Consider the following 57671-nt stretch of genomic DNA (forward strand, 5'->3'; position numbering starts at 1 on the left):
TCCTTTCAGATTTTCAGAAAAACGAACTGGTTTACCTTCTGGATCATTTGCTGTAAAATCAGGGGCTTTTTTTCCAACCGACAATCCGTTTAAAACAGTAACCAGTTCTTTTAATTCTTTCACGTAAGTGTTATTTTGCTGACTTTTATCAAGCAGGGCAATATTTTGAGTAATTTGCTCTGGAGTTAATCGATAAGACCAATTTCTGTATAATACGTAAGCAGAAACAATGGATTTTGGATGCTCTGTAATGAATTTACTAATTTCTAGATCTTTCGTTTTTCTGTACGTATCAAACAAAGTTTGAGAAGCTGAACCTTCAACTACAGATGTACTGTAATATTTCAGCGGACTAAGTTTAACGGTAATTGGTTCTTTTTCAAGGAAAATATAGAACGGACTATTTTCTGTGTTTACGCTTAATCCGTATAATTCTGGAGTTTTAACTTTGGTTTTAAAGCTAAAATTTCCATCTTTCACTTTTGCCGAATCAATCGTAGTAAACATTTTATTATGAAACTTTTGCAAGTAAACATATGGAACCACGGTGTCTAAAACCGTTCCTTTTAATTGTAAATTATTTTCTTGTGCCTGAGTTTGGATAACTCCAAAAAATAGGGCAAAACCTAATAGTATTTTTTTCATTTTATTTTGATTTTTAGTTTAAGGTTGAGACAAAAGAATTCCCAGGCCAAAGTCAAAAGGCTTCTAGAAAATATAGTTAATAAAAAAATTAAGGGAGAATTTTAGGTCTTCACATTCGAAAAAAAGCAAGACTATTTTCTTCGAAAATTAAATTCAAAAGTTCATAACTCGTATATAAGATTGATTCGTTTTTCATTTTAAAATAAATCATTTTAGTACTAATGAACTTATTCAGATTTGAGGAAATCTTCTTATCTATCCACCTTAGTGGAAGGATTTAGCACCTTATTTGGCAACAGGTTGCTAAGACATCAATGGGCCTATTCCCTCAGTCTTTCTGGATAAGTATCATACAGAAATTTTCTGTGGTACAAATATATATATTAATTCTATCAAATTAGTAGTATTAAAGAATATTTTTTTGATAATTATTTAAACAGATTAACTTCAAGCACTTTAAAACACTGAATTACATCAACTTAAAAGCTAAAAATGTTTATTTAGATTTTAGATTTTATAACAGAAATTCATACTCTTTATAGAATAAATGAACTCTACAAATATTTTAACCGCATAAAAAAACTCACTTCGCTTTTGAAATGAGTTTTGTAACTATCTCTTAAACCAGACTTGCTTATTTATTCTTTCTCTTTTTAGCACTTTCTGTCTGTAGTTTAACACTGTCTTTCTGTACTCCTTTTGCAGGCGTATAAGTAGAACCGTCTTGTACACTTTCTCCTGGTCCGCTTCCTGTACCTTCAGTACTTTTAGATTCGTCGCGGGCAGTTGTTCCAGCCTCTGCACTTTGAGTTGTTTCAATATTAGTTTGATCGCTCGGCGCATTTGCTGTAGTATCTTTTGGTGTTTCTGTACTATCAACAGGAACTATATTCGTTTCTATTTTATCGCTGTACCCATCATTCTTTTTACAAGAAGATAACAATCCGACCAAAACAACAAGAAACAGGATATTCAATTTCAATAAAGCTTTCATAATAAATGTTTTAAATATTTATAAAAGCTAAGTAACTATTAATAAAACGGTTAATCTTACAGTATTTCTATAATTTTTTATATTAACATTCATAATTGAAATTGATTGGGATATTATCCTAAAAAAACAAAAAGCCTGTAAACGTTACATTTACAAGCTTTTTATCTAACTAAAGTAAAATATTTATTCTTAGAAAGTCACCACTTTCACTCCAAGAGTAAACCATCTTGAAGGTAACGGCACTGCTCCTACTTCATAATAAGCTGCATTAAAAATATTCTGAGCATCCAAAAAGATCGTAAATTTCTTTATAGACTGACTTACTCTAAAATCATTTACCCAATAAGAAGGTCCTGTAATTCTTTCGTTAAAACGAGTTGCAAATAATACAGAGAAATCTCTGTACTGATAATCTACTGTATTGGTAATTTGATGTTTTAAAGAAGAAATAAGATACTTAGAATATATTTCGGTACGTGAACTTTCAAATTGAGAGTCTAAGTACGTATAAGCCAAAAGAATATTCAATCTAGAATCTTTAGAAAAATCAAATCTATAATTACCGCGTAAGTTGATTCCGTTTGTTTTCAAATCGCCTGTGTTTTGACTCTGCCAAGGCACCGTTGTCGCATTACGCATCCAGTCGATATAATTGTCTATTTTTCTGTAGAAATAATTTGCATTAAAACTTAAAGCTTTCTTGATGTATTTAAAACCAATTTCACTTTGAAAAGCATTTTCAGAATCTAAATCGGCGTTCCCAATATTTCCTGTTTGCTGCAAATACAAATCTGTAAATGATGGAATTCTTTGGCTCGTTCCCACGTTTCCTATAATTTTAAACGCATCTGTAATGGCATAACTTGCATCGATACCTGGATAAATCTGCCATTTATAATCGGAATTGTAATTTAGATAAGTACCAACATTTACGTCTAATTTTTCTGTAAAACTTGTTCTGTATTCCGCATAAAGTCCAACATTTTCACGATCGTGATCGCCAATATTAGACGAATGAATATTTTCATTTCTAAATTCTGCTCCAAAACCAATTTCACCTTTAGATAATTTAACGGTAGAGTTCAACTCTCCCGCAATAGAATTGGTATAATGCTGACTTCTTCCAACATTTAAATTAGCATTTCCTAAATAACGATAATCATCATAATTGTATCTATAGGTTATTCTCGGCATAATTTTCCAGTTTTCAGTAATAGCATGCTTCGACTGAATGTTGGCAAATGTAGTTTGTACAATTTCGGTAGAATTAATATCGCCCGGCGCTGCATAAAATCCGTTGGCTCCAAATCCGTTGTTGATGTACCCCGCCGAACCTAAAATTTCATTAGAATCATTAATCTGTACATTTCCCTGATAGAAAATTTTATTATTTTCGAATGCAGTATTATAGCGATACCCATTGCTTTTGTCATGAGAAGCAAAAATTAAATGCTGTTGTTTTTCTTTTCCTAAAACAGCTCCCGCCTGAACTCCGGCGCCATAAAAAGTATCTCCTGTATCTCTAGTATCTTTTTCAAAATTAGATCCGGCGTATGTACTTACTAAAAATCCAGAATCTGTTGGTTTTTTGGTCACAATATTAATAGCTCCCGTCAAACTGTTGATTCCAAAAGTTCTTGCAGCCGGTCCGCGAACTACCTCAATTCTTTCAATTGCTTCAACCGGAAGAGGCAAATTAAGCATATTATGAGCCGTTTGCGAATCGATTACTTTAGCACCGTTCAACAAAACAACTGTCTGCTCAAAACTACCGCCGTCCACACTAATATCGGCCTGCGTTCCAAACGGTCCTCTTTGTCTGATATCTACTCCATTTGCATATTGCAATACTTCCTGAAGCGTTCTTCCTGGAAGCTTTTTAATGGTTTCACTCGAAATGATGTACACATTTCTATTTTGCTTCGAAATTGGCGTACTAAAACGGTTTTCATTAATTATTACTTCCTCCATATTAGTAATGGAATCCCTTGTCTGCGCGTAAAAACTGGTACAAATTACTGAAAAGACAGCAATATAGATTTTTTTCATTTGGTTATTATTTTTTTGGCAAAAGTAGTACCTTGCCGTACCAATAAAGTATACCAGTTTTATAATTATGGATAGTCCGGTTGAAATTCCTTTTAGAAGCTTTATTCAGCTTAAGCCAGAAGAAAGCACAGCAATTTATCTGCAGCTTGTTTTTGAATTTATCAAAGCCATACAAACGGGTTTCCTTCCGGAGGGAACAAAACTTCCGGGCACGCGAATTCTCTGCAAAGTATTGGCGGTAAACCGAAACACTTTGATTAAAGCTTTTCAGGATCTCGAATCGCAGGGCTGGATTGAAACGCTTCCTAATAAAGGAACTTTTATTTTATCGCAGCAAAAAAAAAACAAGGCCGAATTTCCAGTTTTAAAAGAACAGAATCAATCTGAAATACCTGCTGGTTTTACTTTTCAACGTTCAACTATTCTCGAAAATCCAACAGAAATCAGCAATTTGCCTTTTCAGTTTAATGACGGAATGCCCGATTTGCGTTTGGTGCAGACAGATGTTTTGGCGAGACTTTATGTTTCTAAATTAAAAAGGAGAAAAACCTCCAAAACCTACGAAGAGATTCAGCTGCGTTCGCACTCTAATTTTAAAACTCATTTCTCTAATTACTTAAATCTTACGAGAGGAATTCGAATTTCGACTTCTAATCTTCTTACTACAAGCAGTCACGAAATTGGTTTGTACCTCGTAACAAAAGTCCTTATTGGTTCTGGCGATAAAGTTGTGGTGGCTTCTCCCGGATATTATATGTCCAATATGACATTGACAAACACAGGAGCGCAGATTATTTCGATTCCTGTGAATGAAGATGGAATTGATACCAAACGCTTGAAAGAAATCTGCGAAACTTCTACCATCAGAGTTTTGTATCTTACTTCCAATTATCATTATCCAACTACGATTCTGCTTAGTGCAAAAAAAAGAATTGAAGTTTTGGAATTAGCCAATCAATACGGTTTTGTTATTTTGGAAGATGATTATGACTTTGATTTTCATTATGATAATAATCCAGTGCTTCCTTTAGCCGCATTCGATTCGAACCAGCGCGTAGTTTATATAGGATCCTTTGGAAAATCACTTCCTTCGGGATTTAGTTACGGATTTGTTGCTGGGCCATCTGAATTTATTAAAGAATTAGAAAAACATCAAAACATACTCGAGCCTGGAATTGATGTGATTAAAGAACAAGTTTTAACCGAATGGATTACGGAAGGTGAAGTGCATCGTCTTTCGAAAAAAAATAAAAAAATCTACAGAGAACGTCGCGATTATTTTGTTTCGCTGCTCAACGAAAAACTAAAAGACCAAATTCAATTTAAAATCCCGCCACGAGGTTTAGCTGTCTGGGTAGAATGGCAGGATCATTTTAACCTTATAAAATTGCAGAAAGAATGTCATAATAACGGATTATTCCTGCCGAAAACTATTTTATACCAAACCAAAAACCTTACCGCAACACGTTTAGGATTTGGTCATTTGGAAAAAGAAGAAATGGAAAAAGCCATAACTATTTTAAGCGAAAGTCTCGAAACTGTTATTTCTTTAAACGAATAAAATTTACAATTCAAGAATCCTGACTTAGACAAAGTATCTCATATACTGTCAATTATGTAATTTGTAAATTTAATACTATAATCTGAATAGGCATTTGGAAAGTAACTTTGATGCACGTTATTTTCCAAAAGACACCTAATTATGATTTACACAACTCTTCAATTAGTCTTAGTTTCTATTGCGGCAACATCAGCCATGACGTGGTTTAGTTATGCAATGTCTAAAAGTTTTAGAGAATTATATAAAGAGCCGGTGCTTTTAGGTTACGCCATTGACAAAATGAAAATTGATCTTTCGACCCAATCAAAAATAACTTGGGGATGGTTATTACATTATGTAATTGGTTTTTTGTTTGTCGTCGGATATCATATTGTTTGGGTAAAGAATATTGCTCCAATTTCACCACTCAGCGCTCTGCTACTAGGGGCTATCAGCGGTGTAATTGGCATAATCAGCTGGATAATTATTTTCAGTATGACCCATCATCAACCCCCAATTGATTTTAAGGGTTATTATATTCAGCTGTTCTTTGCCCATGTAATATTTGCAATTGTTGCAGCTGCACTGTACTCTATTTCATTAACACTGCAAAATTATTAACTCAAGCTTATGTCACTTTCTAAATACAACCAAAAAAGAGATTTTAAACAAACGCGTGAGCCGAAAGGAAAAATTGAAAAATCGGCAGATGAGTTGATTTTTGTGGTTCAAAAACATGCTGCCTCTCATTTGCATTATGATTTTAGATTAGAAATGAATGGCGTTCTGAAAAGCTGGGCGGTACCAAAAGGTCCTTCAATGGATCCTGAAGTAAAACGTCTTGCCATGATGGTTGAAGATCATCCGTACAGCTACAAAGATTTTGAAGGCACAATTCCAGAAGGAAATTATGGCGCTGGAAATGTTATAGTTTGGGATAATGGAACGTATACTTCTGACGAAAAAACTACCTCTGACGAAAAACAATTATTAGCCGATCTTAAAAAAGGACGTTTGAGTTTTATCTTAAAAGGAAAAAAACTTAAAGGTGAATTTTCGCTGGTCAAACTTCATGGGAAACAAGAAAATGCTTGGCTTTTAATTAAAAAACAAGATAAATACGCGACAGATACTGATATTTTAGAAAATAATAAATCAATTATTTCTAAAAGAACTTTGGAAGAATTGGAAAAGAAAGCTGCAAAATTGACTCCAAAAACCGAAGCAAAAAAGACAGCTGTAAAAGCGGCCAAAAAAAAGCCTGAAGTAAAAGTTTCAGAAGTATTAGAAGCCTCCTTTGTTAAACCAATGCTTGCCAATACTACCGAAAAACCTTTTGATGATGAAGAATGGATTTTTGAAAACAAATACGACGGTTACAGAACTATTGCTGTAATTAATCCGCCGAAAGTTGATTTATTCAGCCGCAATAAAATTTCGTTTGATGCTAATTTTAAACCTATTGCAGATGAATTGGCACTAATAGATCATACTGTAATTCTGGATGGCGAAGTTGTGGTTGAAAATGAAGCCGGGCGTGCCGATTTCCAGATGCTGCAAAATTATCTTAAAACGGGAATTGGAAACTTAAAATATTATGTTTTTGATTTGTTGAATCTCGACGGAAATCCAATAACAGAATTATCGCTTCTGGACCGAAAAGAACTGCTTAGAATTTTATTTAATAAATATTCTTTTTCCAATATTTTCTATTCTGAACATACCGTTGGCGATGGAATCAAGCAATTTGAAAAAGCCAAAAAAAGTAACAGCGAAGGAATTATAGCCAAAAAAGCAGATAGTTCGTATACTATAGCTGCCAGAAGTAATAGTTGGCTGAAAATTAAAATTTCTAACGAAGAAGAAGCGATTATTATTGGAATTACAGAACCTAAAAATTCGAGAAAGTATTTCGGCGCAATTCTGCTTGGACAATATAATGGTAAAGAATTGCAATACATTGGCAAATGCGGTACTGGTTTTACAGAATCGGTTTTAAAAGAACTTTATACCAAATTGAAGTCTTTGTTTAGTGACAAATCACCGCTTAAAGAAAAAGTTCCTTTGCGGGATAAAATTCAATGGGTGAAACCCAAAATAGTTTGTCAGGTGAAATATTCGGAATGGACGCAGGATAACAATTTAAGACATCCCGTTTATTTGGGATTAAGAGTAGACAAAAAAGCCAGCGAAGTTACTTTCAATGGCAATACTAAAAAAAGCAGTACTAGAGAAAATAAAGAAACCAATGATACCATACCAGCGATGGAAAACTTAAAAGAACAGAAAACCGAAAATGATTACGATTTGAAAATTGGAAAAACGACTTTGCATTTAACCAATCAAAATAAAATCTATTTTCCAAAAGACGGCATTACAAAAGGCGACATTATCCAATATTATAATGAAGTGGCGCCGCTTATGCTGCCGTATCTAAAAGATCGTCCAGAATCTATGAACCGTTTTCCGAATGGCATTGATTCGCCTAGTTTTTACCAAAAAGATGTTGATGTGGACAAAACACCGAAATGGCTTAAAACCAAAAAAATATTCTCTGAATCCAATGATGATGATGTTAATTATTTGATTTGTAATGATAAGGAAACACTGCTTTATATGGCAAATTTAGGGTGTATTGAAATGAACCCGTGGAATTCGACTATCAAGCACATTCAAAATCCAGACTGGCTTGTTATCGATTTGGACCCTGCGACAGAAAATGATTTTCCAATTGTTGTACAAACCGCTTTAGTAGTCAAAGAAGTCATGGATGAATTGGATACAGAATGTCTGTGCAAAACTTCTGGCGCCACTGGACTGCACATATACATTCCGCTTGGAGCGCAGTACGATTATGATTCAATTAAGATTTTAGCCGAATTAATTGCCAAAGAAGTGCACGCCAGACTTCCCAAAATTACTTCGATTGAACGCAGCATCAAGAAAAGAAAAAACAAATTGTATATCGATTTTCTGCAAAACAGAAGAGGGCAAACTTTGGCTGCGCCTTATTCCGTTCGACCAAAACCTGGCGCTACGGTTTCAACGCCTTTGGAATGGAGTGAAGTGACAGATAAATTACATCCATCTCAATTTACCATTAAAAATGTGCTGTCTCGTTTTGAGAAAAAAGGCGATTTGTGGAAACCTGTTTTATCAAAAGGCGCCAACATTAAAAAGATTATTCACAAACTGGAAGAAAACAAAACCGACTAAGAAGATTTTTTCTTTTTCGTTTCCAAACTTGCTTTCAGCATTGACATTAAATCGTCGCTTTGTTTGTGTACTACTTTTAGTTTTGGAGATGCTTTTTGTGGTTTTCCTTTGGCTTTCTTTTTAATAATATCCAAAAGTTTGGCGGTATATTCATCTTTAAATCCGGCAATATCAAATTTCTCCGTAAGCTGATCGATTAGTTTTTCGGCCATGTCCATTTCTTTTGTCGATTTTTTGGACATTGGAGGCAGTTTTAATTCGCTCGTGCTTCTTATTTCCTGTTCAAAGCGAATTCTGTTTAAAACAATTACATCCTTATATGGTTTTAAAATCGCAAGACTTTCTTTATTTCTTAAAACAAAGCGCGTTACGCCCACTTTTCCAGATGCCTGCAGCGCATCACGAAGTAAACCGTAGGCATTCATCGCACCTTTATCTGGCTCGAGATAATAAGGTTGTTCGTAGTAAATACTCTGAATTTCTTTTTCTAAAACAAAACTTTCAATATCAATAGTTTTGGTTTTGATGGCATCTGCAGCCTCAAAATCAGAATCGTCTAGAATGACATATTTATCATCCAATTTATAGCCCTTTACAATATTGGCAAAATCAACTTCTTTACCCGTATCTTCATTAACACGTTTAAACTTGATATGAGCATGATCTTTTTTATCGAGCATATCCATATCAAGACTGCTTTCCTCTACTGCAGAAAAGATTTTTATCGGAATATTAATTAATCCAAAACTTACTGAACCTGTCCAAATTGATCTCATGATTTTTGTTTTAGAAATATCTCCTAAATTAAAGTAGAAACCAGCTTTAAATGTTACAAAATCAAGTTGTTATTTTTATAAAGTTATGGGGTTCAATCTAGGCATTATAGTATAAAAAATTAGGAGTTATAAGTCAGACACTCTAACTCATAACTCCTAATTTATTAAGGCTAAAAACTAAGAACAAAGGACTAAGACTAATCACTTGAACTAAGAACTAAGACTAAAGACTAATTACTAAAGACTAATTACTAAAGACTAATTACTAAAGACTAATTACTAAAGACTAATTACTAAGAACTAACAACTAATCACTAAGGACTAAGAACTAACAACTAATCACTAAGGACTAATCACTAAGAACTAAATTACCATCCTCTAACCGCTCCGCCTTTAAATTCCTGCTCAGCTGCTTTTTCAACTTCAGCAGATTGAAAAGCTTGCAAAAACTGTTTTACTTTTTCTTCGTTTTTATTGTCTTCACGGCTTACCACCAAGTTCACATAAGGCGAATCCTTATCTTCAACAAATAAAGCATCACGCGAAGGAACCAATCCTGCAGCAGAAGCAAATGTATTATTGATAATTGCAATTGAAACATTTTCGTCGTCTAGAGCACGAGGCAGTTGAGGAGCTTCTAGTTCTAAAATTTTCAAGTTTTTAGGATTACTTACAATGTCTGTAACTTTAGGAAGCAGGCCCACATTGTCTTTCAATTTTAATAAACCATTTTTTTGCAAAAGCAATAAAGAGCGTCCTCCGTTTGTTGGATCATTTGGAATAATAATCGTGCTTTCGTTTTTCAATTCAGCAAGGCTTTTTATTTTTTTAGAATAACCTGCGATCGGGTAAACAAATGTTTTTCCGATGATAGCCAATTTATAACCGCGTTGTTTAGACTGCTCATCTAAATAGGGTTTATGTTGAAAAGCATTTGCATCAATATCTCCCTGACTTAAAGCTTCATTTGGAATAACATAATCGTTGAAAGAAACCAATTCAACTTCTAATCCGTATTTTTCCTTTGCTACTTTTTTAGCTGCTTCAGCCACTTTTAATTCTGGTCCAGAAGCCACTCCCACTTTTATAAAATGCGGATCATTATTTTTACTTTTTCCGCAATTAGATAAAACAAGTGCCAAAGCCAAAACTCCAGCTGTTTTAAAAATATTTAGTTTATTTTTCATTTCTATTTTATTATTTTTTTTCACTTTTCACTTTCCACTTTCACTTTAGACTTTAGACTTTAGACTTTAAACTTTAGACTTTAAACTTTAGACTAAAAACTATCTATGATCAAATCGTTTTGATAATCTGTCTCCCACGAACTGAATCACGAATACCAGAATAACCAATAATGCTAATACCGAGTTCATCGTTACGGCATCATAACCAATGTAGCCATATTGATACCCAACCTGCCCTAGTCCGCCGGCACCAACAGCGCCGCCCATTGCAGAATAACCTACAAGTGTAATTAAGGTAATCGATGCTGCGTTGATTAAAGAAGGCAGTGCTTCTGGCAATAATACTTTGTATACAATTTGAAGCGGCGTTGCACCTAACGCTCTTGCGGCTTCAATTAATCCTGAAGGAAGACTTAGTAAACTATTTTCGACCAATCGGGCAATAAATGGCGCTGCACCAATGCTTAACGGAACTAAAGCCGCACTCACACCAATCGACGTACCTACAATGGCGCGTGTAAACGGAATCATCCAAACAATTAAAATAATGAATGGAATGGAACGAAAAACATTTACCAAAACCGATAAAGTTCTATTTAAAACCGGTTGTTCTAAAATTTGGTTTTTACGTGTAAGGAACAGTAAAATTCCTGTTGGAAGTCCCAATAAAAATCCAAAAAATCCCGATACAAAAGTCATAACAATGGTTTCCCATGTTCCTTTTAACAATAATTCTATAATGGAATCAGACATAACCTATAATTTCTGTTTTAATATGTTTCGAATTAAAATATTGAATTGCAGCATTGTAATTTTCACGTTTTCCTGATAACTCAATCAGCATTACACCAAAATTAACTTCACCAGCCTGATCCATTTGAGCGCTTACAATTTTAAAATCAGTATCAAAAAGTCTGGAAACTTCTGAGATCACAGGTTCGTTTACCGACTTTCCTGTCATTTCCAATTTCAATAACGGATTCAAAGTTCCGTCGTCTTCTTGTTTTAATTTTTCCTGATAAACCGCTGGGATATCAATATGCAAGGAAGAAGAAATAAATTCTCTGGTTAATTCATGTTTCGGATCTGCAAAAATCTCGCCCACACTTCCCTGCTCTATTAGTTTTCCGTGGCTAATTACAGCCACTTCATCACAAATAGATTTTACAACTTCCATTTGGTGCGTAATCAGTAAAACTGTAATATTTAAACGTTTATTAATATCTTTCAGCAAATTCAAAATAGATCTTGTAGTTGCAGGATCTAAAGCGCTTGTTGCTTCATCACATAATAGTACTTTCGGATTATTCGCCAAAGTTCTTGCAATTGCAACACGCTGTTTCTGACCTCCAGAAAGACTTGCAGGATAATCGTTTGCTTTTTCGGCTAAACCAACTAATTGCAGTAATTCTAAAACTCTGTTTTTAATTTCTGCTTTTGAAGTTCCTGCAAGTTCCAATGGAAAAGCAACATTTTCGAAAACAGTTCGTGAAGAAAGCAGATTAAAATGCTGAAAAATCATTCCGATTTGTCTTCTTTCGATCGCCAATTCTGAATTTGATAATTGCATTAAAGCTTTACCGTCTACAATAATTTCTCCCGAAGTTGGTCTTTCCAATAAATTCACACAGCGAATCAAAGTACTTTTTCCAGCTCCCGAAGTTCCAATTACACCAAAAATTTTCCCCGGCGGAACTGTAAGCGAGACATCAGACAAAGCAGCAACAATCCTGTCTTTCTGATGAAACGTTTTGGTAACATTTTTTAATTCAATCATTATTTAACTAAGTTTTAAAATCAAAAAAGCCTTTCAAAGTTATGAAAGGCTTTTTTCGAAATAAATATCATTTATATATAAGCCAGATCAATAAGTTTCATAACAGCGTCACAGCACATCATACTGCAGCTATAATAATTCTTCATATTCTGGTTACTATTTTTCATTGTCGCTGCAAATTTAAGTAGTTATTTTTAATTTTTCTGTAAAAACTGTCAAAACTTTTATTAGCCTATCAATGTAGTAGGTTTTTTAGGTGTTTCAAATTCCAAATTCCAAATTCCAAATTCCAAATTCCAAACTCCAAATTCCAAATTCCAAATTCCAAATTCCAAATTCTAAATTCCAAACTCCAAATTCTAAACTCCAAAATCCAAAATCCAAATTCTAAATAAAAAATTCCAAATTCCAATTGATTTTGGAATTTGGAATTTGAAATTTGTTTTTTTTTGGGGTTTTAACCCCTAATTATTCTGCTCTGCAATTGATGCTTTATTCAGTTTTATAATTCTGATTTTTTTATTGGTATTTTCCGATAGAAAAATGAGATCATTCAGCTGCGCCGTTCCAACAATAGTTCCGAAGGCATTTTGACCTAAAATATCTGATGCGTTAACCACGGCTTTAGCATTCTTTTTCATGAAATCTTCTTTTGGATATAATCTTAAATAAGAAACGTTTCCAACATTTTCTGATGTCACTGCCCAGTCAGAACTAAAACTAACCGAAATTGGTTTTACATCTAAAAACTGCATTTTTTCTGGCTCTATTGGTGTGGTAAGCGACTTTGCTGCATTTGCTTTAATATTGGCAATATTATAATACAAATAACTTTTTGCATCTCTTCCGGCTACTACGAGATTGCCGTCATAAACATCCATTGAATATACTTCTGTATAGCCATTTAATGTATTTAATTTGGCAATTGGTTCTAAATTCCAGTTGCTTGTCTCGGTAATCTGCGCCGTTTCGAAAACTTTTATGGACTTTTCTTTTTCTTTTACAAATACCAATCCGTCTTTAACCACTACGCCAAAAACGTGTACAAAAGTCTGCCACCATTGGCCGTTTCCAACAGTGCTTATTCCTGCATTGGTCACTTCATCAAATACAAACAACCTTGATTCGGTGCTTCCCAAATAAATACGTCCTTTGTCAACCGCAACCGAAGTCAGACTCGTTAACGGAATTGTTGTTGTTCCTTTTGTGTATTCTTTAATGGTTTTGATATGCGCGAATGTAACCGCATTAAAAATTTCTAAAACATTGCCGTTAACAACATATAATTTTTCGTTAGAAACGGCTATTCCTTTAGGATCAAATGCTTCAGTGCTTCCAGGTATATTTTGTGCAGTTAATGTTGCTTCATCGGTTGGATAATAGTACTCATAATTTTTAGATTCGAGCTCGTCTTTACTGCAATTGCTAAAAAAGCAAAGTAGAAGAATTAGGGGCAAAATATGTTTCATGTCTCTTTTATATTTTAATTCCATTTTCCTTCGCCTTTATATTTCAGCAAAAATGGATTTTTTGGATTAACGGTAAATACTGGTTTTTTATACGTTCCTTTTACGTAAGTTGTTTTACTGTAGGTTTTTAAAACTTCCGGATCTGTAAAAGGAAGATCATTGATATGAATCAAATACTTATAAAAATGAGTCAGCATTTCCTGCTGGCCTCCGCCTTCACCGCTGTTTGCTAAATTACTGCTGTGGTTAAAACCAATATGATGCGAATACTCGTGTGACCAAACTGACATCTCTCCTACCCAATGTCCAGTTACATATCCAGACTCCCATTGCGAAGCCAAAGCGCCTCCACCCCAAGCAGAATCGCCACCAACCATCGCCATATAAACGGTTCTTTTGTCAAGGTAATTCCAGTATATTTTTTCAATTTCTTCTTTTGGAAGATAATCGTAAACGCCGTCAACGTCATCGGCATTTCCGTGCCAGTTCAAAGCGCCGTTTATTGCCGTTCCTGCCAGCGCAGCCTGCTCTTCTTTGTATTTGTCAAAATTGATAAAAGTGCTGTAATACAAAGGATGACTTAAGGCATAAGAATAATTAATAATCATGGTAATCGCTTCTTTGGCCAAAACTGGATTCATGGGAAGAAATTTTCCTAATTCATTAATATGATACCCATCGTGAAACTGAACTAAATGATTGGATTTTATTTTTTTGATTTTTTGAAATAATGGATCTTCTGATTCTACCGAAAATTCAATTGCTCCAGAAGAAAATCCTTCAATTTTATCAATGGTTACTGTATTTCCTGTTTCTAACAAATAGTCGTTTTTCTGATCTGTCAAAGGAATTTTATGAAAGGAACGATGAAAAGCTGGTATTTTTGAAAAACTGTAAATCAAGAAACGTTTATCGTAATTAGGCAGTTTCGCATAAATCTTGACATCTGAAAGTCCGACTGGCGAATACAGCGAAACTTGTACAGAATCTTTTCCTTTTTGAATAACCTGAAGCGGTTCGTTTACTCTAAACCAACGATCTGTTTTGTCGTACATTCTGGCAGGATCTTCATCATCTGCAAACATTGTCAATGGGTGGTTTTCTGCGGGCAAAGCTGTGGCATCAATGCTCGGCAGGTAGTTTGGCTGGTACGAATCTGCGTCGTCACTGCAGCCAAAAAGTATACTTGCAAAAATTACAAGTAAATAGTAGTGGGGTTTTCTCATTTAAGTAAGTAGGTTTGGGGTTAAATAATTTATACAAAACTATCAATATGCTTTTTAAAAACAAGTATATTGAAAGAAAAGTATGTATTTAAAATATACTAAAAGTAAGTTTTACCAAACACAACAATACTTATAAGTCAGATTTAAAAGCTTATATCTAATTTATTTTGGGTTAAATCTAAAGTTTCGATTTTGGATAAATCAGCATTAAATTTTACAAATGCTGCAGGAAAACCCACTTTTATTTTTCCGAATTTATCTTGCATTCCAATTGCAGCAGCAACTCTTGTTGTAGCCATTTTTACAGCTTCATCTGCAGCAACATGGAGATGGTTATAAGCATTTTGCACTGCTTCTGCCATTGATATTGCAGCGCCAGCCAAATTGCCGTCTTCATTTCTATAAAAACCATTTTCTAAATGAGCATCAAAATTATCCCATTTAAAATTGGAAACTTTTCGCCCTAAAAATGTAGCATCGCTGATAAGAAAGAATTTATCTTTTTTTAACTGATACGCCACTTTTGCAGCTGCATAATCGCAATGTACGCCGTCTAGAATTACTGGACCATAGACTTCGTCATTTTCAAAAACAGCGCCAACCAAACCTGGTTCACGATGTCCAAACTGCGTCATGGCATTAAACAAATGGGTTACGAGTTTTATGCCTTTGGCAAAATACTGCTGTGCTTCTTTGTGGGTAATTGTAGAATGTCCTATTGAAATGGTAATACCACTTTCGATCAGCATATTGTGCTGTTCATCGGTAAAACATTCTGGGGCAATTGTAATTAGTTTTATTACGTCTTTTCCATGCTTGATAATTTCTTCGAGTTCTGCATTGGTTGGTTTTCGAACTTGATCAATACTGTGCGCGCCGCGTCTTAACGGATTTAAAAATGGTCCTTCTAAATGCATTCCAATAACACCGTTATTATGCTTTTGTCTATACTGACGAACCGCTTCAATTCCTTTTAATATGGTTTCGTTTGAAGAAGAAATTAAACAAGGTAAAACATGTGTTGTTCCATATTTTAAACTGGAGTCGTAAATATCCTGAATCGTTTCTTCGTTTGGAGTCTGACTGAAATAATACTTTTCGCCTCCATTAATCTGAATATCTATAAATCCTGCCGCAATATGACTTCCTCCAAGATCAATTTGCTCCATACCAGTTGGAATCTGTTTTTGTACCGAAATAATTTTTCCGTTTTCTACAACGACAACTCCATTTTCGATTATTTCGTCACCAGTATGCACGACAGCATTTACGATTGCTTGTTTCATGTTTATTTATTTCTTTTATTTTCTTCTTTCAAATTTAATGAGTAAGATTGAATTAATCTTTTGAAAGGCAAATAAAAATAAAGAATAGAAATAAAAAAGCACTTTAATCTGCCCCTCCGTCGACGCTGTCAAATGTTTCGCGTTCTTTAGGTTTAACGCTGTATTTTAACGAAAACATTGGTCCGTAATAAACATCAAATTGAGTTCCGTTGGTACGCAGCTGCATTTGTCCTATCACACCTGCTAAAAAATGAAGGTTTGGCGTAATTCCGGCGCTATAATAAACGGAAAGCCTAAAAATATCAAAATGTTCGTCTGCGTAATCTTTGGAAGCAAATTTGAGCATAAGTTCTGTGTAGTAGCCTATATTTGGCGCTAAAAAAATAGGTTTTGTACTGCTTTGACTTAAAAAATGATTAACACCAAACCGCGCTCTTAATCTAGGAATAGTTTGATGATTTCCATTTCTGTCATCGAAAAATTTAGTTTCAAAACGCACTTGTTCAAATATTGATCCTCTGGGCATATTCTGCGTAAATGTCCCCATAACTATAAGTCTGTTTTCGAGAGTTTTATAGTTACCTGCTTCATCAACTGCATATTTTTGGTTGTGCGCATAGCCCAGCCACAATTTAAGATTTTTAAACCCTGAATAAATAAGCCACGGTCTTATTACTTTTCGCTGTGTGTATTCAAAAGGATTATCATTAGTGTAAGTTCCTTGCGTAACCAGCTGTACATCTGCCTGACCGCTGAGATGCCATTTTTCAATTAACGGAAAAGCAACATCAACCTCTTCTATAGAGGCAGGAATAAAACCAATTGAATAAGGCGCATCTTGTGCTTTTAAAATCTGTGCAAAGATTGTACAGCATAACAAAACCAAACTTCTCTTTAATAAATCCATAGCACGTAAAGTTTTAATTTTCAATTAAAAACAGAAATAAAAAGCCCGGATCAAATTTAAAGAAACAACCTAAACACAATTTAAAAAAGCTGTTGCATATTATAATATGGAACAATTTTTACAGCTAAAAAAAAAGCTTCAGAAAAATATCTGAAGCTTTTTTGAAATTAAATTCTGAAAATTAATATAGTACAGTCATCGCCAACTGTATATTTTATGTGTTAATCTGGATTGGCCAGTATTTTGTACAATTCGGCATTCGAAATATAAAACTGGTTCTCTAAAGTAATCTGCGAAAGCTTCGCACTTACCAGATTATTTTCTCTTGAATTGATTAAGAAAATCGAACTTTCTCCAAAAGAAAACAGTTTTTCTTCTGAGCTTAACATGGTCATATAATCGTTAACCAGATTATCGATTACGTTTTTCTGTTTTCTCAAAGAGGCAATTTCGGTTTGCTGCGCCTTTATTTTATTTTTAAGTTCTAGTCGCTGCTGTCCAATATCAAATTGCAGATCTTGAATTTTAATTTTAGCCATTTTTAAATTTCCACGCTCTTTTCTCAAGAAAATAGGGAAACTAAAATCGACATTAAACTTATAATCATCTGCATTAAAAGTGTTCCAATATTGAGGTTCTGATATGTAGTTGTACCCAACATTTACCTTTGGCAGTAATGAATTGGCTTTCAACTGTCGGTTTACTTCCAGAATCGACATTTTAGTTTCTAAAGATTGAATTTTCGGATGTGAGTCCAGCGATTCAACATCAACCATCATGGCATCTGTTCGTAAAGTTTCTTCAATGGTCTGACCTAAATTCTGCTCTGGTTTTACCATTTCGCCCAATTCAACAGGAACATTTTCAATCCATAAATAATTAGCCAAATTTAGTTTTGCCTTTGCTAGTTTTAATTTTCCATTTTCAAAATTTAGTTCTCTGTTTCTTACGGTAATTCTGGCTTCTACGCTGTCAATTGCAGGAGAATCTCCAGACTCAATTAATTTCTTAACTCCAGAAAAACGAGTACTTGCAAAGCCTAAATAATTCTTATACAGTTCAGCTTCGTTGTAGCTTTTTCTCCATTCGAAATAAGCTTCACTTGCTTTGTACAAAACGGCAATTGCTTTTAATTTTCGTTCGGCATCGCTTAATTTTACTTGAAGTTTTCCTTCTCGAACATCGGCCATTCTCTGATTAATAAACATTCCCTGACCTAAAGCCACACTGATTCCAAGCGAAGTTAATCCCGCTTCGGGCGTACGATTCTGCGGATTGTAATATTCTCCGTCCGTATCATCAAAACCAGCTTTGATCTCAATTCCATACCAAGTTGGAATTTTAAAACTGCTGTTTAATAATGAATAATATTCTGTTCCTTTAAATTCTTTCTTACTGTAATCTACTTCAATTTTCGGATCAAATCCACCGCGCGCTGCCATTAATTGGGCCTGTGCACTTGTCACTTCCAGATTAGCTTGTTTTACGAGCGGATGGTATTTTTTTACATATCCCAAAAACTCGCTGAAACTCAATTCTTCTTCATTAAAGTTTTGACTTTGAAGCGAAGAAAAACTCAGCAGAAATAAGAAAGAAAGCAATTTTACAAGATTTCTCATTTTATTTTTTCTCCTTTCCTTTTGCTTCTTTTTCACCTGAATTATAATAATTTGGAGGAAAACCATTTAGGTTTCGCCAAACTTCATACCATACAGAAACGGTTTCCAGCAATGCAATACTTTGCGCACCAGCACCAATACTTAATTCTTTCGGCCAATGACGGTCTTTTCCGTCTGGCGAAATCAAGACTCTGTATTTTCCGTTTGCACTAATAAAGTTTTCGATCGCTACTACTTTTCCGCCATACGTTCCGTAGGATAATCCCGGCCATCCAGAAAATACAATTCGAGGCCATCCGTCAAACCATACACGAACTTTTGCACCACGGTGCACCAACGGTAAATCGATAGGATCTACATAAGTTTCTACTGCAATATCATAACTCGATGGCATAATGCTTACTACTGGAGTTCCTTCTTTAATAGTTTCTCCAAGACCTGCCAATAAAGCACGGTTGACATAACCGCTCTGAGGCGCTGTAATATAATATAAACCGTTTCTTAATCTATAATTCGTATATTGATTTTCCAGTTTATTTACCTGCGCTTCTGTATCATATTGTGTACTTAATGCTGTAAATTTATCACTTCTTGATTTTGATATTTTTTCAGCGTATTCGGCAGTAATTCTATTAATTTCAACTCTAGCGTTTATTAATTCGTTTCGGCTGCTCAACAGTTTATTTTCCTGCGTAATAATATAAGCTTCAGATTCCTGCAGTTTCAATCTTTTCTGCTCGACATCTGTCATTGGCTTTAAACCTTCTTTGTTTAATGCCGTAGAACGATCAAATTGCGTATTAGCAATTCGCAATTGTGTTCGAACAGCAACAAGATCCATACTATCACTTTTTATTTTCAGCTGCGCTTGCTTTATTTTATTTCGAGCCTGCTCTAACTTCAATTGTCTTTCTGTTGTAAGCGACTGCGCCTGAACATCAAGAGAACCCACTTTATCACCGTACGATTCTGCTGCCATTCTTTTGGCATCAACTTGTTCTTTGGTATTTCCAACCAAATTTGGATCGAGGTAATCTTCTTTGATCTCAGAAATAAAAAGAATTGTATCTCCTTTTTTTACATAATCACCCTCTTTTACAAACCATTTTTCAATTCGACCCGCGATAGCATTATGCACCGTTTGCGGTCTTTGGTCTGGTTTTAAAGTCGTAACAGAACCGCTTCCTGAAATATTCTGCGTCCAAGGCAGAAAAAGACAGCCAACAAGAAAAATCAAAAATCCGATTATAACTTTGTTTAAAATTCTGTAATGTGGTCTTCGGGCAACACTTGTAATAGACTTGTAGGTGCCCGGAGTTATAAGTACGTTATTATCTTTAGATATATTGAGCATGATTAAAGATTTATGTCGTTAATAATTTTTCCATCGTCAATCGTGATCATACGACTGCATTTGTTCTTCCAAATATCATTTTTAGAAGTTACAATTACAGTCCAGTCGTTTTCTTCAGAAAGTAAAAAATCAACAATTTTGTTCGAAGTTATATCGTCCATTTTATCAACCGGATCTTCTAAGAATAAGATATTCGGTTTCCCTACAATACTTCTAGCCAAAAGAATCTTCTGCACATCAGAAGCAGAAAGTTCGCGTCCGCCCGGATGAATCTGATTATCCAGTCCGTTTTCAAAAGTTTTAATATACGGTGTAAGGCCCACATTGTCCAAAGCCCATTTTAAATCCTCGCTGTTTAATGTCTCGTTTCCAAACACGATATTTTCGCGAATGGTTCCTGCAAAAAGAGTATCGCCTTGTAAATACGTTCCTGCCTGCGCTCTATACGTATCTTCGCTAAGACGGTTCATATAATTATCCGTAACATACATGGCGCCGGTTTCTGGCTCGATAAGTCCAGAAAGAAGTCGCAGTAAAGTACTTTTTCCAGCTCCGTTTGTTCCTGTAAGAATGATTTTTTCTCCTTGAGAAATTTTCAAATTCACATTCTTAAGCGATTTTTTGTTGTGATCTGGATAATTGTAACTGATACTTTCCGTCTCAATATTGATTCCTTTTTCTGTTTTATCAGAAGTCTGCGGAATACATGCAATTTCCATGTCCGTAACCTGTCCAATTTTTTCAACAGAAGTCAATACGTCGTAGAAAGATTCCAAACCGAAAATGATTTTCTCCACAGAGTTAATCAATAATACAATTACAATCTCAGCTGCTACGAACTGCCCTATGTTCATTTGGTGGTGAATTACCAGAAAACCACCGATCGACAATAAGGCAGCGGTAACAATTACTTTAAAAATAGTCAGCTGTATATATTGTTTTTTCATTACCTGAAAGTGCTTTTCGCGGTAATTTACATATTGGCTTACATAACCGTCATTTCTGTCCAAAGCATATTCAAAAGCGCCTTTTCTGCGGAAACTTTCTCTGTTGCGGGCAATTTCCTGAAGCCATGCCGCCACTTTATATTTAAACTTCGATTCGTTCAAACTGGTTTCTAAACCATCTCTGTACGAAAATTTAAAAATAATGTATAGAATAACAATGAAAAGTAGTCCGATAACCATAAAGAAAGAATGGTACAATACTAATAAGATAATACCCAGACCAACTTGTAGAAATGCTGTACAGAAATCAAGCAGTAATTTTGCTGTTCCTTTCTGCACCATTAAAGTATCGAAAAAACGATTGGCTTTTTCGGGTGCATATTCAGAGTACATTTCTTTAAATTTAATGAGAGGCATTCTGTATGCAAATTCAAAAGAAGAACGTACAAAAATACGCTGTTGCAGATTTTCGACTATACGCAATTGCAGAATGGTTAAAACGCCGCCAAAACCAACTCCAATTGTAACTAAAACCACGAGAACAATCCAAGAAACACTGAGTTGTCCGCTTTGAATAAAATTAATAATAGCCTGAATTCCTAAAGGCAGTGAAAGGTTTACTAACCCTCCAAAAGCAGCATAGAAGATAATTTGATATACATCGCGCTTATCGAGCTGCAATAAGTTATAAAAACGTTTTAATGGTGTCATGAATGTAAGTATAAATACTGGAATATTACATAGAATAAATATACGGCAAAAACCGCATTCGAGATTAAGATTTTTATCTTAATCCCTAAAAAAAAACAAGTATTTACGAATTTATTCGAGGAGGCGGTAAATGTATTTTACCATGAAAACCAAGCGAAAAGATTGGATTATTAATGTAGCTTTTTCCTTTGGTTTCGCTTTGAAAATAAAAGTAAGGCATCATTGATTCTATCGAAATCAAATATTCCATTGCAGGAATGCCTTTTGCTAATTTAGCAGTTTTAGTATCTTTTGCTTCGTAATCATCCAGTTCTTCCGGAATTCCGTCACACTTAAAGACTTTCTTTAAAAAATTACACGCTATACCTTTTACAGTATACGTTTCAGCATTATCATTTATAATTCGGCCGAAGCTGTTTGAGATGTTTAGGCTGCTGATTAAAAAATAGCCCACTAGTAACACCTGAAGGCATTTCGAAAAAAAGCTATTTTTAATTTTTTTCAACATTTTCTAAAAAACAAAAGTTACACCACCTATAAATCATAATTAAAAGACGTCGACAAATCATTTTTTAATTTCCTGCCTTCTATTTTACCGCTAAATTTATTTTTTAGTCTAAAAATCACATTCAATTTTATTAAAAATCTCAATGATTTAAAGCTATTCGTCTAATTTTTATGAGCGCGCAATTTAGAGCCAATTTTTTTTCAGAACATTAAAATAACATTAGAATTTGGGTCTTTTTAAAACTTTAAAAAGAAATTAACAGGACATTCTTACACTTTGCCTATTATCGAAATTATATAACGGTGGGCTGTAATTCTATAACTCACAAATACATAGGAAATCTACTTTTGATAATCGAAAAATTTGATAAAATATAATAAAGAATATACAAGTGTTACCCATTAAAGAAACCCGATTTATAAACCATTTAATTCATAATGAAGAGATGATCTACGCGAAAAATGATTTGACCCGATTTTTAGATGCACAAAATAAACTTTATCTGACTGCTCTTTCTGAGATTAAAAAAGGTAAAAAAGAAACACACTGGATGTGGTTTATTTTTCCGCAGATAAAAGGATTAGGAAAAAGCACGCTCTCTGATTATTATGCTGTTGCAGATCTTAGAGAAGCGACTGAGTTTTTAAATCATCCGATTTTAGCCAAACATTTAATTGAAATTTCAAAATTGCTTCTGACTTTAAAGAAAAAGTCTGCCGAAGGTATTTTGGGAGAACTTGGCGCCAAAAAACTACAATCGTCAATGAGTTTATTTGTTCAGGTAGAAAATGCTGATCCTGTTTTTCAAGAAGTTTTGGATACTTTTTTCTACGGACATTTGGATCAAATGACTTTAAACTTTACTAAAAAAGCTGTTAAACAGCCAGAACCTGTACTTTCTTAATCTGTTTAAAACCGAAATTTTAATCTTCTTTGCCAATTAAATTAAAATTCGAAAATACAATTTCAGAAATAAAAAAATCTGCTGTAGATTATTCTGCAGCAGATTTTTTATTTTATAATTTGTTAAACTTTTAAAACGTAATACGAAGTCCTAATTGATTATTAGAGGCAACTATTGTCGTTTTAATATCACTATCTGCTAATTCGTTAGCGGGCAGTTTACTATTATACTTTCCAATCGCTTCTCTAATTCTTCTTGGATATCCAATTTTTATCGGAATCGAAGCAACAAGCAAAATACCACCAATAACAGCAAAAGTCATATTAGAACGATCTGAAGAAACCTGCGGATATTGCGAAGATCCAGTCGAGGTAATATTATCGGTGTTCATTGCTGTAATCACATTTGCACCTATCATTGCCAATCCTCCATAAAAGAAAACATTTCCGAAGGTTTTCTTGCTTCGGCCCGCGTTGTACAATTTCAGAGCTTCTGGATTGTCGCGCATAAATGTTCGAACATCTGTTGGAATTACTTTTTTGCCTTCAGAATTATAAACAGCTCCTCCTGTTCCGTACGTAAAGTGCTGGGCAAATCCTGCCGTGGAAATAATAAAAAGCAAAATGGTTAATTTTTGTTTCATTATGTTAGTTTGTTTTTGGTTAAAATATTCAGGTATAAATATATAAAATAGAAAATACCTACAAAATATTGACACAAAAAAGTTAAGGCAGTAACTATTTTAAAAATCGTTTCCATTTATAAATATTGTAAATTTGGACTACTGCAAAATACTATTAACTAAATAACAAACAGTCCAGATGCTTCGTCCGTGGCCATTAGAAATTCAGCTTGACAAAAAATCAGATAAAGCGATTTATCTTCAAATCGCCGATGCTGTTATTGATGCTGTAAAAAAAGGAAAGTTAGTTGGCGGCAATGCGCTTCCGGGAAGCAGACAACTCGCTGCACTTTTAAAAGTCAACCGAAATACTGTTGTAGAAGCTTTGGATGTTTTGACTGCGGAAGGCTGGCTTGTAACAATTGACAGAAAAGGAACTTTTGTAACGCATTCTCTTCCAAAATTAATGCATCCCACAGAAAATAAAAAAGATTCAAAAATCACGATTGAAGAACCCAAAAGTTATTTAGTTTTTGATGACGGACTTCCAGACAGTCGACTTGCGCCAATGAATGATCTGGCAAGGGCATATCGAGAATTGTTCAGCCGAAAATCACGCTGGCAGATTATGGGTTACAGCAGTGAATTGGGAAATTTGGAGTTTAGAAAATCGATTGCTCAAATGCTGAATTTTAAACGCGGCATGAGTATTTCGCAAGATCAAATCTGCATTACGCGGGGAAGTCAGATGGCGATGTATTTGGCTTCGCACTGCATTCTGAAATCGGGAGATTATATCTTAATTGAAAATCCTGGATACAAACCCGCTTGGGATGCGTTTGAAAATGCAGGCGCAAAATTACTTCCTGTTGCTGTTGATACTGACGGATTAGATATCGATCAAGTCGAAAAATATCTTCAGAAATATCAAAATATAAAAGCGATTTATGTTACGCCGCATCACCAATTTCCAACGACTGTAACTTTATCTTTAAAAAAGAGATTAAAATTGATTGAATTATCGAATCAGTATAATTTTACTATTATAGAAGATGATTACGATAATGAGTTTCATTTTGGACAGCGTCCAATACTTCCTGTTTCGAGTTATGCGGGATTACAAAACTATATTTATATCGGCACTTTCAGTAAAATTGTAGCGCCTGCATTGCGTATTGGTTATTTGGTGAGTTCTCTGGAAAATATTCAAAAAATTGCAGGTCATAGAAAAATCATTGATGTTCAAGGCGACAATATTATGGAAGAAGCAATCCTGAACCTCATCAACGAAGGTAAAATAAAACGTCATCTTAAAAAAGCTAATCTTATTTATAAAAATAAAAGAGATTATTTTGAAAGCACTTTAAATCAATATCTTCAGAATAAAGTAACTTTTATAAAACCAGAAGGCGGTTTGGCATTTTGGATTGTTCCCAAAGCAGGTATAAATGTTTTGGAAATTTTTGAAAAACTAAAAGCACAAGGAATTCAAATTATGAATCCAGAAAGATTTAGCTTCAGCGAAACCATAAAAGGATTTCGTTTGGGTTATGCCTCTCTTTCAGAAAAACAAATTGAGGAAGGTATAAAAGCGCTAACTAAGCTTTTGTAAAATATCTATTTACGCACAACTTATATTTAAACACGGATTTCACAGATTTACTATCGCAAAGACGCGGAAAATTACGGATTTTAAAATCTGTTTAAATCTGCGTCTTCGCGATAGCGAATCCGTTTTATCTGTGTTCAATTAATTTAATTACAGTTTTCCATTTCAATAATAGAAAAACCATTTTCCCGAATTTGATTTTCAACTTCAATTGGAGCTTTATCAATGTGGCAGAAACGGCATTCTTTAGAAGATAAAGCTTGCCCTTCTTGATCTACGCTTTTCAAGTAATTTTTTCCGTATTGATAAACTTGTTCTGCATCATTACTATTTTCATCAACCAAAATATCAAAATGCATAATTTTTCCGTCTTTGCGGGTTACATAAGTATCCCAAACTGCTATTTTCATTTTCTATAGTTTCTAAGTTACTAAGTCCCCAAGGACTAAGTTTTATTGTTTATGGTACAAATTTACATTGGATTATAAAGTACTAAATCATCCAGTTTTTTCATTTTTATGAATATACTGGTCCAGTAAAAAAGTGTACAAATACTATATTTAAGATAACATCTGGACTAGTTTGAATAATATAAACTGGATTAAAAACACATTCCAGATTTGATTTAATTTTGTAATATGAAAAACGATATTATTTTTAATTTACTAGATGTGCATCAGCGTATTGAAAATGCGTGCAGAATTTCGGGAAGAAATCCGGAAGAGGTACAGCTTTTACTGGCAACAAAAACAGTTCCTGCAGAAAAAATTAAAATTGCGATAGAAGCTGGTGAAACTTTAATGGGCGAAAATAAAATGCAAGAATTGCGGGACAAAGATTTTGAATTGAAAAACCTTCCTGTTGAACGCCATTTTATTGGACATCTTCAAACAAATAAAGTAAAAGATGTTTTGAAATATGTAAGCTGTATTCAATCTCTTGACCATTTAAATCTGGCTGATGAATTACACAAACAACTCCAAAATCAGAATAGAAAACTAGACGTTTTTGTACAGTTAAATACTTCATATGAAGAAAGTAAATTTGGCTTACCGCCGGAAGATGTTTTGTCTTTCATCAAAAAAATAAAAACCTACGAAACCTTAAATATCAAAGGTTTAATGACAATTGGATTACTCGATGTTGAAAAAGAAAAAATGATTCCGTCTTTAAGACTTTTAAAAACAATTCGAGACGAAATTTATACTGAAGGAATTGATGGCTTATCGAATTTAAAACTTTCAATGGGAATGTCTCAGGATTTAGAACTTGCCATTGCAGAAGGCTCAAACATGGTTAGAGTTGGAACTTCTATATTCGGAAACCGCTTTTTAGGAAAAGAAATCTGGAATGAAAACATTTCAGAATAAAACTTAATTTTGCAGCAAATTTAAAGAAAGTGCGTTTGTGGCTTTGACAAAAAGATTTTTTTTCAGCAACAAGAGATTTACACGCAAAGGCGCAGAGACGCTAAAATTTTGCACTTAAATTTAAAGATTAAAAAAGAAACTAAAAAGAGTTAGATAGAATGAACCTGAATGATCTTACGGTAATTGATACCGAAAAAATTGCTTTAGATGATTTATTTTTTAGCACTGAAAATAAATCGGCGCTTCTTCAGATTATAAAAGAGCATCAATATATTGAGGAATTAAACAAATACAATCTTAAAGTTGATAATAAAATTTTACTGCACGGAAGTTCAGGCTGTGGTAAAACTACTACTGCAAAAGCGATTGCCAATACTTTAAATAAAAAGATTATAATTGTAAACCTCAGCACGGTAATCGATGCGAGAATTGGGGAAACTTCTAAAAATTTAAAAGCAATTTTTGACAAAGCAATTCGCGAAAGAGCGGTTTTGTTTCTGGATGAGTTTGACCAGATTGGTAAAAGCCGTGACAGCGACGATAAAGATGTTGGCGAAATGAGACGTTTGGTCAATACGATCATTCAGCTTTTTGATTATTTCCCTTCTGATAGTTTAGTAATTTGTGCTACCAATCATTACGAAATTATTGACAGCGCTTTACTAAGAAGATTTCAGCTTCGTTTAAAATATGAAATGCCGGCAGAAAACCAGCTGGATATTTATTACGATAAAATTGTAAGTCAGTTTCCTGTTCAGTATAAAAATATCGAGCGACGTTACTCTATTTCCTATGCCGAGGCTTTAGACTATATTCATACGACAATGAAAAAGCAGATTATTGCCACTTTAGAATCAAAATAAAAAACCCGTTGTAAAAATTACAACGGGTTTGTTCACTTGGGTGGAGTTTTTATAGTGAAATAAAATAGTGTACGAAATTTATAAACCTCTTGTCAGCCATCCTCTTTTGCTCGCTGTTGCTATCGCATAAGGTGCAATCCAGAATAAACTGAAAGTGTAGAAAAGACTGTATGAATATGCCCAGAAAGATTCTGCCAAAGTATATCTTTTAGCATAAAACAGCATTGAGAAACTTGAGAAAAGCAAGATTGCCAATAATGTTGAACTTAAAAATAATACTGGGTGAACTGCAATAAAGAACAACATAAATAATAAGAACGGATATGTCATTAAAATTTTAAAAGACTGATTTAAAAAGAAAAGTCTTGCTCCAAATTTTGATTCTTTTCTAAAATCTTTAAATGCATATTTAGCCATCATCAGATTTTCACGAACATTACTTCTGCTCCATCTGATAAACATTTTGTATAAACCTTTGTAATCTTCTGGAACGTTTGTCAATACAACTGCATTTCTTTGAAACAATACATGGAAACCTTGTTTCAAGATCATATTAGTCATTGCTCTATCTTCTCCAATATCTGAAGGCTGTCCCATAAAAGTTTGATTGATCCATTCTGGAAGACAATTAAATACTGCATCTCTTCTGTAAGCTGCTAAAGCTCCTGGAGTACACAATACAGAGCCTGCCTGACTTTCTGCAGAACGTTGGAACTCAAAGCTCATTACAAAACTTACATTCAGCATTTTTGGTAAAATCGCTTTTTTGTTGTTTAAAACCTGAACGTTTCCTGCAACGGCACCACATTTTTTGTTTACAACAAATGGGCTCACTAAGTTTCTAAGAGTATCTTTTTTAACAATAGAATCACTATCTACAGTTACAAAAATTTCACCTGTACCTAATTTAAATCCTCTGTATAGTGCGTGACGTTTTCCTTGGTTTTTAGGCTGTTGAAAGATAGTTACACGATCTCCCAATTTTGCTTTAGCTTCTTGCATCCAATACCAAGTATCATCTTTACTTCCATCATCAATAGCCAAAAGCTGTAATTTTTCTGCTGGATAATCACTGTCTGCAAGACTTAATAAAGTATCCCAAACTAATTTTCCTTCATTATAAGCCGGAACGATGATTGTACAAGTTGGCAGTAAATCGTCTGAAACAGATGGAATTGGCTTGTATTTTAAATACATGAAAGAACTATACAAGAACACTCCAGATTGATACAGAAATAAAATTGTAGTTACAATTAAAAATGGGAATCCCCATGTTGAAGCAATTCTTTCAAAATGAAATTGCTCAAAATCTTCTTGTAATAGATATACTAAATATCCTCCTGCAATCATTAATAAAAATGTTCCAATAAGAACTGCCAGTCCAAATGGACTTGTTGGTCTTTCTACATGTACTTTTTGTGATTTTTCTTTAGTTCCAAAAAAAGAACTGTTTAATGCTTTTTCGCTGATAGCCGAACTTCTGTTCGAGTAAAATTGTTCTGAGATAATTGTTTCGCTTTCCATGCTTATACCTGTTTGATTTCTTTAATATGGCTTTTAGCAAAATCTTTTCTTCTTAATTTATTTGAAACTCGTATGGGTGAGAAACAATTAAAACAAACGCATCAAAGATTTTGACATAAACACAATTTGCAAGCGCCGTGCCAATACAGTTTAAAACTGGTGTAGAGGCATTTAGCAAAAACAGGCCAAAAAATAGTGTGTAATTATTTTACACTTTGTGCATATAGTATACAGTAAAAATGTAAAAATCGTGTTTACAATGCTTGATTTTAAAAGGGGTCGAAGAGTATATTGTTCCCTTATCTTTAAAATTTCTTTTTTTTTAGAATAGAAAAAGAAATTGATTTAAAAAATTGTTTTGAGTCAAACAATTTCACAATAATAATAACGCAGAATTTTGAAAAAAATTGCAACTATTTATTTTTTTACTTCTTAAAAAAAACATTCTTGCTAAAAAAACAGGAATTCTTACTTAAAAATGTTAAATTTATCCAATATAATAACCTAAATTTTAGGAGAGTAAAACAATGAATACAAAGCATTACAATCTTTTGTTAGCTGATGATGATGAAGATGACTGCGATTTTTTTAAAGAAGCCCTCGATGAAATTCCCATTGAGACCGACCTTGCAATGGTACACGACGGAGTTCAGTTAATGGATTATTTAAAAAAGATTAAATTTAAACTTCCTGATGTTCTTTTCCTTGATTTAAATATGCCTAGAAAAAATGGTCTAGAATGTCTGGCAGAAATCAAAAATGATGAAAAACTAAAAGAACTTCCTATTATAATTTTCTCCACTTCTCTAGACAGTGAAATTGTAAATAATTTATATAAAAAAGGCGCTTCATTTTATATTCGAAAACCTGGTGATTTTTCTAAACTAAAAAGAGTTATTGAAAACGCACTAAGAAGCGCATCTGAAAATAATTTCAAACAGCCCGAAAGAGCTCATTTTATACTGCAACCCTAAAATCTTCTTTGGAATGAACCGCAAAAAAAAGGAACATTATTTTCTGTCCCAAGGAGGAGAAATGGGCGATTTAATTCGCGATGCAGCTTGGAGTAAAACGTCTTTGGGAGATCCAGAAAAATGGCCTCAGAGTTTAAAAACGATGACCGCCATGATGCTCAGCAATCCGTTTGGAATGTATATTGCGTGGGGGAAAGATCATATACAATTGTATAATGATGCATTTCGTCCAATTCTTGGTGCTTCCAAACATCCTAATGCATTAGGAAGAAGTTCGCAGGAGACATTTGCAGAGATTTGGGACACCATTGGTCCTATGTTCGCAGATGTAATGAAAGGAAAAGCGGTTAGTTTTCCTGACTTCAAAGTGCCTCTTTATCGAAATGGATATGAAGAAGATTGTTTTTTTGATTTTTCGTACAGTCCAATAAGAATAGAGGATGGATCAATTGGCGGCATTCTCGTTACCGTTATCGAAACTACAGAAAAAAAGATTGTTGCCGATGCTTTGCAGGAAAGTAATGCGCGGTTTATCAAAAATATTATGCAGGCTCCTGTTGCGATGTGTATTTTTAGAGGAGAAAATTATATCGTTGAAATTGCGAACCAGCAAATGCTAGAACTTTGGAGCACTAAAGCAGAAAAAATAATCAACAAACCTATTTTTGAAGAACTGCCTGAGTTAAAAAAGCAAGGTCTTGACGAAATTCTCCGCAGTGTTTTCAGCAATGGAAAAAAAATTACAACCGACGAGCTCTTTGTTCAACTAAATCGAAATGGACAAACAGAAAACACCTATATCAATTTTGTTTACGAACCTTTAAGAGAAACAGACGGAACCATTTCTGGTGTTGCTGCGATTGCAACTGAAGTAACCGCACAGGTCTTAGCCCGCTCGAAAGTAGAAGAAAGCGAACAAAAAATTCGTCAATTGGTCGAAAATGCGCCTTTTCCAATTGCTGTTTATGCAGGAAAAGAAATGCGTATTGAACTTGCCAACGAATCGATTATAAAAATCTGGGGAAAAGGTCCAGATGTAATCGGAAAAACATATAAAGAAATTCTTCCCGAATTACACAATCAGTCTATTTTTGAACAAGTTGCTACCGTTTTTGAAACTGGAGAATCTTTTCATTCCAGAAACAGCCGAGTTGATATTGTAGTCGACAATTTATTACAGCCTTTCTATTTCAATTACAGTTTTACGCCTTTGTATGATGTAAATGGAAAAATCTACGGCGTAATGAATACCGCTGCAGATTTAACAGATTTATATTCGGCCACACAAAAAATAGAAGAAAATGAACAAAATCTAAGCAGTATGGTGCTGCAGGCGCCAATTGGAATTTGTTTAATTGATGCCGATACTTTGATATGTGAAATCGTAAACGATAGTTTTGTCGAAGTTGCAGGAAAACCTTATGGCGACATTGCAGGAAAGCACTATTGGGAAAGTTTTGCCGAGGTAAAATCTTTTTATGAAAAAGAACTGAAAAGAGTAATTGATGAAGGTGTTCCGTTTTATGCCAATGAAGTAGAAATGGAACTTATCAGGCATGGAAAAAAAGAAAAAATATACGTCACTTTTGTCTATTCACCATTAAAGAATATAGATGGTAAAGTCACCAAAATAGCCATTTGGGTTGTAGATAATACGCCACAAGTCATTATCAGACAAGAAATCGAAGAAGCGGATAAACGTTTTAGAAATACCGTTAAACAAGCTCCTGTTGGAATTACAATTTTACGCGGCCGCAACCATGTGGTAGAAATGGCCAACGAAGCTTACTTAAAACTAGTCGCCCGCGAAGAAAATACTTTTGTGGGCAGACCGCTGTTTGACTCGCTCCCAGAAGTAAAAGATACAGTCAGTGATCTTTTAGATAATGTTCTCAATACAGGTATTCCCTATCACGGAAACGAAATGCCTATTCCTTTAAACAGGTATGGAGAACAAGGAATTTTCTATTTTGATTTCCTTTATCATCCGCTAAAAGAAGAAAATGGCGAGATTACGGGTATTATTGTAACTGTAACAGAAGTCACCGAACAGGTTGAAAGCCGTAAGCAGATAGAACTAAGCGAAGACCGTCTTAAAATTGTAGTTGAAGCTAGTGAATTGGGTACTTGGGAATTGAATGTTAAAACCAGATTCCCCATCTATTCTAAAAGATATCTCGAAGTTATTGGTGGTTACACAGAAGATGTTACGCTTACACATGAGGAATTACTGGCTCATCTTCATCCCGATGATATGCATATTCGAAATAAAGCATTTAAGGATGCCTTAACTTCTGGTCTGCTCCATTATGAAGCGAGAGTAATTTGGAAAGACCAATCAATACACTGGGTTGAAGGAAAAGGCAAGGTTTTTTATGATGAAAATCATGAAGCCGAAAAACTCATTGGAACCGTAAGAGATATTACAGAAGAAAAAAATTACAAGCAGCAAATTGAAGAAAGCGAAAAAAAATTACGCAATCTGATCATGCAGTCGCCTGTTCCGAAAGCCATTTTGCGAGGAGACGATTTTGTAATAGAAATGGCCAATCTGGCTCTTCTTAATAATATTTGGAAGAAGAACGAAAAGGCTGTTCACGGAGAGAATATTTTAGAATTATTTCCAGAACTTAAACAACAGAAATATGCAGCATTATTAAAAGAAGTGTATGAGTCTGGAACAACATATTCTGAATCTGAATCGCTTTTATTTATCAGCGACAGAGATTCTGTCAATGAATTTTATGTTGATTTTGAATTTGCACCGCTCCGCGAAAGCAATAATGCCATTTCTGGAATTAGATTGACCCTTATCGACGTTACAGAAAAAGTAGAAGCCAGAAAAAAAATCGAAGAAAGCGAGAAAAGATTCCGCTCATTAACAGAAAGTATTCCGCAGTTAATCTGGGAAACAGATGCAGAAGGAAATCCGCTTTTTACATCTGCAAAATGGCTGGAATACACTGGATTTGAACCGCAGCATGAGAAATCCTGGCAAGAGATGATTCATCCAGATGATTTTGATGAAAACATGAAAATATGGAAACATGCCCTTTCAACTGGAGAACTCTACCGCTCTGATGTGCGAATGCGAAGAAAAGACGGATCCTACAGATGGCATACTGCTATTGGCGAACCGATATATAATTTGGATAATGAAATTATAAAATGGGTGGGCGCTTTTACTGATATTCATACCGAGAAAGCATTTACGCACGAGCTCGAACAACAGGTTACAGCCCGAACAAAAGAATTAATCCAGATGAATGAATCACTCCAAAAAAGTGAAGAACGTTATCATTTAATGGTAGAAGAAGTTCAAGAATATTCCATTTTATATTTAAATCCAGAAGGAATTGTTGAAAACTGGAACGTTGGAGCCGAAAAGATAAAAGGTTATAAAGCAGATGAAATTGTTGGAAAATATTTTGCTGTTTTTTATACTCAGGAGGATCAGAAAAATGATCTGCCGCAAAAGCTATTGGAAATTGCCCGAGAAAAAGGAAAGGCGATTCATGAAGGATGGCGTGCCAGAAAAAACGGAAATTTATTTTGGGCCAGTGTCGTTATTACAGCTGTTCATAATAAACAAGGTGATATTATTGGTTTTTCTAAGGTAACGCACGATCTAACAGAGAAAAAAAGAGCCGATGATACTTTAAAAATGAATGCCTTAGAATTGGAGCAAAAGAATAATGAACTGGAAGAAATGAATAAAGAACTTCAGTCCTTTGCTTATATTTCCAGTCATGATTTACAGGAACCGCTTCGTAAAATTCAGACTTTTGCTTCTCAGATTATGGAGAAAGAATCGGAGAATTTATCGGAAGGCGGTAAAGATAAATTTAAAAGAATGCAAAACGCAGCACAGCGTATGCAGACTTTGATAAATGATCTACTTGCTTATTCGCGAACGAATGTGCAGGAACGTGTATTCGAGAAAACAGATTTTTCTAAAATAATTGAAGAATTAAAAGAAGATCTCAAGGAAGAATTGGAACAAAAAAGTGCTGTTATTGAAATGCAGCAGACATCGGAAGTTGATATTATTCCGTTTCAATTCAAACAATTATTATACAATTTGATCAGTAATTCATTGAAGTTTTCAAATCCCGAAACTCCAACCGTTATTACAATAAAAAGCGAAATTTCAACAGGTGAAAATTTAGATAATGAGAAACTAATTCCAGCTAAAAAATACTGTCATATCAAAGTTTCGGACAATGGAATTGGTTTTGATCCTCAATACAACAAGAAAATATTTGAAGTTTTCCAGCGCTTACATGGCCGCGATCGTTACAATGGAACCGGAATAGGACTTGCAATTGTGAAAAAAATTGTAGAAAATCACAACGGAATCATCACTGCTTCAGGCATCCTAAATGGAGGTGCTTCTTTTGATATTTATATTCCAGTCAGTTAAAATTTCAAATATAATTCATAAAAAAAACGGAAATAACTTTAAAGCTATTTCCGTTTTTCAGTTTAAAAGTAAACCAATTATCTAGTATAAACAGTAATTAAACCAGTTGTTTTATCTTTTAATTTAAGTTCTTTATTCGTAAGGTTCATAATATCACTAGTTGTAGTAACACCTCCAATAGTAACAGTTAAATCATTATGAGATCTTACATAAGTTCCAGTAGTTTCTACCAATGCACAATTACTTCCATCATAATCACCGTACACTGCCGAATTACTTAATCTTAGATCTAAATAATCTCTAGTACATCCTGGTGCGTTTTCTATAGCGTCAATTAATACTTCTTCAGTACCAACCATTGTACCTGTTTTACTTAAATTGTATTTCCCTTGAATTGGAACAATTGTTTCTCCTTCGTTATCATCACTGCTGCAAGACGTTGCAAACATACCTAAGCCTAAAGCTAATGCGAATAATATTTTTCTACTTTTCATGTCGATTTGTTTTTTTATTGAATTAATTTAATAATGCTAAATTAGATCGATATACTTACAAAAAGTTCCATGATTTTGAGATTATTTTACATAAATCGCATTTTAACTGAAATTTATTTTTTTAGGTATTTTTCCAAAATGTATTTCGTGACAGGTTTCAAAGATCGATTGTTTTCTGGATGCCTGCCATGACCATTAAAAAAGTCAACTCCATTTGCTGTTTTTGCATACCATATAATAGCATCTCCATTTTTATCAAAACATGGTGTAGTATCACAAACCTCAACCTTTTTTAAGTTTATCAAACTTTCGTCCAATAATTCTACGGGCACAGTTAATCCTAAACTATTTACTTTCAAATCACAATCTACAAGCTCATAATGATCTTTGGACCATTGCATGCATTGTTTATTGGGCAAGGCTAAATAAATAATTAGTGCTAAACCAATAATAACCGATGCAATTGCTATATATCTTAATTTATAGGGTTTTGGTTTATCAGCTATAGGATCATTATTTGATTTTGATCCAGATTCTTGTTCTAATTCGGGTTCTGTTTTAACATCTTCATCAGCAATTTCTGATTCTGGAAGGCTTTCACTTACAGCCTCTTCCATTACATTTGAAAAATTATTTATTGGATATTCAGCAACAACTTCTTTTTTCATTTCTTTCAATCTGTAATTAGCAAAAGGTCTTGGTTGAAAATCTACTAAAATTGCCGCTAATTCGACAGTAGTAATATTTGCAGGCTTTTTCTCCCCTTTATAAAACCAGCCCACTTTTCGAAACTTATCCGTGTACTTAGTTGAAGTATCTTCCTCTGAAGTAAATTCAGTTCTAAAGAAATTACGATATATTGTTAAATCATCAGTTTTAGGATTTGAACTAAAAATTTCCCAACACAAATCCCTTAGAAGTGCTTGCGAAGGATTATTTAGATAATGTGAGTACTTGCCTTCTACTTTTTCAATTCTAAATTTATTTCTAATAGCTTCTTTATAATCATTTTCGATTTTTTCTAGAGTATTTTTTTCCATAAGCCTTTACTTTTTTACTCGGATTTTTCAGGTTTTTTTCAGGTTTTTTCGGATCAGACAGGAAACTTAGTACATCCCGGAATTCCGTATCAATACAGGCTCAAAACCGCCGTTACTTTGCCTCAACAAAATTAGTTAACGTTTTGATCTGCAGGTCAAAAACAAATGTACAAAACTAGTTTAATGACTAAGTGCGGAAAACCGTAAAACGGAGTTTATCCGGGAAGTATAAATAAAGTTTTATAGTTCTACGCACTTCACTTCCCAAGCAAAATGGCATCGCGCTTCAAAGATTCAGAATAGTTCTGAACGGCCGCGCCAATGTTAATCCTTTAAATTTTAAAAAAATGAAAACATTATATCTTTTGGGAACGTGTGTCCTATTGTCAACTACATTATTTTCTTGCACTGCGGACGAATTCGAAACTGAGGCAAAAAAAACGGAGCTAAAATTAAATAATGCTATGGCAAGTCCTGGTCCAGACGATGATCCTGTACCCGTTACACCTCCACCGCCAAAAAAATAAAAATTAAAATCTGTAATAATCATTTTATTACTAATTTCGGGGAAAGTACTATTCATGTTACGATCCCCGTTTTTTTGTGCATTTGTTTTTCTCCTTTTTTTCTCTTGTCAAGAGAAAAAACCTTTATTGCCTAAGAATGACTCCGTGTATAAAAAAGCAAGACTTTTACAGCAAAATGCTGTAGATCACTTTCAAAAAAACAATTATAACACGGCTTTTTATCAATTTAACAAATCCAAAATACTTTTTGAAACAATTAAAGACAGTATTAATATTGTTTTCAATTGCATTCAAATGGCTAACATTCAGCAAATAAATGGCGATTATTACGGAAGTAAAGAAACCTTAACTGAAGCACTGCCTTATAGCAGGAATGACAAAAATTATGCTGTAGCAATAAATAATTTCTTCGGAATTGCCTATAAAGAACTTTCACTTTATAATGATGCCGTTTATTATTACAATCAAGCAATTAAAGCATCAAAGGATTCTATTTCAATGCAGTCTCCTTTAAATAATATTGCGGTAGTTTATATTAAACAAAAAAAATATGATAACGCCATTACTATTTTAGAAGCTATCTTAAATAAAAAAAATCTAAATGAGAATTTTTCTTTAAAAAGCAAATCGCGCGTAATTGACAATCTGGGTTTTGCTTATTTTAAAAAAGGATCGAAAGAAAAAGGCCTGCAGTTTTTAAATGAAGGTTTACAATTGAGAATCCAAATTGATGACGATTACGGTTCTATTGGCAGTTATCTTCATTTAGCAGCATTTTACGCTCCAACTGCTATTTCGAAATCAAATGAATATGCAAAAAAAGCTTATGAAACCGCAACTCAATTTAATAGTGTTGATGAACGTTTGAAAGCCTTATCTTTTTTAATTGCTAACGGATCGGGAACAAAATATGGAACAAAATATATTTCTATTAATGATAGTATAACCAGTGTTCGAAACAACTTTAAAAATAAATTTGCCAAAATTAAATACGATTCTAAAAAAGAAAAAGACGAAAACCAGAAACTTCGATTAGAGAAAGCCGAAAATTTAGTAGCGCTTAAAGAAGCCGAAAAGGACAAAGTAATTTTATTTTCTACCATAATTGCCTCCATAATTGTTCTTGTACTTTTAGGTCTTTATTTAAGAAAACGATACAAACATAAAACACGTCTATTAGAAATCACCACGGCATATAACACCGAAACAAGAATCGCAAAAGATATACATGATGAACTGGCCAATGATGTTTTTCATGCTATTACCTTTGCACAGACGCAATCATTGACAACCGAAAACATTAAGGAAACCTTATTGCAGAAACTAAATCACATTTATTCACGCGTGAGAGGAATTTCCAGAGAAAACAGCAATGTCGATACGGGATCAAATTATTCTGACAACTTGAAAGAAATGCTTTCTACTTATAATACTGATGCTACCAATGTGATTATTACCAATATAGAAAAAGTTGGATGGAATGATATTGAAAGTGAAAAAAAAGTGATCATTCATAGAGTACTTCAGGAATTGATGGTCAATATGAAAAAGCACAGTCAAGCGCCTGTAGTAGTTCTAAAGTTCGACATTACTCAAAATACATTATTAATAAATTATTCTGATAACGGAAAAGGTACCGAAAAATCAAAAATTATAAAAAATGGTTTACAAAATATGGAAAACCGTATTTGGGCCACAAAAGGAACTATTACTTTTGACACAGAACCTGATAAAGGTTTTAAAGTAAAAATAATAATGCCTAAATAAAAGCCTATGTTTAAAAAAGTAATAATTGCTGAAGATCTTGATGCAATGAATTTAGGAATTCAACAAGTTTTAAAAGAGTTAAATATTGTCGATTTTCAACATTCGAAATTTTGTGATGATGCATTTCTAAAAATACGCGCCGCTATTAATCAAAATGAACCATATGATTTGTTAATCAGTGATCTTTCGTTTAAAACAGATCATCGTAAAATAGATATTGCAAGCGGAGACGAACTGGTTGAAAAAGTTCGTAAACTCCAGCCAGATATTAAAATCATTGCTTATTCTGTAGAAGATAAAAGTTTTAGAATTAAATCTCTTTTTGAAAATGCCGAAATTGATGCTTTTGTACTCAAAGGTTTAAATAGTATTGAAGAATTAAAAAAGGCGATCACTATAATTTCAAGTTCCGATCAAAAATTTATTTCGCCAGAAGTAGCCTCTGCTTTACAGGAAAAAAACAATTTCGAAATTGATGATGTCGATATTAAAATTCTAAAGTATTTATCGTCTGGAACTTCACAGGATGAAATCATAGAAATTTTCAAAAACTCAGATATTAAACCCAACAGCAAAAGTGCCGTAGAAAAAAGATTGTCTAAACTTAAAGACTTTTTTAAAGCGAACAACACTGTTCATTTGGTTTCAATTACAAAAGATATGGGAATTATTTAATTCCTTTCTTCTAATTTTTCAAAGCTCCTTCGGGGGCTTTTTTTATTGCTGCAATTTAAAATTTACGGATTATGGATTTCCGTAATATGATGGTTTTGATTGATTATACATTTGGATAATTAATTTAAATAACAAACCAATGGAAATAAATATTCAACTGAAATCATTAGCAGATAAAATAAATCAGCTAAAAAGTAAAATTGAAACAGAAGAATCTACCAAACATGCTTTTGTACTGCCTTTTATACACATTTTGGGTTACGACGCTTTTAATCCGCTAGAAGTAGTTCCTGAGTTTACAGCAGATCTTGGGCTGAAAAAAGGAGAAAAAGTAGATTATGCTATATTCCAAAACGGCGAACCTATCATTATTGTTGAATGCAAAAGCTGGAAAGAGAAACTAACTGTTCATAATTCGCAGTTATTTAGATATTTCCATGTTACAAAAACCCGATTTGCTCTTTTAACAAACGGAATCAATTATCAATTTTTCACTGACTTAGACGATCAAAATAAAATGGATGAAAAGCCATTTCTAGAATTTGATATCTGTAATCTAAAAGAAAATACAATAAACGAAATCGCAAAATTCCACAAAGCCAATTTCGATGTAAATAATATTGTAAGCAATGCCAGTTCTTTAAAATACATTAAAGAAATAAAAAAACAAATCAATGCAGAATTAGAAAGTCCTTCCAATGATTTCACAAAACTATTTGCAAATAAAGTTTACGCTGGAAGACTTACTGAAAAGGTCGTAGATGAATTTAAAGATCTAGTTCAGAAATCTGTGAGTCAATATATCAATGATAAAATTAACGATCGCCTAAACGCAGCTTTAACAAAAGAAACCATTAAACAGCAAGACGAAGAAATTTCTATAGTCGAAGATGATAATAAAATTAATACCACCGAAGAAGAACTTGAAGCGTATCGTATAGTAGTTGCAATTTTACGCAGAAAACTGCCAACAAGCCGAATCGTACATCGCGATACACAATCTTATTTTGGAATTTTACTTGACGACAATAATCGCAAACCTTTGTGCAGACTTCATCTTAATGGAAGTAAAAAATACATTAGTTTATTCAATGATAATAAAACCGAAACAAAAATCTCTATTTTATCAATAGACGATATTTATCAATTTGAAAAAGAATTATTAGAAACTGCTGCACTTTACGAAACGGAATAAAATCAAGTGTAAGTACGCATTTTGCACAACATAATTCTAATTAGATTTATCCCAACTTACAAACTTAACCAAACCCAAAAAGCCTATGCAAAAAAACTACCTCATCTTACTTTTAGTATTTACGTTTTACTCCTGCAAAAAAGCTTCGGCGCCGCCGCCGCCACAAATAAATTCATTTTATAAAACGGTAGTTACGGCAGATGACCGCAAGACCATTACAGCAGAAGAAGCCAAAACGTATCATGTAAACACTACTTATCAATACAAATATAGAACTGGAAATCCGGGACATTACGAATACAATTATAATGTAAAAGGAATAAATACAAAAGGCGATTCAGTTTTTGGAAATGTAAATGTTCAGGGGAAATATGGTGCTGGTATATTAGAAGATTCCGCTGCTGAAATTGAAATTAACACCGAATGGGTTTCGCAAGGAAAATTAAAAGCCGTCGATAAAAAAGGAAACGAATACAGTTTAATTGTCAAAAAATAATGCATTAATGAAATATACTCTACTTATACTTTTTGTTTTTTTTACCTCATTTCATCCGCCAGAAACCACTGTATTTATTTGTGGTTCTACTGGCGCCAAAAAATATCATTATAAAGAAACCTGCCGCGGATTATCTTCCTGCAGTCACGGAGTGGTCAAAACATCCCTCAAACAAGCGCAGGGTTACGGCCTTACATTATGCGGATGGGAAGATTAATTCAGCTTCCCATTTCTTATTTAATCATTTGATAATAATCACTTTACAATAAATTCACATTAGTTTTATTAATTTGATATAAAACTAATCGTTATGAAATTCTTTAACCTAAAATTCCTCGTATCATTCAAAGAATGGCTTTTTTTAAGAGCTATGCAATCTTCTTTCCTTCATTAATAAACTATTTAAAAATAAAGGAAAGTACTATTGAATGAATAAAATTGAAAACTCATTTTTGAACAAAAACCAATTTGGTGAAGATTTCTTGTGGGGTGTTTCTACCGCCGCTTTCCAAATTGAAGGTGCACATGATTCTGACGGAAAAGGTTCTTCTATTTGGGATGTATTTACCTCTCAAAAGGGAAAAATAAAAAACGGCCATCATGCCCTCACCGCTTGCGATTTCTACAACTCCTACCAAAATGATATTGATCTGATTCGGGAATTGAATATTCCAAATTTTAGGTTTTCTATCAGCTGGCCTCGGATTATGCCAACTGGTATTCATCCTGTAAATCAAGCCGGAATTGATTATTACAATAAAATTATCGATTCGTTACTGGCATCTGGAATCGAACCTTGGATTACACTTTACCATTGGGATTTACCGCACGCCCTCGAAGTAAAAGGAGGCTGGACCAACCGCGAATCGGTTTCTTGGTTTTCAGAATATGTAGAGGTTTGTGCACAGTATTTTGGCGATCGTGTTAAAAACTGGATGGTAATTAATGAACCTTCTGTTTTTACAGGCGCGGGATATTTTCTAGGCATTCATGCACCAGGAAAAAAAGGAATTTCAAATTACTTAAAAGCGATGCATCATGTTACTTTGGCAACCGCTGCCGGCGCGAAGATTGTACGAAACAGAATTCCCGATGCAAATATCGGAACTACCTTTTCGTGCACGCATATCGAACCTGCGACACAAAGTGCTAAAGATATTGAAGCAGCAAAACGTGTTGATACTTTACTGAACAGAACTTTTATCGAACCGATTTTAGGTTTGGGCTATCCGCAGAAAGATCTTCCGGTTCTTAAAAAACTAAACAATTATATTTTAGAAGACGATTTAAACAATCTCGATTTCGATTTTGATTTTATAGGCCTGCAATGTTACACCCGAGAAGTCGTTAAATCGGCCATGCTGATTCCGTATATTGGCGCCGAATTAGTAAGCGCCGAAAAACGAAATGTGATTTCTACCGAAATGGGCTGGGAAGTTTATCCGCCAGCTTTATATCATGTTCTCAAAAAGTTTAATGAATACAAAGGAATCCGAAAAATTATTATTACCGAAAACGGCGCCGCTTTTGCCGATACGGTTACCAACGGAAAAGTATTCGACATCAAGCGAACACATTACATTCAGGATCATTTAGAACAAATCCTAAAAGCAAAAGAAGAAGGTTTAAATGTTGAAGGTTATTTTGTGTGGAGTTTAACCGATAACTTCGAATGGGCCGAGGGTTACAATGCCCGTTTCGGATTAATTCATGTAGATTTTGAAACCCAGAAACGAACCATTAAAAACTCAGGATTATGGTTTAAGGATTTTTTATCTTAAAAGAGATTCTTTAAAAATATAAAAGCCTTTCACGTGAAAGGCTTTTTGCTTTTGAAATCAGATTATCTATTACAGAAATCTAAATTTATAATTCTGTTTTAAAATGCCGACATGGATCTTGCCGTTTTGTTTTAAATGCGCTGTCACGATAATATATTTTTCTTCGGGATATTTTACATCATAGCTGAAAATTGTATCTCTTACCTTAACCTGCAGCAGATGTTTTCCATCATCTGATGTCGATAGTGCCACTGTTTCATAAGAAGGCAGTGCATTTGTTGCTTTTAAGTTAATTTCCTTAACTTTCTTTTTATCCAGAAGTACTTCGAGTTTTAAGTTATCGAGTTTCATATTTGTGGGCTGTTCAAACGAGACTACATATTTTTTACAGCCAAAAGTGCATAAAACAATTAATAGTAAAATAAGCTTTTTCATAAAAGTATTTTTAAACGGATAATATTAGAATCAAAATATCTTATAAATATAAATAATTTTATAACAAATCTGCTGCTTAAAAGGGAAGTTTAGCTTCTCTGAAAAACTAGCAGTCAGCAGTAAAAAAACTTTCAAAAAAAATGGATTTTAGAGCAAAAAAAAATCGTTATTTTATTGATATTCATTAGGTTTATCGGGATTTTTTTCTTATCTTTATAGTATAAATAACAGATAATATATGCCAAAAAACAAACTATTTAAATGCCTAAATTACGCCTTAAAAAATTATTCTTTTTACCACTTCAAGCATTTTATTTTTCAGAATGCTTCACACTTTCATTTAGAAATTATTCTTTCTAATTTCTTTTCTGTAGAAATTACCAACACAGAAAAATTACTCGAGCAGCCGCTCCAATTTCAATCCTAATTATTTTTCTCGGCTTTATCTTCTACTATTTTTAGAAAATAGGTCTGCAAAATTTAGAAAAGATTTCCTCTTCTGGAAACTTCTTTCGCCTCTTCATTTTTATTATTCACCAAAACCCTTTTATATGCCAGTATTTTCAACTTCGCTAATCAAATTCTTTTCAGCACTTTCAATTCTTTCAACAATTCTATATTATTTGTATATTATTTAAAGTCCGAAACCAACTTTTTCTCGACTTATTACATCTATTAAAGTAGAGACTATCTAAACCTAAATAATAATTTAAAAACTCAAAGCAGGCTTTCTTGTTTATGTAATTGGGAATTCGCGGGAATCTTAAGGAAACGCGGGAATTCTGGGAATTCCTTATCTACAATAGCTTGAAACGCCATTCCTTTGCCAAAGAAATTAGTACCAGTTTTGTCTGCAGACTAAAACAAAATAAAAACTAGTTCTAATTATCAGTGTGAAAAAACGTAAGACCGAGTTTATTCGGGAAGTATAAAATACGTCTTACGATTCTACACGCAACACTTCCCAAAATCAATTTGGTGTCGCCTTACTATTCTCTGGATCATTCCAGACAGCCACACCTATGTCTAATTTCTAAATTAAATCAAAATGAAAAAACTAATACTATTGTTCGCTTTTGCGTCACTGTTCTCTATATTTTCTTGTACTCCTGACGAGTACGAAACGCTGCCAAAGAAGGATATCAACTTCTCACCGCCAGTGGGTCCTGAACCTCCAACACCAGACCCTGATGGTCCTGGTGAGGTGCCAAAACCACCAGTAAAGCCATAAGCTTATTAAATATATATTTTTAGTATCTAATTAATTACTATTTTCGGGGAAAGTAAATTTATATGTTACGGTCCCCGTTTTTTTATTTTATTATACTTCTTTTTCTTTTTTCCTGTAAAGAAGAAAAGAGCTCTAATCTCAATATCGAATCTATACGAAAAGAGGCACTTAGTTTACGAGATAAGGCTGATGAAAATTATCAAAAACAAAACTTCAACACCGCTTTTTATGACTTTAACAAATCTAAACTACTTTTTGAAACGCTAAAAGACAGTGCCAATATTTCTTATATACTTATTCAAATGGCAGCTATCCAGCAAACCAATGGAGATTATTACGGTAGTAAGGAAACAGTAACTGAAGCATTACCTTATGCTAAAAAGAATAAAGATCATATAAGTTGTATCAATAACATATTAGGGATTGCTGACAAGGAACTTTCGCTTTACGATGATGCCATTTTCTACTATAAAGAATCAGTTAAAGACTCAAAAGATCTTGAAGAGAAACACGCCCCTCTAAGCAATATTGCAACTGTATATATTCAACAAAAAAAGTATGATGAGGCAATTACTATTCTAGAATCACTTTTAAACAAAAAATTTTTAGAGAAAAAAACTAAAGCCAGTTCTAAAGCCAGAATACAAGACAATTTAGGCTATGCTTATTTTAAAAATGGTTTGGATAAAAAAGGATTCAATTTAATGAATGAAGGTTTACAGTTAAAAAATGATATCCATGATGCTTACGCAAGCATTGAAAGTTACTTGCACCTTGCCGATTATTATGCTAAAAAAGACCTTCAAAAATCGGATCAAAATGCTCTTTTGGCTTACACTACAGCTACCAAACTAAATAGTATTGACGAAAGACTAGAAGCACTTCAAATTTTGATTTCTAATAATCACAGTACTCGTGACACTAAATATGTGCAAAAGTATTTTAAACTAAACGATAGTATTATTAAAGTTAGAAACAACTTTAAAAATAAATCTGCTAAAATAAAATACGACGCTAAAAAAGAAAAAGATGAGAACGAAAAGCTTCGTTTAGAAAAGGCAGAAAATCTCTTGTCTCTTCAAAGAGCGAAATATATGCGAATTGTTTTTGTAATTGTGTTTGTTTTTTTAGTGATTCTTATAGCAATTTTAATCCGCTATTATAAAAATAAGAACAAGGCTATCGAATTTAAGTCTTCGTATGATACTGAAACTCGAATTGCTAAAAAAATTCATGACGAACTTGCAAATGATGTCTTTCAAGTAATAGCTTTTGCTGAATCTCAGCCACTAGCTAAAGAAAATACGAAAGAGAACCTGCTCCAAAAATTAGATGATATTTACGGACGCGTGAGAGGGATTTCAAGAGAAAACAACAGCATTGATACGGGGGTAAATTTTACAAAAAGCATTAAAGAAATGCTTTCTGCTTATAATACGGCCGAAAGAAATATTATGGCTACTAATATCGAAAATGTTAATTGGGAGGTAATGGACGAAGTAAAAAAAGTTACCATCAGCCGAATTTTACAGGAATTAATGGTCAATATGAAGAAACACAGTCAAGCCAGCCTTGTTGTAATAAAATTTGACAGTGACCAAAAATCAGTTCTAATAAATTATACAGATAACGGAAAAGGCTGTGAAAAAAGTAATATTGCAAGAAATGGTCTTCAGAACATGGTAAATCGTGCTCAGGCCGTTAAAGGAACTATTGATATCGATACAGAACCTGATAAGGGCTTTAAAGTAAAAATAGTTATACCCGAATAAACAACAGGAAATTTCATATTCCGCAGGAATATCTCATCGGTAGAAAAAACGTTTTGTTTTTCATTGTCTCCTGTAAAAACACCTCTTTTTACGGAATACAACTCTTTCCCTATTAATCAAACGTTCCTACGCAACGTATTAATATTAATTCAATTTTTTTCTACCGATGAGACATTTGTATGGAATGTTGTTTTTTAAATAAAAAAAGCCTTTCAAGATGTTACTCTCAAAAGGCTTTCTTTCTACAAATTAATTGGCAATCTTATTTCCATCCGCCGCCCAAGTCTCTATAAACATGGACTGCAGCATTTAATTGTTCTTTTTTAGTATCCACTAATTCTAATTTTGCTTCTAATGCATCGCGCTGTGTCATTAAAACTTCAAAATAATCTACTCTAGCCGATTTAAACAAATCGTTTGAAACATCAATAGAAGTATTTAAAGCATCTACTTGTTTCGCTTTAAGGTCATATCCTTTTTGAAGATTCTCGATCTTAGACAATTGATTTGAAACTTCTAAATACGCATTTAAAACCGTACGATCGTAATTGTATAAAGCCTGAAGCTGTCTCGAATTGGCGCTTGCAAACTCAGCTTTAATTGCATTTCTGTTAATTAATGGCGCCACAAGATCTCCTGCTAATGAATATAAAAGAGATTCTGGCATTGTAAACAAATAAGAAGGTTTAAAAGCCTGCACACCAATTGCTGCCGAAATATCCAAAGATGGATAAAACTCTGCACGAGCTACTTTTACATCTAATTTTGCTGCTACTAATTCCAATTCTGCCTGTTTAATATCTGGGCGATTTGCTAACAACTGAGACGGAATTCCAGAACTTACAACTGCTGGAAGCAAGCTTAAGAAATTATTGTTATTGGTTCTCTTAATTTCCTGAGGATATCTTCCTAACAAAAAGTTGATTTTGTTTTCTGTCTCTTTTATCTGCTGTAAGATATCAAACTCCATACTTTGTGAAGTTAAAACTTCTGCTTCAAACTTCTTAACTCCCAATTCTGTTGCTCTTGCAGCCTGCTTTTGCACTTTTACAATCTCTAAGGCATTGGTCTGCAATTTGATCGTTTGTTTTACAATATCCAACTGATTGTCTAAAGCGATTAATTCATAATAAGAATCAGCCACTTCAGCGATGAGGTTTGTAATAACAAAGTTTTTACCTTCAACAGAAGCTAAATATCTGTTTAGTGCTGCTTTTTTAGAATTGCGCAGTTTTTTCCAGATGTCTACTTCCCAATTTGCGTATGCCGAAATAGTAAAATCTCCCAACGGATCTGGGGTTTCTATACCTGGTTTAATCTCTGTTGTGGCATCACCAGCACCTTGGCTTGTATATCTACCCACTTTTTCTACTCCAGCTCCAGCACGAATACCAGCTGTTGGAAGTAAAAGCCCTTTTCTTACACGAATATCATTCTTTGCGATTTCAATTTCCTGTAAAGTGATATTTAACTCCTGATTGTTTTTTATGGCAATATCTATTAAATCTACCAGATTCTGATCTTTAAAATAATCTTTCCAGTTTAAAGCTGCCGTATTATTGTTTGCGTCCTGATTTTGAACTGTTGTGCCAAATGATTCAGGAACTGGTGCGCTTGTTGTTATTGCTGCCTCAGGCGCAGGGGTTTTGCAACCTGCAGCCATAAGACAAATCCCCAACGCAATACCATATTGATAGGTTTTGAATTTATACATGATTGTTATCAATTTCTTCTGTTAATGGATTCTCTTCTTCATGTTTTACCAGTTTGTGTTTCTCTGCAATTTTTGCAAATATGAAATACAATCCAGGAATCACAAATACACCGCAAATAGTTCCGATAAGCATACCTCCCGCGGCGGCAGTACCAATCGTTCTGTTACCAATTTTACCTGGACCACTAGCAAAAGCAAGTGGTAATAAACCTGCAATAAAAGCAAACGATGTCATCAAGATTGGACGGAACCTTGCTTTTGCTCCTTCCATTGCAGCTTGTAAAACAGATAAACCCGCAGCATGTCGCTGAATCGCAAACTCTACAATCAGTACGGCATTTTTACCAAGTAACCCAATAAGCATTACCATGGCAACCTGCGCATAAATATTGTTTTCTAATCCTGTTAATTTTAATAAAAGGAAAGCTCCAAAAATACCCGCTGGTAAAGAAAGAATTACAGATAACGGAAGAATAAAACTTTCATACTGTGCAGCAAGAACTAGATAAACGAATCCTAAACAGATTAAGAATACCCAAATTGCCTGATTTCCCTGTGCCACCTCATCGGCAGAAATACCTGCCCAGTCAATGTCGTATCCTCTTGGTAATTTTTCAGCAGCTACTTTCTGAATTACTTTAATCGCAGTACCAGAACTATAACCCGCCGCTGGAGAACCACTGATCTGAGTTGAGGTATACATATTGTGACGTGTAATTTCTGAAAGTCCATATACTTTTTCTAATTTCATAAAAGCAGAAAAAGGCACCATTTCATCACGATCGTTTTTCACATACAATTTTAAGATATCATCTGGCTGTGCACGATATTCTGGTGAAGCCTGAACAATTACTTTATAGTTGATTCCGAATTTAATAAAACTGATTTCGTAGTTACTTCCCACAAGAGTTGACAGCGTATTCATGGCATTTTCGATAGAAACCCCTTTTTGCTGCGCCAAATCATTGTCGACTTTCATCATGTATTGAGGGAAACTAGAACTATAAAAACTAAATACGTTTGATAATTCTGGCTGTTTATTCAATTCAGCAACAAAATCGTTATTTACTTGTTCCATTTTCTTATAATCTACAGAACCGGTTTTGTCAAGTAAACGAAGTTCAAATCCTCCCGCGGCTCCATATCCAGGTACAGCAGGCGGCTGGAAGAATTCGATATTAGCCCCCGTAATATCTTTACATTTTTCTTCCATTTCATGCATGATCTCCACAACAGATTCTTTTCTGTCGCTCCAGTCTTTCAGGTTGACCAAACAAGTTCCTGAGTTTGCTCCTGTACCTTCAGACAAAATTTCATAACCGGCTAATGAAGAAACAGATTTTACTCCATCAATATCTTCTGCAATTTTTTGAACTTTCTCTGCAATATTATTTGTTCTTTCTAAAGACGAACCCGGAGGTGTCTGAATTACAGCATAAAACATTCCCTGATCCTCATTCGGAATAAATCCAGAAGGAACGTTGCTGCTTATTATCCATGTTCCCGCACAGAAAGCTAAAAGTGCCACAATAGTCACAACTCTTCTATCAACAATTTTAGCTAATAAATTTTGATATTTACCTTGCGCTAAATTGAACTTTTCGTTGAAAGCATCAATAAATCTATTGGCTGGTGTTTTCTTTTTAGGTTTACCGTGATTATTTTTTAACATCATTGCACAAAGTGCCGGTGTCAATGTCAAAGCCACAATACCTGAAAGGATAATTGCAGTTGCCATCGTTACAGAGAACTGTCTGTAAAATACCCCAACTGGACCTGACATAAAAGCAACAGGAATAAATACCGCCGCCATTAAGAATGTAATTGCTATAATAGCTCCAGCAATTTCATGCATCGCTTTTTTGGTAGCTTTAATTGGCGAGAGATGTTCTTCTTCCATCTTGGCGTGAACGGCTTCGATAACTACAATCGCATCATCGACGACGACTCCAATTGCCAAAACCAAAGCAAATAGCGTAATCAAGTTCAATGAAATATCAAAAAACGTCATGAATACAAAGGTTCCAATTAACGAAACTGGTACTGCAATTGCCGGAATAATCGTAGAACGCCAGTCTCCTAAGAAAAGGAAAACTACTAAACCAACGAGAATAAATGCTTCAACCAAAGTATGAATTACTTTTTCTATAGAAGCATCCAAGAATTTAGAAACGTCATACGAAATTTCATAATCCATCCCTTTTGGAAATCTTTGTTTGATTTTTTCCAGTTTAGCCTTCACTTCTTCAATAACCTGATTGGCATTAGATCCAAAAGATTGTTTTAATACAATAGCTGCAGATGGTCTTCCGTTCAAATTCGAATATATATCGTACATCGAACTTCCAAACTCCACTTTAGCAACATCTTTCAATCTCAAAAGTTCTCCGTTTGGATTTGCTTTTACTACAATATTCTCATATTGTTCTTTTGTTGTAAAACGTCCTGAATATTTCAAAACATACTCAAATGCCTGAGAACGTTTACCAGAACTTTCCCCCGTTTTTCCCGGAGAAGCTTCCAAACTCTGACTTGATAATGCTTCCATTATTTCATCAGCAGAAATTTTATAAGCCAGCATACGATCTGGTTTCAACCAAATACGCATGGCATATTCACGTGTTCCTAAGATATCTCCGGAACCAATACCATTTACCCTTTTTAATTCTGAAAGCACATTGATATCGGCATAGTTATACAAGAACTTCATGTCGGTATTTTTGTCTGTACTGTAAAGGTTCACGTACATCAACATACTCGGTACTTCTCTTGTAATTTTGATTCCTTCTCTAATTACCAATGGAGGTAATTTATTGGTAACCGAAGCCACACGGTTCTGAACATTAATCGCCGCCTGATTTGGATCTGTTCCCAAGTTGAAAACCACTTTTATTGTAGCTTCACCATCATTTCCAGCATCAGAAGCCATGTATTTCATTCCTGGAACTCCATTTAAGGCTCTTTCCAAGGGAATAACTACGGCTTTAACCATCAATTCACCATTAGATCCTGGATAATCGGCAGTCACATTCACCATTGGAGGTGAAATGGTAGGGAATTGCGTAATTGGTAAATTCAATACAGACAAAACCCCTAAAAAGACAATTATCAGCGATATCACTATCGACAATACTGGTCTTTGTATAAATTTATTAAACATTTTTATATTTTTTAATGATTAAAACTAAAAGGAAATCAATAAATTAACATCACATTTTTAAAACTGAACACTAAAAACTGCGACTGAACACTGATTTATTCTGCTTTTAAGCGCAGGTTATTAATTACCTTTTTAGGAGATTCAAATCCGTATTTAATTTTGTCATTTTCTTTTACCTTCTGAACGCCTTCAAGCAAGATTTTGTCACTTTCATTAAGGCCGCTTTTGATCACATATAAATCAGGAATTTCACCTGTAATTGTGATTTCTCTAGAGCTTACTTTATCGTTTTTATCTATAACAAAAACATACTTTTTATCCTGAATTTCGTAAGTAGCTTTTTGTGGAATTACAATAGCATTTTTCAAAGGAACATTCATCTGCACTTGGCCAGTTTCACCGTTTCTAAGTAATTTTCCTGAGTTAGGGAATCTTGCTCTAAAAGCAATATTTCCAGTTTCATTATTAAATTCACTTTCTATAACTTCAACATTTCCTTTGTCTTTAAAAGTGTCTCCGTTAGCCAAAACTAAATTTACTTTGTTATCTGCACGATCTTTTACGTTTGTTTCGTATTGAAGATATTCTGGTTCAGAAACATTAAAATAAGCAAACATCTGGCTGTTGTCTGAAAGGCTTGTCAATAATTCGCCTTCATCGATCAAACTTCCCAATTTTAATGGAATTCTGTCAATTGTTCCGTCAAACGGCGCTCTGATTTCAGTAAATGATAAGTGTAATTTTGCCAAAGCAACTTCAGCTTTTGCCGATTGTAATTTTGCCTGAGCAACAGTTAATTCGTTTCTTGAAACGATATTTTTATCTGCCAGTAATTTAGAATTCTGCAATTCAATTTCTACAGATTTTTGTTCAGCCTGAGCTTTAAGTAATTCAGCCTGATACATGTTTGGCATAATTCTAAACAACAGCTGGCCTTTTTTTACAAACTGTCCTTCGTCAACATAAATATTTTGTAAAAACCCTTTTTCCTGGGCGCGGATTTCGATGTTTCGAACAGATTTAATCTGCGAAACGTATTCCTTCGTAAACGAAGTGTCAATTCTTACCGGATTTGTTACAGTAAACTTTTCCGCTTCTTCTTTTTCTTCTTTTTTTTGTGTACAACTGGTTAAGCACACCAAGGCCATAAAGCCTGCGAACAAGATGATTCTTTTCATGATTTTTTAAATGGAAATTAAGCGATTGAATGCTTGGAATACAGAGATTCCTTAAAGATGGTTAAAACATCAGTAAGCCTTGGTCTGACCTTAATTGTCATATAAGCGGAAGTAGAAAAAAAAAATACAGCAGCAAGATATGCAGGATCGCAACTTAGGCAACCAATGTATACTTTTAAATCAAATTCTTAATACTCGTTGAGTAATGTATAAAGGATTTGAATGCCCTAATGCAGGCGTAGAAATTTTAAAACGATTGGAATCATTTGCAAGAGATTGATCTGATAAAGACAGATACAAGTCGTCTACAAGGCTGTAAGACGCAGCAAAAAATTTATTCGTAAGTCCATCAACATCATCATTTCCTAGAAGATCTTCCTCAATATCAATATCAGCGGCATCTTCTATAGTTGAAGATCCACGATCTTGACTGGTGAATTTAACATGATGTTTCTTTTCAAGATTATGGTGCTGAGGTAGTTCAAAAGTATTTGCATTAAGATATTGACCTCCGCCAAGCAGAAGCATATTCATGAATACTAAAAATACTATTAACTTTCTCATTTGGGTGCGAAAGTAATAAAAGATTGGAATAAAAAAAATAAAATAAGAAAGTCTTAACATGTAATCGCAAACGAAAACGTTTTCCCTTTAAAATAATTTTAAAAGTTATTGTTTTGCACTACAAACAAACACAAAACATTACAAACCAATTACTTAAAACACAACCTGCATAATTACGTATTCCTGTCCTGCTTTAGTAAAAACTTCTCCAGTATCTTCCATGCCGAATTTTTCGTAGAATTGTTTTTTTTCTGCTCTGGCATTACACCAAACTTTTTTCAATTGTTTTTCTCTTGCAGAGTTTAAAATATGATTTAATAATTCTGATGCAATTCCTCTGCCTTGATATTCAATTAAAGTAGCTAATTTTCTAAACTGCATCTCCTCTCCACTTATAAAACAAGAAACAATTGACACTAATTTATCGTCTTCAAAAGCACCATAATGCAGTCCGAAATTATCTTCTTCCATCTGTACGAATTCAAAAGGCTGCTCTGGCCACATCACTTCGTGCCTGATCTGCCAAGTATCGGATGCAGTAATTGTTTTGATTTCCATTTTCGTTTTATTGAAGTTCATCAAAAGTAACGCATTTTTATCTGAAACAGAAAAGCTTAAAGATGGAACGTAAAATTTAAGTTTAAAAGTTTACAAGAAAATAAATCAGATAAATCATTCAATTTAAATGATTTATGATTATTTTTATAAGACCAAAATCAAATAAATTCCGTTATGAAAAAATTCTTTTTAGCAGTATTTTTATGTATTTGTGTAAATGGTTTTGCGCAGCTAATACAAATCGGACCACAGATTTCTACCAATATTACTTCTGTAAATGCCAAAAATTTCAGCTCAGATCACACCAATACTGGAATTGGTTTTACAGCTTTTGCCCGAGTAAATCTTTTACTTTTTTATGGTCAAGGGGAATTTGGTTATGCAAAATCTAATTTCAGCGTTTATCAAGATGGTATTGGAGAAACCGAATTTAAATTGGGAGGAACAGATGCAACTTTAATTGCAGGATATAAACTTATCCCACTTGGAAAAGCTGGAAATGTGCGACTGTTTGTGGGCTATAACTGGAAAAATTATTCAGACATTAGTACCAATAATAATCTTAATTCTATTGCACTTGAAAAGAACAATCATAGTGTTCTTGGCGGTGTTGGAGTTGATATCTGGAAATTGACTTTTGACTTAAGATATCTAGCGGGATTAACAGATATTGATTCATCTAATGGCGAAATTAAAACAGGCATAACCAATTTTTCGCTCGGATTTAAATTCTTGTAAAAATATAAAATCATAAAAAAAGGAATCAATTTGATTCCCTTTCCGTTATATCTTAATGTAGTAACTTTCTAAATTATCAGTATCAATTTTTTCAATACCTTTTTTTGTTTTAACCGCAACATTAATTACATGCAGTACATTTGATTTTTGGTTTATACTGCAGTTCCAAATCGTTCCGTCTGAAAGTATAATTTCTGAAAATAACGATACTGCACATTTTTTATCATTATAAACTAAGTTCTCTGTTTTTAGAACTTTCTTTTGTTTTGTTTTTCGATCCACTTCGTAAAACAAAATCTCATTTTCATTAATTTCAATAAATTCGTCAACGTTTGTTTGATTGGCAGCTGCGACAGAAGTTGTTGCCCAAAGTGGCTGACTTCCAGATTTTTTCCAAGTTCCAACGGCTTGGTCGAGAATCTCTTTTCGTAAAACCTCTCGTAAAGTATCTACTTTTTTAATCGATTCTTGAGCAATTTCATTTTCAGGCTTAATTTTAGCAGCAAAAGAAAATAATTCAATAGCTTTAACAAAATCAGCCTTTTTATAATAAGAAACAGCTAAGTCATATTTATTTTTTTGGAAAACAGTTTTATGATCACTCTGTGCATAAGACGCAAAAGCCATCAACAAAACAATCAGTAGAAATGTCTTTTTCATAAAATTAGTATATTATCTATTATTGGGCAAAAATATCTTTTTTAGATATATTTTCCTACTTTTACAATAAAACAAATTTATTTTTATTGAATCAAAATAAAAAAACGTCTCTTTCCTATTGGAAAAAGACGTTTTACTATATTAAAAAAGCAGTCTAACTATTTCAAATGTAATATATTATTTTCTGGAGTTGCATCCATAAAAATACCTCCATCCAATTCTATCTGTTCAATTTTTTTTGTGCTTTTCAGACTGATTTTCGCTGTTTTTGGATTCTTTTCCCAAATAGCAGGAGTTTGATGTATTGTTGCTTTTGATTTATCTGCATAAGTAATGATGACATCAAAAGGAATAGCAAAACCTCCAATGTTTTCTACTGTAATAGCTTTTTTATCAGCAGAAACACCTTTAACTGCAATGTCAAGATAATTGTTCGTGAAAAACCAATTATTGAAAAACCAGTTTAGATTTTTTCCTGTTGAGGTATTAAATGAATTAAAATAATCCCATGGAATTGGATGTTTTCCATTCCAAGTATCCATATACTCGTGAAGTGCTTTTTTGAACAAATCATCTCCAAGCATATCTTTTAAAGCCAAATAAGAAAGAGAAGCTTTTCCGTATGAATTATTGCCATATCCCGCTCCAGAAACTTGTGTCGACATAGAGATTATCGGCTGATCTTCTTCAGCAGAACGATCATTTATATATCCTTTTACTCTAAAATCTTTATAAAATTTATCTGCAGCTTCTTTTCCATGTTCTGCAATTCCAATTAAATACTCAAAAGTTGTTGCCCAGCCTTCATCCATAAAAGCATAACGCGTTTCGTTGATTCCCATATAAAAAGGGAAATAGGTATGTGCCACTTCGTGATCTTGTACCAATTGAGCGAAAACAGGATCTCCCATTTGCGAATCGTTACACATCATTGGGTATTCCATATCTGCAAAACCTTGGAAAGCTGTCATTTTAGAAAACGGATATGGAACTCCAGGCCAGTTGTTAGAAAACCAATCTAATGCATATTGGTTGTTTTTTACCGAATTTACAAAGTCTGTTCCGGTAATATTATATGCTGCCTGAACGCTCGCGCGACGGTTTGTTTTTTTATCTACAACAACACTGCTGGCATCCCATAAATAATGATCGCTTAAACCAAAAGTTACATCTGAAATATTTTTCGCTTCAAACTTCCAAACATTCCAATCGTATTGTTTGGTTACAATACCGCTTTTCATTTCCTGCTCATTAGCAATATGCAGAATTTCATCTGTTGTATATGATTTTTTTAAACGTGCCGCAAATTCCGGCTGTAAAACCTCATCTGGATTTAATAAATCTCCTGTCGCATAAACCACATAATTTTTAGGTGCTTTAACAGAGAAAACATAATCATTAAAATCATTATAAAACTCCTGGCGATCTGTATGCGGTAATCTGTCCCAGCCGTTGTAATCATCAAAAACCGAAACACGCGGATAGCTGTAGGCTACAAAAAAAGTAGTTTCGTCTATTTGTCCTTCTCTCCCGCTTTCTTTAGACAAAGGATAATTCCACTGAATGTTTAAGACAATTTTAGAGTGCGGTAAAATGACTTTTTTCAATTTTACATTTCCAACTGTTCCCCAGTTTTTCGCGTCTTCTTTATACACTTCATTTTCTATTTTTAACGACGTAATAGTTAAACCTTCGCTTAAAAAATCATCGCTTACACCTCCGCCGCGAGGAGCAGATGGTTTATGAAGATTGTTTACAAAACGAATGGCTATGTTTCTTAAAGTATCTTTACTGTTGTTTTCGTAAATAATAGTTTCTGTTCCGCTGACAAGTCTCGTTTTCGGATCTACAGAAATTTCCATATTGTATTTTCCGTGATTCTGCCAATAGTTCTTTCCGGGTTTTCCGTCTTTAGAACGGGTTCCTTCTGCGTAAGCTTTTTTAATATTTCTTGGCATGTAAAGTTCTTGCGCAAAGCTGTTTTGGGTAAAAAAGACAAATGCTATTACTGCAAATTGCAATATTTTCTTTTCCATAAGTAATTCTTAGGTCGATTAAAGTTTAGTTTTTGATAACAGTTAGTGTATTTTTTTCTGCTAATGTTACAAATTTAATTATTAATTGTTAATTGTTAGTGGTTAATTGTTAATGGTTGATAGTTTGTAGTTTGTAGTTTGTAGTTTGTAGTTTGTAGTTTGTAGTTTGTAGTTTGTGGTTGATGGTTTGTGGTTGATGGTTGATGGTTGGCGGTTAATTGTTAATGGTTGATAGTTTGTGCTTTGTGGTTGATGGGTTATAATCCATTGTTAATGGATAACTCATAACAGTAAAAACTTAGCACCTCAGCACCTCAGCCTCTCAGCACCTTAAAAAAAAACCGCCTGCTTCAAAAGAAACAGACGGTATCTACAATTAATATATAACCTTGATTACTACAAAATATAGTCGGTATTAATAAAATTTGATTCTTTGCTGTTAAGCAATTCCTGCAGAATCTCATTATTATAATCGATATCTTTTGAAGCTACAAACGTACGAATGGAGAAAGAACGTAAAGCATCTGGAATACTCAAAGTTCCTACGGCCGAATCTTTACGGCCTGTAAAAGGGAATGCATCCGGCCCTCTTTGGCATGAGCTGTTAAGGTTTACTCTGCAAACTAAATTTACCAAGGCATCAATAAGCGGTGCAAGTGTTTTGATGTCTTTACCAAACAAACTTACTTGCTGTCCATAATTGGATTCTGCCATATCAACTAAAGGTTCTTTAATATCTGTAAAAGAAAGTACTGGAATTACGGGTCCAAATTGTTCTTCATGATAAACGCGCATTTCCTTATTTACAGGATATAAAACTGCTGGAAAAATATAATTATCAGTATGTTTTCCTCCTTTTTCATTAATAATTTTTGCGCCTTTTCCGGTTGCATCATCAATTAAACCTTGAATATAATTTGGTTTATCTGTTTCTGGAAGCGGTGTTAATGAAACTCCTTTTTCCCAAGGATTTCCAAAAGTCAATGCATCTACCTTTTCAGCAAAACGTCTGTTGAATTCTTCTCTAATAGATTCATGAACATATAACACTTTTAAAGCCGTACAACGCTGCCCGTTAAACGATAAAGTTCCTGCAATACATTCTTGGATAGCCAAATCTAAATCGGCATCTGGTAAAATAATGGCTGGA

The 57671-nt window shown here is 33.9% G+C and carries 48 protein-coding genes and 1 riboswitch (2 of these 49 only partly in view); of the genes, 19 read left to right on the forward strand and 29 right to left on the reverse strand.

The window, feature by feature from the left end:
- The 3 genes from BSF42_RS03945 to BSF42_RS03955 form a co-directional block, all read right to left on the reverse strand.
- Positions 1–645: the 5' portion of a TlpA disulfide reductase family protein gene (locus BSF42_RS03945; protein ID WP_095951822.1), read on the reverse strand. It extends 339 nt beyond the left edge of the window; 645 of the gene's 984 nt are visible here — the first part of the coding sequence; the start codon lies at positions 643–645; the stop codon falls past the left edge of the window.
- 248 nt (positions 646–893) lie between these two features.
- Positions 894–993: riboswitch (SAM riboswitch) on the reverse strand.
- Between the two features lie 286 nt (positions 994–1279).
- Positions 1280–1639 carry a hypothetical protein gene (locus tag BSF42_RS03950; protein WP_095951823.1) on the reverse strand — a complete coding sequence of 120 codons (360 nt, stop codon included), beginning with the start codon at positions 1637–1639 and terminating at the stop codon, positions 1280–1282.
- A gap of 189 nt (positions 1640–1828) precedes the next feature.
- Complete coding sequence (locus BSF42_RS03955; protein ID WP_095951824.1) at positions 1829–3688, reverse strand: TonB-dependent siderophore receptor; 1860 nt, start codon at positions 3686–3688, stop codon at positions 1829–1831.
- Positions 3689–3755: 67 nt separating this feature from the next.
- On the opposite strand from BSF42_RS03955, the gene BSF42_RS03960 reads away from it, so the two are divergent.
- From BSF42_RS03960 to ligD, 3 genes are all read left to right on the forward strand, one after another.
- Positions 3756–5249, forward strand: a complete 1494-nt coding sequence (locus BSF42_RS03960; RefSeq protein ID WP_095951825.1) for a PLP-dependent aminotransferase family protein — start codon at positions 3756–3758, stop codon at positions 5247–5249.
- 141 nt (positions 5250–5390) lie between these two features.
- Complete coding sequence (locus BSF42_RS03965; protein ID WP_253250974.1) at positions 5391–5849, forward strand: hypothetical protein; 459 nt, start codon at positions 5391–5393, stop codon at positions 5847–5849.
- Positions 5850–5858: 9 nt separating this feature from the next.
- Positions 5859–8444, forward strand: a complete 2586-nt coding sequence (gene ligD, locus BSF42_RS03970; RefSeq protein ID WP_095951827.1) for a DNA ligase D — start codon at positions 5859–5861, stop codon at positions 8442–8444.
- Here the strand turns inward: ligD and BSF42_RS03975 are convergent.
- The 12 genes from BSF42_RS03975 to BSF42_RS04030 form a co-directional block, all read right to left on the reverse strand.
- Positions 8441–9220 (reverse strand): Ku protein, encoded by a 780-nt coding sequence (locus BSF42_RS03975; RefSeq protein ID WP_095951828.1) that lies wholly within the window; start codon positions 9218–9220, stop codon positions 8441–8443. The two genes, ligD and BSF42_RS03975, sit on opposite strands and share 4 nt — an antisense overlap.
- A 368-nt stretch (positions 9221–9588) precedes the next feature.
- The gene (gene metQ / locus BSF42_RS03980) at positions 9589–10407 is read right to left on the reverse strand and encodes a methionine ABC transporter substrate-binding lipoprotein MetQ (protein ID WP_095952061.1); all 819 of its coding nucleotides are present in this window, start codon (positions 10405–10407) and stop codon (positions 9589–9591) included.
- A 99-nt stretch (positions 10408–10506) separates the two neighbouring features.
- Positions 10507–11160, reverse strand: coding sequence for a methionine ABC transporter permease MetI (locus tag BSF42_RS03985; RefSeq protein ID WP_095951829.1), 654 nt, complete (start codon positions 11158–11160; stop codon positions 10507–10509).
- Complete coding sequence (metN, locus tag BSF42_RS03990) at positions 11153–12184, reverse strand: methionine ABC transporter ATP-binding protein MetN (protein ID WP_095951830.1); 1032 nt, start codon at positions 12182–12184, stop codon at positions 11153–11155. The genes BSF42_RS03985 and metN overlap by 8 nt, the downstream gene beginning before the upstream one ends.
- A gap of 464 nt (positions 12185–12648) precedes the next feature.
- Positions 12649–13653: a hypothetical protein gene (locus BSF42_RS03995; protein ID WP_253250975.1), complete on the reverse strand. Its 1005-nt coding sequence runs from the start codon at positions 13651–13653 to the stop codon at positions 12649–12651.
- A gap of 14 nt (positions 13654–13667) precedes the next feature.
- The gene (locus BSF42_RS04000; protein WP_095951832.1) at positions 13668–14879 is read right to left on the reverse strand and encodes a hypothetical protein; all 1212 of its coding nucleotides are present in this window, start codon (positions 14877–14879) and stop codon (positions 13668–13670) included.
- Positions 14880–15022: 143 nt separating this feature from the next.
- A complete protein-coding gene (gene nagA / locus BSF42_RS04005; protein WP_095951833.1) occupies positions 15023–16165 on the reverse strand; it encodes an N-acetylglucosamine-6-phosphate deacetylase in 1143 nt (380 codons plus the stop codon).
- 103 nt (positions 16166–16268) lie between these two features.
- On the reverse strand, positions 16269–17072 hold the full coding sequence (locus BSF42_RS04010; protein WP_095951834.1) for a DUF2490 domain-containing protein: 804 nt from the start codon (positions 17070–17072) through the stop codon (positions 16269–16271).
- A 221-nt stretch (positions 17073–17293) separates the two neighbouring features.
- Positions 17294–18691, reverse strand: coding sequence for a TolC family protein (locus BSF42_RS04015; protein WP_095952062.1), 1398 nt, complete (start codon positions 18689–18691; stop codon positions 17294–17296).
- A gap of 1 nt (position 18692) precedes the next feature.
- Positions 18693–20045, reverse strand: coding sequence for an HlyD family secretion protein (locus BSF42_RS04020; RefSeq protein WP_095951835.1), 1353 nt, complete (start codon positions 20043–20045; stop codon positions 18693–18695).
- A gap of 2 nt (positions 20046–20047) precedes the next feature.
- Entirely contained in the window at positions 20048–21703 is a 1656-nt protein-coding gene (locus tag BSF42_RS04025) for a peptidase domain-containing ABC transporter (RefSeq protein ID WP_095951836.1), read from the reverse strand.
- A gap of 103 nt (positions 21704–21806) precedes the next feature.
- Entirely contained in the window at positions 21807–22166 is a 360-nt protein-coding gene (locus BSF42_RS04030; RefSeq protein ID WP_253250976.1) for a hypothetical protein, read from the reverse strand.
- 490 nt (positions 22167–22656) lie between these two features.
- Here BSF42_RS04030 and BSF42_RS04035 point away from each other — a divergent pair, with 490 nt between their 5' ends.
- Positions 22657–23115: a DUF1810 domain-containing protein gene (locus tag BSF42_RS04035; RefSeq protein ID WP_095951838.1), complete on the forward strand. Its 459-nt coding sequence runs from the start codon at positions 22657–22659 to the stop codon at positions 23113–23115.
- Between the two features lie 130 nt (positions 23116–23245).
- On the opposite strand, the gene BSF42_RS04040 is transcribed toward BSF42_RS04035, so the two are convergent.
- Entirely contained in the window at positions 23246–23758 is a 513-nt protein-coding gene (locus BSF42_RS04040; protein WP_095951839.1) for a hypothetical protein, read from the reverse strand.
- 178 nt (positions 23759–23936) lie between these two features.
- On the opposite strand from BSF42_RS04040, the gene BSF42_RS04045 reads away from it, so the two are divergent.
- Positions 23937–25349 (forward strand): PLP-dependent aminotransferase family protein, encoded by a 1413-nt coding sequence (locus tag BSF42_RS04045; protein WP_095951840.1) that lies wholly within the window; start codon positions 23937–23939, stop codon positions 25347–25349.
- A 143-nt stretch (positions 25350–25492) separates the two neighbouring features.
- Here the strand turns inward: BSF42_RS04045 and BSF42_RS04050 are convergent, their stop codons facing one another.
- Positions 25493–25756, reverse strand: coding sequence for a DUF2024 family protein (locus tag BSF42_RS04050; protein ID WP_095951841.1), 264 nt, complete (start codon positions 25754–25756; stop codon positions 25493–25495).
- Positions 25757–25984: 228 nt separating this feature from the next.
- On the opposite strand from BSF42_RS04050, the gene BSF42_RS04055 reads away from it, so the two are divergent.
- Together BSF42_RS04055 and BSF42_RS04060 are read left to right on the forward strand one after the other, a co-directional pair.
- A complete protein-coding gene (locus BSF42_RS04055) occupies positions 25985–26716 on the forward strand; it encodes a YggS family pyridoxal phosphate-dependent enzyme (RefSeq protein WP_095951842.1) in 732 nt (243 codons plus the stop codon).
- A 158-nt stretch (positions 26717–26874) separates the two neighbouring features.
- Positions 26875–27579 carry an AAA family ATPase gene (locus BSF42_RS04060; protein WP_095951843.1) on the forward strand — a complete coding sequence of 235 codons (705 nt, stop codon included), beginning with the start codon at positions 26875–26877 and terminating at the stop codon, positions 27577–27579.
- A gap of 78 nt (positions 27580–27657) precedes the next feature.
- On the opposite strand, the gene BSF42_RS04065 is transcribed toward BSF42_RS04060, so the two are convergent.
- Positions 27658–29103: a glycosyltransferase family 2 protein gene (locus BSF42_RS04065; protein ID WP_095951844.1), complete on the reverse strand. Its 1446-nt coding sequence runs from the start codon at positions 29101–29103 to the stop codon at positions 27658–27660.
- A 527-nt stretch (positions 29104–29630) separates the two neighbouring features.
- Here BSF42_RS04065 and BSF42_RS04070 point away from each other — a divergent pair.
- Both BSF42_RS04070 and BSF42_RS04075 read left to right on the forward strand, forming a co-directional pair.
- Positions 29631–30077, forward strand: a complete 447-nt coding sequence (locus BSF42_RS04070; protein ID WP_095951845.1) for a response regulator — start codon at positions 29631–29633, stop codon at positions 30075–30077.
- A 13-nt stretch (positions 30078–30090) separates the two neighbouring features.
- Positions 30091–34500: a PAS domain S-box protein gene (locus BSF42_RS04075; RefSeq protein ID WP_141248428.1), complete on the forward strand. Its 4410-nt coding sequence runs from the start codon at positions 30091–30093 to the stop codon at positions 34498–34500.
- Between the two features lie 77 nt (positions 34501–34577).
- Here BSF42_RS04075 and BSF42_RS04080 read toward each other — a convergent pair whose 3' ends face one another.
- Positions 34578–34994 (reverse strand): lipocalin family protein, encoded by a 417-nt coding sequence (locus BSF42_RS04080; RefSeq protein WP_095951846.1) that lies wholly within the window; start codon positions 34992–34994, stop codon positions 34578–34580.
- A 113-nt stretch (positions 34995–35107) separates the two neighbouring features.
- Positions 35108–36034: a hypothetical protein gene (locus BSF42_RS04085; RefSeq protein WP_095951847.1), complete on the reverse strand. Its 927-nt coding sequence runs from the start codon at positions 36032–36034 to the stop codon at positions 35108–35110.
- 347 nt (positions 36035–36381) lie between these two features.
- On the opposite strand from BSF42_RS04085, the gene BSF42_RS04090 reads away from it, so the two are divergent.
- The 7 genes from BSF42_RS04090 to BSF42_RS04120 all read left to right on the forward strand — a co-directional run bounded on the left by BSF42_RS04090 (position 36382) and on the right by BSF42_RS04120 (position 42475).
- Entirely contained in the window at positions 36382–36561 is a 180-nt protein-coding gene (locus tag BSF42_RS04090; protein ID WP_095951848.1) for a hypothetical protein, read from the forward strand.
- Positions 36562–36705: 144 nt separating this feature from the next.
- Complete coding sequence (locus tag BSF42_RS04095) at positions 36706–38328, forward strand: ATP-binding protein (protein ID WP_371615083.1); 1623 nt, start codon at positions 36706–36708, stop codon at positions 38326–38328.
- A 6-nt stretch (positions 38329–38334) separates the two neighbouring features.
- Entirely contained in the window at positions 38335–39003 is a 669-nt protein-coding gene (locus tag BSF42_RS04100) for a response regulator transcription factor (protein WP_095951850.1), read from the forward strand.
- Positions 39004–39142: 139 nt separating this feature from the next.
- Entirely contained in the window at positions 39143–40198 is a 1056-nt protein-coding gene (locus tag BSF42_RS04105) for a type I restriction endonuclease (RefSeq protein ID WP_095951851.1), read from the forward strand.
- A gap of 85 nt (positions 40199–40283) precedes the next feature.
- Entirely contained in the window at positions 40284–40694 is a 411-nt protein-coding gene (locus BSF42_RS04110) for a hypothetical protein (RefSeq protein WP_095951852.1), read from the forward strand.
- Positions 40695–40701: 7 nt separating this feature from the next.
- On the forward strand, positions 40702–40911 hold the full coding sequence (locus BSF42_RS04115; RefSeq protein WP_095951853.1) for a hypothetical protein: 210 nt from the start codon (positions 40702–40704) through the stop codon (positions 40909–40911).
- Positions 40912–41122: 211 nt separating this feature from the next.
- The gene (locus BSF42_RS04120) at positions 41123–42475 is read left to right on the forward strand and encodes a GH1 family beta-glucosidase (RefSeq protein ID WP_095951854.1); all 1353 of its coding nucleotides are present in this window, start codon (positions 41123–41125) and stop codon (positions 42473–42475) included.
- A 69-nt stretch (positions 42476–42544) separates the two neighbouring features.
- Here BSF42_RS04120 and BSF42_RS04125 read toward each other — a convergent pair whose 3' ends face one another.
- A complete protein-coding gene (locus BSF42_RS04125; protein ID WP_095951855.1) occupies positions 42545–42910 on the reverse strand; it encodes a hypothetical protein in 366 nt (121 codons plus the stop codon).
- 1048 nt (positions 42911–43958) lie between these two features.
- Between BSF42_RS04125 and BSF42_RS04135 the strand changes: the two genes are divergently transcribed.
- Both BSF42_RS04135 and BSF42_RS04140 read left to right on the forward strand, forming a co-directional pair.
- The gene (locus BSF42_RS04135) at positions 43959–44141 is read left to right on the forward strand and encodes a hypothetical protein (protein ID WP_095951857.1); all 183 of its coding nucleotides are present in this window, start codon (positions 43959–43961) and stop codon (positions 44139–44141) included.
- A 302-nt stretch (positions 44142–44443) separates the two neighbouring features.
- Positions 44444–45913 (forward strand): ATP-binding protein, encoded by a 1470-nt coding sequence (locus BSF42_RS04140; RefSeq protein WP_371615087.1) that lies wholly within the window; start codon positions 44444–44446, stop codon positions 45911–45913.
- Between the two features lie 262 nt (positions 45914–46175).
- On the opposite strand, the gene BSF42_RS04145 is transcribed toward BSF42_RS04140, so the two are convergent.
- The 5 genes from BSF42_RS04145 to BSF42_RS04165 all read right to left on the reverse strand — a co-directional run bounded on the left by BSF42_RS04145 (position 46176) and on the right by BSF42_RS04165 (position 53087).
- Positions 46176–47627, reverse strand: a complete 1452-nt coding sequence (locus tag BSF42_RS04145; RefSeq protein ID WP_095951859.1) for a TolC family protein — start codon at positions 47625–47627, stop codon at positions 46176–46178.
- Positions 47620–50787 carry an efflux RND transporter permease subunit gene (locus BSF42_RS04150; RefSeq protein WP_095951860.1) on the reverse strand — a complete coding sequence of 1056 codons (3168 nt, stop codon included), beginning with the start codon at positions 50785–50787 and terminating at the stop codon, positions 47620–47622. Before BSF42_RS04150 ends, BSF42_RS04145 begins: the two co-directional genes overlap by 8 nt.
- 95 nt (positions 50788–50882) lie before the next feature.
- Positions 50883–51965, reverse strand: coding sequence for an efflux RND transporter periplasmic adaptor subunit (locus BSF42_RS04155; protein ID WP_095951861.1), 1083 nt, complete (start codon positions 51963–51965; stop codon positions 50883–50885).
- Positions 51966–52145: 180 nt separating this feature from the next.
- Positions 52146–52529, reverse strand: a complete 384-nt coding sequence (locus tag BSF42_RS04160) for a hypothetical protein (RefSeq protein ID WP_095952063.1) — start codon at positions 52527–52529, stop codon at positions 52146–52148.
- Positions 52530–52682: 153 nt separating this feature from the next.
- Entirely contained in the window at positions 52683–53087 is a 405-nt protein-coding gene (locus BSF42_RS04165) for a GNAT family N-acetyltransferase (RefSeq protein WP_095952064.1), read from the reverse strand.
- A 174-nt stretch (positions 53088–53261) separates the two neighbouring features.
- Between BSF42_RS04165 and BSF42_RS04170 the strand changes: the two genes are divergently transcribed.
- On the forward strand, positions 53262–53825 hold the full coding sequence (locus BSF42_RS04170; RefSeq protein WP_095951862.1) for an outer membrane beta-barrel protein: 564 nt from the start codon (positions 53262–53264) through the stop codon (positions 53823–53825).
- A 45-nt stretch (positions 53826–53870) separates the two neighbouring features.
- Here the strand turns inward: BSF42_RS04170 and BSF42_RS04175 are convergent, their stop codons facing one another.
- The 3 genes from BSF42_RS04175 to BSF42_RS04185 all read right to left on the reverse strand — a co-directional run.
- Positions 53871–54485: a tetratricopeptide repeat protein gene (locus tag BSF42_RS04175; RefSeq protein ID WP_095951863.1), complete on the reverse strand. Its 615-nt coding sequence runs from the start codon at positions 54483–54485 to the stop codon at positions 53871–53873.
- 158 nt (positions 54486–54643) lie between these two features.
- The gene (locus tag BSF42_RS04180) at positions 54644–56521 is read right to left on the reverse strand and encodes a M1 family metallopeptidase (protein ID WP_095951864.1); all 1878 of its coding nucleotides are present in this window, start codon (positions 56519–56521) and stop codon (positions 54644–54646) included.
- 396 nt (positions 56522–56917) lie between these two features.
- Positions 56918–57671, reverse strand: the end of a protein-coding gene (locus BSF42_RS04185) for an NADP-dependent glyceraldehyde-3-phosphate dehydrogenase (protein ID WP_095951865.1). It continues 827 nt past the right edge of the window; the window shows 754 of its 1581 coding nt (coding positions 828–1581); the start codon falls outside the window, past its right edge; its stop codon occupies positions 56918–56920.

Source organism: Flavobacterium sp. ACN6 (assembly GCF_002304005.1).
Classification (GTDB): Bacteria; Bacteroidota; Bacteroidia; order Flavobacteriales; family Flavobacteriaceae; genus Flavobacterium.

What these genes read in the sequence shown, in the direction of transcription:
- BSF42_RS04170 (WP_095951862.1), top strand. Translation starts at nt 53,262, where the DNA reads ATGAAAAAATTCTTTTTAGCAGTATTTTTATGTATTTGTGTAAATGGT.
- BSF42_RS03950 (WP_095951823.1), bottom strand. Translation starts at nt 1,639, where the DNA reads ATGAAAGCTTTATTGAAATTGAATATCCTGTTTCTTGTTGTTTTGGTC.
- BSF42_RS04105 (WP_095951851.1), top strand. Translation starts at nt 39,143, where the DNA reads ATGGAAATAAATATTCAACTGAAATCATTAGCAGATAAAATAAATCAG.
- BSF42_RS04150 (WP_095951860.1), bottom strand. Translation starts at nt 50,787, where the DNA reads ATGTTTAATAAATTTATACAAAGACCAGTATTGTCGATAGTGATATCG.
- BSF42_RS04145 (WP_095951859.1), bottom strand. Translation starts at nt 47,627, where the DNA reads ATGTATAAATTCAAAACCTATCAATATGGTATTGCGTTGGGGATTTGT.
- BSF42_RS04015 (WP_095952062.1), bottom strand. Translation starts at nt 18,691, where the DNA reads ATGAGAAATCTTGTAAAATTGCTTTCTTTCTTATTTCTGCTGAGTTTT.
- metQ (WP_095952061.1), bottom strand. Translation starts at nt 10,407, where the DNA reads ATGAAAAATAAACTAAATATTTTTAAAACAGCTGGAGTTTTGGCTTTG.
- BSF42_RS04045 (WP_095951840.1), top strand. Translation starts at nt 23,937, where the DNA reads ATGCTTCGTCCGTGGCCATTAGAAATTCAGCTTGACAAAAAATCAGAT.
- BSF42_RS04080 (WP_095951846.1), bottom strand. Translation starts at nt 34,994, where the DNA reads ATGAAAAGTAGAAAAATATTATTCGCATTAGCTTTAGGCTTAGGTATG.
- BSF42_RS04060 (WP_095951843.1), top strand. Translation starts at nt 26,875, where the DNA reads ATGAACCTGAATGATCTTACGGTAATTGATACCGAAAAAATTGCTTTA.
- BSF42_RS04010 (WP_095951834.1), bottom strand. Translation starts at nt 17,072, where the DNA reads ATGGATTTATTAAAGAGAAGTTTGGTTTTGTTATGCTGTACAATCTTT.
- BSF42_RS04085 (WP_095951847.1), bottom strand. Translation starts at nt 36,034, where the DNA reads ATGGAAAAAAATACTCTAGAAAAAATCGAAAATGATTATAAAGAAGCT.
- BSF42_RS04075 (WP_141248428.1), top strand. Translation starts at nt 30,091, where the DNA reads ATGAACCGCAAAAAAAAGGAACATTATTTTCTGTCCCAAGGAGGAGAA.
- BSF42_RS04070 (WP_095951845.1), top strand. Translation starts at nt 29,631, where the DNA reads ATGAATACAAAGCATTACAATCTTTTGTTAGCTGATGATGATGAAGAT.
- BSF42_RS04050 (WP_095951841.1), bottom strand. Translation starts at nt 25,756, where the DNA reads ATGAAAATAGCAGTTTGGGATACTTATGTAACCCGCAAAGACGGAAAA.
- BSF42_RS04000 (WP_095951832.1), bottom strand. Translation starts at nt 14,879, where the DNA reads ATGAGAAAACCCCACTACTATTTACTTGTAATTTTTGCAAGTATACTT.
- BSF42_RS04135 (WP_095951857.1), top strand. Translation starts at nt 43,959, where the DNA reads ATGAAAAAACTAATACTATTGTTCGCTTTTGCGTCACTGTTCTCTATA.
- BSF42_RS04065 (WP_095951844.1), bottom strand. Translation starts at nt 29,103, where the DNA reads ATGGAAAGCGAAACAATTATCTCAGAACAATTTTACTCGAACAGAAGT.
- BSF42_RS03985 (WP_095951829.1), bottom strand. Translation starts at nt 11,160, where the DNA reads ATGTCTGATTCCATTATAGAATTATTGTTAAAAGGAACATGGGAAACC.
- BSF42_RS04115 (WP_095951853.1), top strand. Translation starts at nt 40,702, where the DNA reads ATGAAATATACTCTACTTATACTTTTTGTTTTTTTTACCTCATTTCAT.
- BSF42_RS04055 (WP_095951842.1), top strand. Translation starts at nt 25,985, where the DNA reads ATGAAAAACGATATTATTTTTAATTTACTAGATGTGCATCAGCGTATT.
- BSF42_RS04160 (WP_095952063.1), bottom strand. Translation starts at nt 52,529, where the DNA reads ATGAGAAAGTTAATAGTATTTTTAGTATTCATGAATATGCTTCTGCTT.
- BSF42_RS04140 (WP_371615087.1), top strand. Translation starts at nt 44,444, where the DNA reads ATGGCAGCTATCCAGCAAACCAATGGAGATTATTACGGTAGTAAGGAA.
- metN (WP_095951830.1), bottom strand. Translation starts at nt 12,184, where the DNA reads ATGATTGAATTAAAAAATGTTACCAAAACGTTTCATCAGAAAGACAGG.
- BSF42_RS04100 (WP_095951850.1), top strand. Translation starts at nt 38,335, where the DNA reads ATGTTTAAAAAAGTAATAATTGCTGAAGATCTTGATGCAATGAATTTA.
- BSF42_RS03975 (WP_095951828.1), bottom strand. Translation starts at nt 9,220, where the DNA reads ATGAGATCAATTTGGACAGGTTCAGTAAGTTTTGGATTAATTAATATT.
- BSF42_RS04090 (WP_095951848.1), top strand. Translation starts at nt 36,382, where the DNA reads ATGAAAACATTATATCTTTTGGGAACGTGTGTCCTATTGTCAACTACA.
- BSF42_RS04025 (WP_095951836.1), bottom strand. Translation starts at nt 21,703, where the DNA reads ATGACACCATTAAAACGTTTTTATAACTTATTGCAGCTCGATAAGCGC.
- BSF42_RS04155 (WP_095951861.1), bottom strand. Translation starts at nt 51,965, where the DNA reads ATGAAAAGAATCATCTTGTTCGCAGGCTTTATGGCCTTGGTGTGCTTA.
- BSF42_RS03965 (WP_253250974.1), top strand. Translation starts at nt 5,391, where the DNA reads ATGATTTACACAACTCTTCAATTAGTCTTAGTTTCTATTGCGGCAACA.
- nagA (WP_095951833.1), bottom strand. Translation starts at nt 16,165, where the DNA reads ATGAAACAAGCAATCGTAAATGCTGTCGTGCATACTGGTGACGAAATA.
- BSF42_RS04020 (WP_095951835.1), bottom strand. Translation starts at nt 20,045, where the DNA reads ATGCTCAATATATCTAAAGATAATAACGTACTTATAACTCCGGGCACC.
- BSF42_RS04120 (WP_095951854.1), top strand. Translation starts at nt 41,123, where the DNA reads ATGAATAAAATTGAAAACTCATTTTTGAACAAAAACCAATTTGGTGAA.
- BSF42_RS04175 (WP_095951863.1), bottom strand. Translation starts at nt 54,485, where the DNA reads ATGAAAAAGACATTTCTACTGATTGTTTTGTTGATGGCTTTTGCGTCT.
- BSF42_RS04035 (WP_095951838.1), top strand. Translation starts at nt 22,657, where the DNA reads ATGATCTACGCGAAAAATGATTTGACCCGATTTTTAGATGCACAAAAT.
- BSF42_RS04125 (WP_095951855.1), bottom strand. Translation starts at nt 42,910, where the DNA reads ATGAAAAAGCTTATTTTACTATTAATTGTTTTATGCACTTTTGGCTGT.
- BSF42_RS03955 (WP_095951824.1), bottom strand. Translation starts at nt 3,688, where the DNA reads ATGAAAAAAATCTATATTGCTGTCTTTTCAGTAATTTGTACCAGTTTT.
- BSF42_RS03995 (WP_253250975.1), bottom strand. Translation starts at nt 13,653, where the DNA reads ATGAAACATATTTTGCCCCTAATTCTTCTACTTTGCTTTTTTAGCAAT.
- BSF42_RS04110 (WP_095951852.1), top strand. Translation starts at nt 40,284, where the DNA reads ATGCAAAAAAACTACCTCATCTTACTTTTAGTATTTACGTTTTACTCC.
- BSF42_RS03960 (WP_095951825.1), top strand. Translation starts at nt 3,756, where the DNA reads ATGGATAGTCCGGTTGAAATTCCTTTTAGAAGCTTTATTCAGCTTAAG.
- BSF42_RS04180 (WP_095951864.1), bottom strand. Translation starts at nt 56,521, where the DNA reads ATGGAAAAGAAAATATTGCAATTTGCAGTAATAGCATTTGTCTTTTTT.
- BSF42_RS04165 (WP_095952064.1), bottom strand. Translation starts at nt 53,087, where the DNA reads ATGGAAATCAAAACAATTACTGCATCCGATACTTGGCAGATCAGGCAC.
- BSF42_RS04040 (WP_095951839.1), bottom strand. Translation starts at nt 23,758, where the DNA reads ATGAAACAAAAATTAACCATTTTGCTTTTTATTATTTCCACGGCAGGA.
- ligD (WP_095951827.1), top strand. Translation starts at nt 5,859, where the DNA reads ATGTCACTTTCTAAATACAACCAAAAAAGAGATTTTAAACAAACGCGT.